This is a genomic window from Dyella acidisoli (assembly GCF_030160295.1).
GTDB classification, from domain to species: Bacteria; Pseudomonadota; Gammaproteobacteria; order Xanthomonadales; family Rhodanobacteraceae; genus Dyella_B; species Dyella_B acidisoli.
Map to the genome: position 1 here is coordinate 57,406 of NZ_BSOB01000016.1, position 57,265 is coordinate 114,670.

Annotated in this window: 54 protein-coding genes (2 of these 54 running past the window's edge); 34 read left to right on the forward strand and 20 right to left on the reverse strand. The window is 60.9% G+C overall.

All coding sequences use genetic code 11. The features are described 5' to 3' along the window. The 4 genes from pip to QQJ86_RS09235 all read left to right on the forward strand — a co-directional run. Positions 1-54: the 3' end of a prolyl aminopeptidase gene (pip, locus tag QQJ86_RS09220; RefSeq protein ID WP_284320638.1), read on the forward strand. The gene continues 897 nt to the left of window position 1, outside the view; only the last 54 of its 951 coding nucleotides appear in the window; its start codon lies beyond the left edge, outside the window; the stop codon is at positions 52-54. A 177-nt stretch (positions 55-231) separates the two neighbouring features. Beyond that, positions 232-2,082: a M1 family metallopeptidase gene (locus QQJ86_RS09225; RefSeq protein WP_284320639.1), complete on the forward strand. Its 1,851-nt coding sequence runs from the start codon at positions 232-234 to the stop codon at positions 2,080-2,082. A gap of 177 nt (positions 2,083-2,259) precedes the next feature. Beyond that, positions 2,260-3,240, forward strand: coding sequence for an alpha/beta fold hydrolase (locus QQJ86_RS09230; RefSeq protein ID WP_284320640.1), 981 nt, complete (start codon positions 2,260-2,262; stop codon positions 3,238-3,240). Between the two features lie 15 nt (positions 3,241-3,255). After that, the gene (locus QQJ86_RS09235; RefSeq protein ID WP_284320641.1) at positions 3,256-3,651 is read left to right on the forward strand and encodes a GFA family protein; all 396 of its coding nucleotides are present in this window, start codon (positions 3,256-3,258) and stop codon (positions 3,649-3,651) included. Between the two features lie 91 nt (positions 3,652-3,742). Here the strand turns inward: QQJ86_RS09235 and QQJ86_RS09240 are convergent, their stop codons facing one another. From QQJ86_RS09240 to ttcA, 7 genes are all read right to left on the reverse strand, one after another. Then, complete coding sequence (locus QQJ86_RS09240) at positions 3,743-4,444, reverse strand: hypothetical protein (protein WP_284320642.1); 702 nt, start codon at positions 4,442-4,444, stop codon at positions 3,743-3,745. Positions 4,445-4,610: 166 nt separating this feature from the next. Beyond that, positions 4,611-5,189 (reverse strand): methyltransferase family protein, encoded by a 579-nt coding sequence (locus QQJ86_RS09245; protein ID WP_284320643.1) that lies wholly within the window; start codon positions 5,187-5,189, stop codon positions 4,611-4,613. A 6-nt stretch (positions 5,190-5,195) separates the two neighbouring features. After that, a complete protein-coding gene (locus QQJ86_RS09250) occupies positions 5,196-5,498 on the reverse strand; it encodes a YciI family protein (RefSeq protein WP_284320644.1) in 303 nt (100 codons plus the stop codon). A 46-nt stretch (positions 5,499-5,544) separates the two neighbouring features. Continuing rightward, positions 5,545-6,312 (reverse strand): M48 family metallopeptidase, encoded by a 768-nt coding sequence (locus tag QQJ86_RS09255; protein WP_284320645.1) that lies wholly within the window; start codon positions 6,310-6,312, stop codon positions 5,545-5,547. A 332-nt stretch (positions 6,313-6,644) separates the two neighbouring features. Then, entirely contained in the window at positions 6,645-7,556 is a 912-nt protein-coding gene (locus QQJ86_RS09260) for a recombination-associated protein RdgC (protein WP_284320646.1), read from the reverse strand. A 111-nt stretch (positions 7,557-7,667) separates the two neighbouring features. After that, positions 7,668-8,867 carry an amino acid aminotransferase gene (locus QQJ86_RS09265; protein ID WP_284320647.1) on the reverse strand — a complete coding sequence of 400 codons (1,200 nt, stop codon included), beginning with the start codon at positions 8,865-8,867 and terminating at the stop codon, positions 7,668-7,670. Between the two features lie 59 nt (positions 8,868-8,926). Next, positions 8,927-9,808, reverse strand: a complete 882-nt coding sequence (gene ttcA, locus QQJ86_RS09270) for a tRNA 2-thiocytidine(32) synthetase TtcA (RefSeq protein WP_284320648.1) — start codon at positions 9,806-9,808, stop codon at positions 8,927-8,929. Positions 9,809-9,917: 109 nt separating this feature from the next. Here ttcA and QQJ86_RS09275 point away from each other — a divergent pair, with 109 nt between their 5' ends. The 13 genes from QQJ86_RS09275 to ilvA all read left to right on the forward strand — a co-directional run bounded on the left by QQJ86_RS09275 (position 9,918) and on the right by ilvA (position 24,428). Further along, positions 9,918-10,124 carry a YdcH family protein gene (locus tag QQJ86_RS09275; protein WP_284320692.1) on the forward strand — a complete coding sequence of 69 codons (207 nt, stop codon included), beginning with the start codon at positions 9,918-9,920 and terminating at the stop codon, positions 10,122-10,124. 242 nt (positions 10,125-10,366) lie between these two features. Then, on the forward strand, positions 10,367-10,975 hold the full coding sequence (locus tag QQJ86_RS09280) for a GNAT family N-acetyltransferase (protein WP_284320649.1): 609 nt from the start codon (positions 10,367-10,369) through the stop codon (positions 10,973-10,975). Positions 10,976-11,500: 525 nt separating this feature from the next. After that, on the forward strand, positions 11,501-13,159 hold the full coding sequence (locus QQJ86_RS09285) for a 2-isopropylmalate synthase (RefSeq protein ID WP_284320650.1): 1,659 nt from the start codon (positions 11,501-11,503) through the stop codon (positions 13,157-13,159). Then, on the forward strand, positions 13,156-14,124 hold the full coding sequence (locus tag QQJ86_RS09290; protein WP_284320651.1) for a branched-chain amino acid transaminase: 969 nt from the start codon (positions 13,156-13,158) through the stop codon (positions 14,122-14,124). The genes QQJ86_RS09285 and QQJ86_RS09290 overlap by 4 nt, the downstream gene beginning before the upstream one ends. Continuing rightward, a complete protein-coding gene (gene leuC / locus QQJ86_RS09295; RefSeq protein WP_284320652.1) occupies positions 14,121-15,533 on the forward strand; it encodes a 3-isopropylmalate dehydratase large subunit in 1,413 nt (470 codons plus the stop codon). Before QQJ86_RS09290 ends, leuC begins: the two co-directional genes overlap by 4 nt. A 154-nt stretch (positions 15,534-15,687) precedes the next feature. Continuing rightward, positions 15,688-16,272: a 3-isopropylmalate dehydratase small subunit gene (gene leuD / locus QQJ86_RS09300; protein ID WP_284320653.1), complete on the forward strand. Its 585-nt coding sequence runs from the start codon at positions 15,688-15,690 to the stop codon at positions 16,270-16,272. Further along, a complete protein-coding gene (gene leuB / locus QQJ86_RS09305) occupies positions 16,269-17,360 on the forward strand; it encodes a 3-isopropylmalate dehydrogenase (RefSeq protein WP_284320654.1) in 1,092 nt (363 codons plus the stop codon). Before leuD ends, leuB begins: the two co-directional genes overlap by 4 nt. 11 nt (positions 17,361-17,371) lie before the next feature. After that, the gene (gene ilvD, locus QQJ86_RS09310) at positions 17,372-19,072 is read left to right on the forward strand and encodes a dihydroxy-acid dehydratase (RefSeq protein ID WP_284320655.1); all 1,701 of its coding nucleotides are present in this window, start codon (positions 17,372-17,374) and stop codon (positions 19,070-19,072) included. Then, on the forward strand, positions 19,069-20,085 hold the full coding sequence (gene ilvC / locus QQJ86_RS09315) for a ketol-acid reductoisomerase (protein WP_284320656.1): 1,017 nt from the start codon (positions 19,069-19,071) through the stop codon (positions 20,083-20,085). The genes ilvD and ilvC overlap by 4 nt, the downstream gene beginning before the upstream one ends. 237 nt (positions 20,086-20,322) lie before the next feature. Next, positions 20,323-20,637, forward strand: coding sequence for a VOC family protein (locus QQJ86_RS09320; RefSeq protein ID WP_284320657.1), 315 nt, complete (start codon positions 20,323-20,325; stop codon positions 20,635-20,637). A gap of 80 nt (positions 20,638-20,717) precedes the next feature. Beyond that, positions 20,718-22,586, forward strand: a complete 1,869-nt coding sequence (ilvB, locus tag QQJ86_RS09325; RefSeq protein WP_284320693.1) for a biosynthetic-type acetolactate synthase large subunit — start codon at positions 20,718-20,720, stop codon at positions 22,584-22,586. Between the two features lie 46 nt (positions 22,587-22,632). After that, a complete protein-coding gene (gene ilvN / locus QQJ86_RS09330) occupies positions 22,633-22,872 on the forward strand; it encodes an acetolactate synthase small subunit (protein ID WP_284320658.1) in 240 nt (79 codons plus the stop codon). Continuing rightward, a complete protein-coding gene (gene ilvA / locus QQJ86_RS09335) occupies positions 22,869-24,428 on the forward strand; it encodes a threonine ammonia-lyase, biosynthetic (protein ID WP_284320659.1) in 1,560 nt (519 codons plus the stop codon). Before ilvN ends, ilvA begins: the two co-directional genes overlap by 4 nt. On the opposite strand, the gene QQJ86_RS09340 is transcribed toward ilvA, so the two are convergent. After that, positions 24,417-24,803: a VOC family protein gene (locus QQJ86_RS09340; RefSeq protein ID WP_284320660.1), complete on the reverse strand. Its 387-nt coding sequence runs from the start codon at positions 24,801-24,803 to the stop codon at positions 24,417-24,419. The two genes, ilvA and QQJ86_RS09340, sit on opposite strands and share 12 nt — an antisense overlap. Positions 24,804-24,924: 121 nt before the next feature. On the opposite strand from QQJ86_RS09340, the gene ubiA reads away from it, so the two are divergent. Beyond that, positions 24,925-25,947 carry a 4-hydroxybenzoate octaprenyltransferase gene (gene ubiA / locus QQJ86_RS09345; protein ID WP_284320661.1) on the forward strand — a complete coding sequence of 341 codons (1,023 nt, stop codon included), beginning with the start codon at positions 24,925-24,927 and terminating at the stop codon, positions 25,945-25,947. A 78-nt stretch (positions 25,948-26,025) separates the two neighbouring features. On the opposite strand, the gene QQJ86_RS09350 is transcribed toward ubiA, so the two are convergent. Continuing rightward, positions 26,026-26,739 carry a ComF family protein gene (locus QQJ86_RS09350; RefSeq protein WP_284320662.1) on the reverse strand — a complete coding sequence of 238 codons (714 nt, stop codon included), beginning with the start codon at positions 26,737-26,739 and terminating at the stop codon, positions 26,026-26,028. A gap of 18 nt (positions 26,740-26,757) precedes the next feature. Beyond that, a complete protein-coding gene (locus QQJ86_RS09355) occupies positions 26,758-26,964 on the reverse strand; it encodes a hypothetical protein (RefSeq protein WP_284320663.1) in 207 nt (68 codons plus the stop codon). 249 nt (positions 26,965-27,213) lie between these two features. Here QQJ86_RS09355 and QQJ86_RS09360 point away from each other — a divergent pair, with 249 nt between their 5' ends. The 7 genes from QQJ86_RS09360 to bioC all read left to right on the forward strand — a co-directional run bounded on the left by QQJ86_RS09360 (position 27,214) and on the right by bioC (position 33,339). Beyond that, positions 27,214-27,867, forward strand: coding sequence for a hypothetical protein (locus QQJ86_RS09360; RefSeq protein WP_284320664.1), 654 nt, complete (start codon positions 27,214-27,216; stop codon positions 27,865-27,867). A 3-nt stretch (positions 27,868-27,870) separates the two neighbouring features. Then, on the forward strand, positions 27,871-28,533 hold the full coding sequence (locus QQJ86_RS09365; protein WP_284320665.1) for a helix-turn-helix transcriptional regulator: 663 nt from the start codon (positions 27,871-27,873) through the stop codon (positions 28,531-28,533). A 142-nt stretch (positions 28,534-28,675) separates the two neighbouring features. Beyond that, positions 28,676-29,719, forward strand: a complete 1,044-nt coding sequence (gene bioB / locus QQJ86_RS09370) for a biotin synthase BioB (RefSeq protein ID WP_284320666.1) — start codon at positions 28,676-28,678, stop codon at positions 29,717-29,719. Then, on the forward strand, positions 29,706-30,890 hold the full coding sequence (gene bioF, locus QQJ86_RS09375) for an 8-amino-7-oxononanoate synthase (protein ID WP_284320694.1): 1,185 nt from the start codon (positions 29,706-29,708) through the stop codon (positions 30,888-30,890). Before bioB ends, bioF begins: the two co-directional genes overlap by 14 nt. Positions 30,891-30,917: 27 nt before the next feature. Further along, the gene (locus tag QQJ86_RS09380; RefSeq protein WP_284320667.1) at positions 30,918-31,694 is read left to right on the forward strand and encodes a sulfurtransferase; all 777 of its coding nucleotides are present in this window, start codon (positions 30,918-30,920) and stop codon (positions 31,692-31,694) included. Further along, positions 31,691-32,461, forward strand: coding sequence for a pimeloyl-ACP methyl ester esterase BioH (gene bioH, locus QQJ86_RS09385; RefSeq protein WP_284320668.1), 771 nt, complete (start codon positions 31,691-31,693; stop codon positions 32,459-32,461). Before QQJ86_RS09380 ends, bioH begins: the two co-directional genes overlap by 4 nt. Beyond that, positions 32,458-33,339 carry a malonyl-ACP O-methyltransferase BioC gene (gene bioC, locus QQJ86_RS09390; protein ID WP_284320669.1) on the forward strand — a complete coding sequence of 294 codons (882 nt, stop codon included), beginning with the start codon at positions 32,458-32,460 and terminating at the stop codon, positions 33,337-33,339. Before bioH ends, bioC begins: the two co-directional genes overlap by 4 nt. On the opposite strand, the gene lptA is transcribed toward bioC, so the two are convergent. The 5 genes from lptA to QQJ86_RS09415 form a co-directional block, all read right to left on the reverse strand. After that, a complete protein-coding gene (gene lptA, locus QQJ86_RS09395; protein ID WP_284320670.1) occupies positions 33,340-33,924 on the reverse strand; it encodes a lipopolysaccharide transport periplasmic protein LptA in 585 nt (194 codons plus the stop codon). Positions 33,925-34,155: 231 nt separating this feature from the next. Beyond that, positions 34,156-34,737, reverse strand: coding sequence for a DNA-3-methyladenine glycosylase I (locus tag QQJ86_RS09400; RefSeq protein ID WP_284320671.1), 582 nt, complete (start codon positions 34,735-34,737; stop codon positions 34,156-34,158). 60 nt (positions 34,738-34,797) lie between these two features. Further along, positions 34,798-35,544 (reverse strand): 4-vinyl reductase, encoded by a 747-nt coding sequence (locus QQJ86_RS09405; protein ID WP_284320672.1) that lies wholly within the window; start codon positions 35,542-35,544, stop codon positions 34,798-34,800. Positions 35,545-35,840: 296 nt separating this feature from the next. Beyond that, positions 35,841-36,791 carry a pyridoxal-phosphate dependent enzyme gene (locus QQJ86_RS09410; protein ID WP_284320673.1) on the reverse strand — a complete coding sequence of 317 codons (951 nt, stop codon included), beginning with the start codon at positions 36,789-36,791 and terminating at the stop codon, positions 35,841-35,843. Beyond that, entirely contained in the window at positions 36,788-37,789 is a 1,002-nt protein-coding gene (locus QQJ86_RS09415; protein WP_284320674.1) for an aldose 1-epimerase, read from the reverse strand. Before QQJ86_RS09415 ends, QQJ86_RS09410 begins: the two co-directional genes overlap by 4 nt. A 70-nt stretch (positions 37,790-37,859) precedes the next feature. On the opposite strand from QQJ86_RS09415, the gene pepN reads away from it, so the two are divergent. Further along, a complete protein-coding gene (pepN, locus tag QQJ86_RS09420) occupies positions 37,860-40,505 on the forward strand; it encodes an aminopeptidase N (protein WP_284320675.1) in 2,646 nt (881 codons plus the stop codon). A 57-nt stretch (positions 40,506-40,562) separates the two neighbouring features. On the opposite strand, the gene QQJ86_RS09425 is transcribed toward pepN, so the two are convergent. Beyond that, positions 40,563-40,748: a hypothetical protein gene (locus QQJ86_RS09425; RefSeq protein WP_284320676.1), complete on the reverse strand. Its 186-nt coding sequence runs from the start codon at positions 40,746-40,748 to the stop codon at positions 40,563-40,565. Between the two features lie 539 nt (positions 40,749-41,287). On the opposite strand from QQJ86_RS09425, the gene mnmG reads away from it, so the two are divergent. The 5 genes from mnmG to QQJ86_RS09450 all read left to right on the forward strand — a co-directional run bounded on the left by mnmG (position 41,288) and on the right by QQJ86_RS09450 (position 49,282). Next, positions 41,288-43,165 (forward strand): tRNA uridine-5-carboxymethylaminomethyl(34) synthesis enzyme MnmG, encoded by a 1,878-nt coding sequence (gene mnmG / locus QQJ86_RS09430; RefSeq protein ID WP_284320677.1) that lies wholly within the window; start codon positions 41,288-41,290, stop codon positions 43,163-43,165. Between the two features lie 77 nt (positions 43,166-43,242). Beyond that, on the forward strand, positions 43,243-43,989 hold the full coding sequence (locus QQJ86_RS09435) for an RDD family protein (RefSeq protein WP_284320678.1): 747 nt from the start codon (positions 43,243-43,245) through the stop codon (positions 43,987-43,989). A 46-nt stretch (positions 43,990-44,035) separates the two neighbouring features. Next, on the forward strand, positions 44,036-44,815 hold the full coding sequence (locus QQJ86_RS09440; protein ID WP_284320679.1) for an RDD family protein: 780 nt from the start codon (positions 44,036-44,038) through the stop codon (positions 44,813-44,815). 131 nt (positions 44,816-44,946) lie between these two features. Then, entirely contained in the window at positions 44,947-47,271 is a 2,325-nt protein-coding gene (locus QQJ86_RS09445) for a Tex family protein (protein WP_284320680.1), read from the forward strand. A 160-nt stretch (positions 47,272-47,431) separates the two neighbouring features. Further along, positions 47,432-49,282, forward strand: coding sequence for an autotransporter domain-containing protein (locus QQJ86_RS09450; RefSeq protein WP_284320681.1), 1,851 nt, complete (start codon positions 47,432-47,434; stop codon positions 49,280-49,282). A 74-nt stretch (positions 49,283-49,356) separates the two neighbouring features. Here the strand turns inward: QQJ86_RS09450 and QQJ86_RS09455 are convergent, their stop codons facing one another. Continuing rightward, a complete protein-coding gene (locus QQJ86_RS09455; RefSeq protein WP_284320682.1) occupies positions 49,357-50,223 on the reverse strand; it encodes a YbaY family lipoprotein in 867 nt (288 codons plus the stop codon). Positions 50,224-50,714: 491 nt separating this feature from the next. Here QQJ86_RS09455 and QQJ86_RS09460 point away from each other — a divergent pair, with 491 nt between their 5' ends. Further along, positions 50,715-51,293: a helix-turn-helix domain-containing protein gene (locus tag QQJ86_RS09460; protein ID WP_284320683.1), complete on the forward strand. Its 579-nt coding sequence runs from the start codon at positions 50,715-50,717 to the stop codon at positions 51,291-51,293. Positions 51,294-51,364: 71 nt separating this feature from the next. Here QQJ86_RS09460 and glyS read toward each other — a convergent pair whose 3' ends face one another. Together glyS and glyQ are read right to left on the reverse strand one after the other, a co-directional pair. Continuing rightward, positions 51,365-53,512 carry a glycine--tRNA ligase subunit beta gene (glyS, locus tag QQJ86_RS09465; protein WP_284320684.1) on the reverse strand — a complete coding sequence of 716 codons (2,148 nt, stop codon included), beginning with the start codon at positions 53,510-53,512 and terminating at the stop codon, positions 51,365-51,367. Then, positions 53,509-54,420, reverse strand: a complete 912-nt coding sequence (gene glyQ, locus QQJ86_RS09470; RefSeq protein ID WP_284320685.1) for a glycine--tRNA ligase subunit alpha — start codon at positions 54,418-54,420, stop codon at positions 53,509-53,511. Before glyQ ends, glyS begins: the two co-directional genes overlap by 4 nt. A 97-nt stretch (positions 54,421-54,517) precedes the next feature. Between glyQ and tfpB the strand changes: the two genes are divergently transcribed. Both tfpB and QQJ86_RS09480 read left to right on the forward strand, forming a co-directional pair. Then, positions 54,518-56,341 carry a type IV pilus assembly ATPase TfpB gene (tfpB, locus tag QQJ86_RS09475; RefSeq protein WP_284320686.1) on the forward strand — a complete coding sequence of 608 codons (1,824 nt, stop codon included), beginning with the start codon at positions 54,518-54,520 and terminating at the stop codon, positions 56,339-56,341. A gap of 28 nt (positions 56,342-56,369) precedes the next feature. Then, positions 56,370-57,098, forward strand: a complete 729-nt coding sequence (locus tag QQJ86_RS09480; protein ID WP_284320687.1) for a glutamine amidotransferase — start codon at positions 56,370-56,372, stop codon at positions 57,096-57,098. On the opposite strand, the gene QQJ86_RS09485 is transcribed toward QQJ86_RS09480, so the two are convergent. Next, on the reverse strand, positions 57,095-57,265 hold the 3' portion of the coding sequence (locus QQJ86_RS09485; RefSeq protein ID WP_284320688.1) for a DUF1820 family protein. It continues 153 nt past the right edge of the window; the window shows 171 of its 324 coding nt (coding positions 154-324); its start codon lies beyond the right edge, outside the window; its stop codon occupies positions 57,095-57,097. The two genes, QQJ86_RS09480 and QQJ86_RS09485, sit on opposite strands and share 4 nt — an antisense overlap.

Here is a 57,265-nt window from a genome sequence, read left to right on the forward strand (position 1 = left end):
ATCGTGGACGTGCTCGTGCAGGCAACGGATCGGCTTGCCGATCGCTACGTTTGACCCGAGCATCGCATCATGGCCAAGGACATCACCGTGTATGCGTGGCAACCATCTTCTGACTTATGGTCGCCAAGCCAACGCTGAGCGGGTGAACACAAGCACCCACCTCCGCCACGGGCCAAGGCGGGGGTGGCGATGGCATACTCGCCGCTCCCGATTCCCCATGGAAGCCGCACGATGTCTCCGCTTCGTACCCTGGCCCTCGGCGCCCTGCTCCTGCCGGTGGCGGCCTATGCCAACGATCCGTATTCCTATGCCCAGCCCGACGAGGTGCGCGTCAACCATCTCGATCTCAAGCTGAAGATCGACTTCCCGCAGAACAAGCTGGATGGCCAGGCCACGCTGACGTTGGACTGGAAGGATCCCAAGGCCGATACCCTGGCGCTGGATACGCGCGATCTGAACATCGCCAGCGTCGAATCGATCGATACCAATGGCAAGCCATCGGCGCTGCAATACGCGCTGGCACCGCGCGACAAGCAGTTGGGCAGCAAGCTCACGATCCAGGCGCCGCAGCATCCACGCAAAGTGCGCATCGTCTACAGCACGTCACCCGGCGCCACGGGCCTGCAATGGCTGCCACCTGCGCAGACGGCCGACAAGAAGCAGCCTTTCATGTTCTCGCAATCCGAATCCATCCATGCGCGCTCCTGGGTGCCGCTGCAGGATTCACCAGCGATCCGCTTTACTTATGACGCCGAGGTGATCGCTCCCAAGGACACTCGCGTGTCGATGAGCGCACCGAACGATCCAGTGCATGCGTTGAATGGTGATTTCAGTTTCAAGCAGACGCATCCGATTCCGTCTTACCTGTTGGCGATTACGGCGGGTGATCTGTCCGTGAAGCAAACCGGTCCGCGCTCGGCCGTCTACGCGGAGCCTTCCGTCGTAGGCAAGGCAGCACACGAGTTCGAAGACACAGAGAAGATGATCAAGACCGCGGAGCAGCTCTACGGTCCGTACCGCTGGGGCCGCTACGACTTGCTGGTGCTGCCGCCGAGCTTTCCTTACGGCGGCATGGAAAACCCGAACATGACCTTCGCGACGCCGACGGTACTGGTGGGCGACAAGAGCCTGGTTTCGCTGGTGGCGCATGAGCTGGCGCACTCCTGGTCGGGCAACTTGGTGACGGCTGCATCGTGGCGCGACATCTGGCTCAACGAAGGTGTAACCACATACGTGCAAGGCCGCATCACCGAGGCGCTGTATGGCAAGCGTCAGGCGGATGAGGAAACGCTGCTGGACGTCCACACACTGCAACGCGAAGTCGGCAAGCTACCGGCGAATGCACAACGATTGGCACCGCCGCCAGGGGACATCGATGCGGACGACACGCTTTCCGACGTCGCCTACAACAAGGGTTCGTGGTTTCTGCGCACACTTGAGCAGCGCTTCGGTCGTGACACCTTCGACAATTATCTGAAGGGCTATTTCAATCACTTCGCTTTCCAGAGCATCACCACCGAACAGATGCTCGATTACTTGAAGCCGAACCTGATCGACAAATATCCCGGCAAGATGAGCTGGGACGAAGTGAAGGAATGGGTGTACGACGCTGGCATTCCCAAAAACGCGCCGATTCCCGATTCGCCGCGCTTCGACGCCATCGACAAAGAACGCACTGCTTTCCTCGGCGGCACATTGACCGCCGAAAAGCTCGACGCAAAGGATTGGAACACACAGGAATGGATGTACTTCCTCGACGGTATGCCGGACGCGCCTGCGCTGGACAAGATGCAGCAACTCGACACGGCCTGGCATCTCACCGGCACACCCAATGCCGAAATCGGCATGCGCTGGTATGTGCATGCCATCGGCGCCGGCGACAAGGCTGCGTGGCCCGCCGCAGCGGAACATATGACGCGTATCGGCCGTCTGTACCTGACCATGCCGGTCTATCGTGCATTGAGCAAAACGCCGGATGGTTTGGCGTTTGCCCAGCAGGTTTATAACAAGGCGAAGAGCGGTTATCACCCGTTGACGCAGCAGGCGGTGGAAGCGCAGTTTGCGAAGGCTGGAAAACACTAGCGCTCGGCTCAAACTTGCCGTAGTCAACTTCCTCCCTGCGTGTAGTAGGGAGTGTCGGGTGGGGCGAAGCAACCTCGCGATGAATTCAACATTACGACAAGCTCAAACAACCCCACCCCAGCCCTCCCCTGCCAAGCAGGGGAGGGAGCAACGTCTCGCATTGCTTGGAAAAAACCAATGAATACCAGCTCCACCCGCCCCCTCTGGCAACGCTTGCTGATCCGCCGCTTGAAGTTCCTCGGCATCCTCGCCGCGCTGATCATCGTGGTGCTGGGCGGCAGCTATGCCTTCGCGCCGCAATGGCTGCTTCAGGCCAAGACCTGGCATGAAGTGATGAATGCGCAACTGGAAAAGCGCGCAGTGCAAGCCGGCGATACGCGTTGGGTGTACTACGAAGGCGGCCAGGGCCCGACCATCGTACTGGTGCATGGTTTCGCCGCACGCAAGGAGGTGTGGCTGAAGGTGGCGCCGCTGCTCACCGCGCATTTCCACGTGGTGATCCCCGACCTGCCCGGCTGGGGTGAGTCTTCGCGCAATCCTGGCGCTAGCTACAACATCGACAACCAGGCTGATCGCCTGAACGATTTCATCCAGACATTGCACCTGCAACATGCATTGATCGTTGGTCATTCGATGGGTGGTGCCATTGCCGGCACGTACGCAGCCGAACACCCGCAAGACGTAGCGCAGCTGGCATTGATCGATTCTTTCGGCCTGCAGTTCAAGGAGAACGCATTCGCCAAGGAAGCCATGAGCGGCAAGGATCCATTCGTCTACGACGACCGTGCCGGTTTCGCGCGTGCCAATGCCTGGGCCTTCGAGAAGGTGCCTAATATTCCCGGGCGCTTCATTGACGTATTCGTGCAAGACAACGTCAAGAACCGCGCCTTCATCGACAATACCTTCAATGAGCTGCGCGAAAATTCACAGGTGCTCTCGCTACAGACGCGGCTCGACAAGCTCACCATGCCGGTGCTCGGCATGTGGTGCCATGACGACAAGATCATCGATATTTCCGCATTGGAAAGCCTGCGCAGCGGCCTCGCGCATGCACCATCGATCAGCACCAGCATTATGAATGGTTGCAACCACATGCCGCAGATGGAAAAACCCGAAGCATTCGCGCAGGTGCTGACCAGCTTCATGCTGGCGCATTGATCAATGGCAGCGCCAATGCAAGCATTCGAAGGTTCCTGTCACTGCGGAGCGGTTCGTTTTCACATAACGGCAGTCGTTACGGAGCTGACAACCTGCGATTGTTCGTTATGCAAAATGCGCAACGCATTGATGCTCAAGGTGCCGGAGCATGCCCTGACAATACGGCAAGGCGAGCACGCGCTCACGCTGTATCAATGGAATACGCATCGTGCCAAGCACTATTTTTGCAAGCACTGTGGCATCTACGTGTTTCATCGTAAACGCGCTGCACCCGATCATTTCGGTGTCAACGTGTTCTGCTTAGAAGGGTTCGATCCGGCTTCGGTATCTGTGCGTGCCACCGAAGGCGCCAGCATGACCATCGAGGATCCTGCCGCACGTCCCGAATGGCCGGGTCCTCGTCAAATGTAAGTCAGGGTGAAAATCGCACCTCGCCCTGACTTACATTGTTATCGCATGACGTTACTGTCTCATATGTGCAAGGCGCTGGGCCGCAACCCGCTTAACCAGCCAGCTTGGACGACGCCATTTCTTCGGTAAAGCGCTGAGAGCGGATGCCTTTGCTGTCGTAGTATTCCTCGACCGACTTCACGAAGCGCTTTTGCTCTGGCACATACCAGAATGCCTTGTAGAGCCGACCGCTGATGGTGCGCGGTGTCACACGCACATTTTGTGAGGCCATCGTGACATCGCCGGGCGTCACCACAGCGCCAGAACCGTGGACAATGGCGGGAGCCAGCACAGCCGTCCACTGACCTTCAGCCTCGATCTTTATGGCTTTGAACTTGCCTGCCGGCACTTGCACGTCTTCCCATCCCCTTACGACATAGTCGTTGTGGAAGGTTTCACGAGTATGCGCCCGGTTGGGATTCATCTCGGCATAGTCCACCGTCCATTTCTTGCCTTCCCGCAAAGGAAACGCAAGCGGGCGATTGACGATTTCCTGCGTGCCGTTGATGTCGCGCGAACGGCTCCAATCTTTACCAACAATCTTTTCAACGGGCGCCTGTGCAGAGCCATCCTCCTTGACGCTAATCAACATGTCGTCGCTATCGACGCGTTCGACAGTAACAATCTGGTCTTTACGACTGAATCCTTGCTGCCCGGTTTCCACCGTGTCGGTAAACACCCAGCTGTCACCCGCCCTCAACGGCGGCACATCGACCGATTGGGCGTAAACCGAGCCTCCGCACAAACCAAGCATTGCAACCAACAACCGTCTATACATTTGCCTTCCCCTGGTTTTTGTAACTAAGGAAAGTCTATTGAACTGTCCAAGGCTGGGGAAGCATAAGACTGCTCGCAAGCGCAATCGCAAATCTTTACGGGAGCCTCTGCGAGAAAGGGCGCAATCTGCAGCCGTCACGAATTCAAAGCACCCATGGCACAAGCGCTTTGACGTGTTCCATATAGTGACGATATTGATTGCCGAACAATTCGCACAGCCATTGCTCTTCGAGCCGAAGCTTGCGCCAGAACGCGATCGCCAAGATCGCAGTGCCAAGCAGTACACGCCATTCGCCGATGGCAAGCCCGTTGCCGAAATAGGCGAGCAGCAGACCGGTGTAAATCGGATGCCGCACGAAACGATAGGGACCGCGCATGATCAGCTCGTGATCCTGCTTGAGCTGCACGATGCCGCTCCAGTTTCGCCCTAGCACCACGCGCGCCCAGCAGGTGAGAGCCAAGCCTATTAAGGTGAGACCGAACCCCAGCCATGCGATCCATGCCTGATCCGGCACGAAGCGTTCGTTGAGGAACGTGCGATCGAGCCCAGCAAATCCGCGCAACAAGAGCACAGCCAGCATGAGGAGCAATATGTGCCGACTCCAGCGCGAACTGTATGACTCGACGCGGGCCGCGGCTTTGACACGCAACGCACTGATGCCCCAATAGGCAAGCCACAGCATCCACACGGCGACGAACAGCTGATCGAGCGATGGCGACATCGTCGCTTAACCCTGTTGCGGCAACACGGCCCGCATTGGGTGAAATTCGAAGCGAAAGCCTCGTTGAGCCTTCATGACCGGATCGTCATCGATCAGCGGCGCAGGTTCCGCACCGTCCGGCAACTGCATGACGAGAATGCCATAGGCTTCCGTAGGGTCCATCACCGGCCCGAACACGACGACATGCCCTTTGCCCATCTGCTCGCGCCAATAATCCGCATGCGCTTTCATCAGCACCATTTCCTCCGGCGTGATGTCGGCGGGAAACGTAGCGCGGGGGCTGTGCAACTTGCAGAAGAAATAGTGCATGCCATTTATCCTGAAAATGCGTTGCGCCGCGTCGACGGGCTGATCGTCAATCGGCGACGTCGGCGATCAACCTGTCCAGCTCAGCTTTCAACAATGCGCCGTTCTGACGCAGCCAGTCGCGTTGTTCGCGCCAGTCCGGAAAAATCGATTCCACGTGCGCCCAAAAACGCGGCGAGTGGTTGCGCACTTTCAAATGGCACAACTCATGCGCCAGGACGTAACGCAGCGCTGCCGGTGGCGCGAGTGCGAGTGCAAGATCCAGATTGATGCGATCGCGCGTATCGAGGCTGCCCCACAGGCTCTTCATCGGGCGGATGCGCAGTGCCGTCGGTGCGAGGCCAAGCTGCGGTACGTAACCAGCAAGCCAGCGAGATACGTCGCGGCGAATCTGCGTTTCGAAATACGAAGCAAGCAAACCACGCGCGACCGGCAATGCCCGACTATTCGGGCGCGGAATCTCCAGCGTGATGCCACTTTCCTGGGCCACCACGCGGGGATACGCGCCTTCCGCCCAATCCAGCACCGTGGTTTCACCGCGCAGGGGAAATTCGATCGACGTGCCGACACGCAATGGCGGCAACGGCTCGATGACCAGATTCAGCTCGCCGAGTTTCCGCTCCAGCCAATCGGCGTTGTGACGCAAAAACGCGTTCACCTGCGAAGGGTGCGTCCCTTGCGGGTAAGTGACGCGCGCACCCTTCGTCGACACCGTCAGACGCAATCGTCGCGCCCGCGGATGCGAAGCTTTGAGCACACGAATGGTGTTGCCGCTGGGTGTTGCCAACTCCAGCCAGTCGCCGTCGAGATACGCCATGGTCCTGCCTTTCAACACTGCCCCCAGGGCCGCGGGGATGGCCTGGGCACAGGCAGAATGTGGGGTGCCGGGGCTTCGCGCAAGGGCTTTTTTACCCGATCTGCGGGAAGCGCGATCTGGTGCGCGTCTCAGGGGGCATGGGACGGTTTCTACCCCCCCTCCCCTCCGGGGAGAGGGCTGGGGTGAGGGGTCAAGGCTTGCCGGGAGCCCTATTGGTACGGAGGGTGTGCTAGCTGAATCTCGCGTCTGAACCTGGCATCTGGCGAGGTTTACCCCCTCACCCTACCCTCTCCCCGGAGGGGAGAGGGAAAAGCAGTGTGCGGCAAAGGTATTCATTCCGGCCGAGGCAACCCGAACCACTCTTGCAGCTTGCCCAGCAAGCGCTCCAACTCCAGCGTCAACAACGCGAAGCGCGCATCCATTTCGGCAGCCGCATCCTGCTGGCTGTCGCCCATCTCATCCAGCACAGCGTCAAGAAATTTCAGCTTGCGCAGCACCAGATCCTCGCCGAGCACAAAGCTGATGCGATCGTCGAACACCAGGCCCAGCTGGAACACCTGCTTGCCGTTGCGCAGATGCTCTTTCACTTCTTCGGCATCGAGATCCTGCCGGCGGCAGCGGGCGATGGCGCCGGTGGCGGTGGCCGGATCGCGCAATTCGCATTCGTCGCCCAGTGCGAGACCACCTGGCAAGTTGCCGTTGGCAAGCCAATCCGTCATCAGCACGCGCGGACCTTCTTCCGGCGCGAGTGGCACGGCGGGAAAACTGCCAAGTGCTTCGCGCACCTGCGTGAGCGCGTTTTCCGCGTTCTTGCGGCTGGCCGTGTCGAGCACCAGCCAACCATTTTTGCGATCGACGTAAGCGGACATGCGTGAGCTGCGCACGAATGCGCGCGGCAGCAATTCGGTGAGCAGATCTTCCTTGATGCGCTTGCGCTCGCGACCGCCGACCTTGCGTCCTTCTTCCTCGGCGATCTTCTGCACCTTGCGCTGCAGTTCGTCGTTGACCACCGCGGCGGGCAGCAATTTTTCTTCACTGCCCACAGTGATGAGCGTGCACGCGTTGACGGCGTGTGTCATCGGCGCGTCGTCGCCGCGGCCGACCGGCGGCACGAAGCCGCGTGTACCCATTTCCAATGGGCCGCACGGGCGCAGGCGATGATCGTTCAGCGCTTCATCGAGGCGCTTGAGATCTTCGGCAACGGAGGGAGAAAAGCGGAACAGCGTGAGGTTGCGAAAAAACATGCGGAATCCGATCGCGAATATCCGTCGTCCTGGCGCAAGCCAGGACCCAGCGTCTTTCAAGCGAAACGCCACTGGGCCCCGGCTTACGCCGGGGCGACGATGTTGGAAGTGTTAGCGAATGACGGCGGTTACAGCAGCCACTACGGTGTCGAGATTGCTGCGGTTCAACGCCGCCACGCAGATACGACCCGTACCGATGGCGTAGATCGCATGCTCTTCGCGCAAACGATCCACCTGCGCCTTGCTCAATCCTGAGTACGAGAACATGCCCGCCTGCTTCTGGATGAAAGCGAACTGCGCGGCGCCATTTGCAGCGAGCTTCTCCACCATGCCAGCACGCATCGCATGAATGCGCTCGCGCATCTCGGTAAGTTCCTGCTCCCACAGCGCGCGCAGTTCCACGCTGTTGAGCACACCGGCTACCAACGCGCCGCCGTGCGTGGACGGGCTTGAGTAGATGGAGCGGATGATGCGCTTGACCAGCGACTGCACGCGCAATGCCTCATCGCGCGATGCGCCGACGACGGACAACGCACCCACGCGCTCGCCATACAGCGAGAACGACTTGGAATACGAGTTCGCCACCACGAAGGAATCGATGCCTGATTCCGCGAACAGACGCACCGCTGCAGCGTCTTCGTCGATACCCTTGTCGAAGCCCTGGTAAGCCATGTCGATGAAGGGCAACAGATTGCGCTCCTTCACCACAGCCACGACCTGCTTCCACTGCTCGACGGATAGATCTACGCCGGTGGGGTTGTGGCAGCAGGCGTGCAGCAGCACAACGGTGCCGGGTTCCAGCTTGCCGAGATCAGCCAGCATGCCGGCGAAATCCAGGCCGTTCGTAGCCGCGTCGTAGTAGGCGTAATCCACCACTTCGAAGCCGGCGGCGTTGAACACCACGCGATGGTTTTCCCAGCTCGGGCTGCTGATCGCGACCTTGGCCTTGGGCAACGCCTTCTTCAGCAGTTCTGCACCCACGCGCAACGCACCGCTGCCGCCGATGGTCTGCGAAGTGGCTACGCGGCCGGCCGCCAGCAGCGACGAGTCGGGACCGAACACCAGTTTCTGCGTGGCCTGCGTATACGCGGACAGACCGTCGATGGGCAGATAGCCGCGCGGCAGCGACTCCTTCGCCAGTGCTTCTTCCACCTGACGCACGGCGCGCAGCACCGGGATGCGGCCGCTTTCGTCGTAATAGATGCCGACGCCGAGATTGACCTTGCCGGGGCGCTTGTCGGCCACGAAAGCTTCGGTGAGGCCCAGGATCGGGTCGCCTGGGGTCATTTCAACGGATGCGAAATGGGACACGGTTCTACTCGAAAGATGGAGGAAGAAAATGGACGTCTAGACGTCCGCCTGAAATCTGCTTAATTGTTCTCGTTGTCGCTTCCCGCTAGCCAGCCGTGGACATCGGCGCGCTTGGCGCCATCCCGCGAACCCAGCGCGGCAAAGTCGAACAGCTTGCGGTCGGCCAATTGCGAGGGCGCCACGTTGCCCAGCGCGCGAAACATGGTTTCGCTGCGTCCGGGATGCTGACGCTCCCATTCCTGCAACATGCGACCCACCGACTTGCGCTGCAAATTCTCCTGCGAACCGCAGAGATTACAGGGAATGATCGGAAACTGCTTGTGTTCGGCGTACTCGGCGATGTCACTTTCCTTGCAATACGCGAGGGGGCGGATCACCACATGGCGGCCGTCGTCCGAACGCAGCTTGGGCGGCATCGCCTTCAGGTTGCCTTGATGAAACAAGTTGAGGAAAAAAGTTGCAAGGATGTCGTCGCGATGATGGCCGAGCGCGATCTTGGTAACGCCATTGTCTGCCGCCCAGTTGTACAGCGCGCCGCGCCGCAGGCGCGAGCACAAGCTGCACATGGTCTTGCCTTCGGGAATGACGCGGGTAACCGTGCTGTAGGTGTCCTGTTCGATGATATGGAACGGCACGCCCCGCTCGGTGAGGTACTGCGGCAGCACGTGCTCGGGAAAGCCCGGCTGCTTCTGATCCAGATTCACCGCGATCAACTCGAAGCGCACCGGCGCCTTGGCCTGCAATGACAGCAGGATGTCGAGCATCGTGTACGAATCCTTTCCCCCGGACAGGCACACCATCACCTTGTCGCCGTCCTCGATCATGTTGAAATCAGCGATCGCCTGGCCGACCTGGTGGCGTAGACGCTTAGCCAGCTTGGCGGCTTCATAGGCGCGCTTGCGCGCGAGATCGGGCGGAGTGGCCTCGGGATGGGCGGACATGGGCTGGCGAAGAGTGCGGCGTCGAGTAGCGTATTCTACCCGCCCTGCCGGCTATGGTCTGGCGCGTTACAATGGCGGCTTCTGCAACCGCCGCCCGTGCAAAATCGCCATGCAGGCTCAGGACCCCGCCCAGATCGCCCATCTGCTGGCCGAATTGCGCCAGGAACATCGCGACCTGGACGTGGCCATCCAGCAGATGGCCACCTCCATCGGTTGCGACGAACTGCAGATCACCCGGATGAAGAAGCGCAAGCTGCTGCTGAAGGACGCCATCGCGCGGCTGGAAAGCAAGTTGATTCCGGACTTGGATGCCTGAGGCGCGAGCCCCTCTCCCTCCCGGAGAGGGGTTGGGGTGAGGGTGCGACCAGCGCGCGATAGACGTGTCTTGCGCGAGACATCAGCACCACGCTTCGCCCGAACCCTCACCCGCCTCTCGACACCCTCTCCCAAGGGGAGAGGGATTCACTCGGCACATTTCTCGCAAAGTTTCGGTTCGCGGCTTTTCCGCTAGCCGTCTTTCGCTATACCTTCCAAGCTCTTCCCACCTCATCAACAATCATGCTCACCCTCACACCTGTCCGCCTCGAAGACGACCACGTCCTGCTCAAACCCCTCGAACTGCATCACGCGCCGGAGCTCGAAGCCGCCGCCGCCGATGGACAGCTCTGGAACCTGTGGTTCACCAGCGCGCCAGCGCCGGGCGAGGCCAAGGCCTATATCGAGAAGGCGCTACAGGGCCTTGCCGCGAACACCATGCTGCCGTTCGCGATACAAGAGAAAACCAGTGGCGAGATCGTCGGCACCACGCGCTTCTACGATTTCGCCCCAGAACTGCCACGCATGGCGATCGGCTACACCTGGTATGCGAAGCGCTGGCAGAAGAGCCACCTCAACACTGCCTGTAAGCGACTTCTACTGAAGTACGCGTTCGAAGAGCTCCAATGCGTGGCGGTGGAATTCCATACCGACCATCGCAATCTGGACTCCCAGCGTGCGATTGAGCGCCTGGGCGCACACAAGGACGGTGTGCTGCGCGCCCACAAGCGCCGCCCCGATGGCACGCTGCGTGACACGGTTTGTTACTCCATCCTTGCCGGTGAATGGCCAGACGTGCAGCGCTGGCTGGATATGCGACTGGCGCGACTTAGCGCAAAAGCGAGCGACTGATCCGATGTAGGTTGGGCGCAAGCCCAGCCTCGTGATGTATGCATGGCGATGTCAGGGCTTGTACCCCAGCCTCAACGCCCTTGATCAACGCATTTCGTCGAAACACGCGCATGGTTTCGAATGAAACAACATCGTTGCGTATGCAACCAAGTTTTCGTGAGTGCTTGATGTATATGGACGTTTAGCCATCCAAATACGTCAAAAGTCGCAGTTCGGAAAATTTCTCATAAAAAAATAGTTGACACGTCCGAGCGGCATGCCGTACGGTCGATGACATGCCGCAACGCAACAGCCACCGCGAATACATCGCAGCGATCCGTCCACCGACGGTCGCTGACATGTTGCCGCTAGCCGGCCTCCTTCTTATTTCCCTTGTACTCGTACTCCTTATTACCAACGGAGGTGCGGGCTGAGGACGCGTGTCAAGGTAAAGCAAAACTAACCTAGATACCCCAAAGAACCCCGCACCCGAACAGGATGCGGGGTTTTTTATCGCCTCTCGGCCAGCCCGAAACGGAGCCAGGCATGACCCCCCAAACAGCACAACCGAACGACACCGACGAGGGCGGCGACAACGCCGAAGATCGCGTACGCATCTTCGACACGACGCTGCGCGACGGTGAACAGGCCCCCGGGTTTTCCATGGACCGGCGTGCGAAATTGTGCATGGCACAAGCCCTGGAAACGCTGGGCGTGGACATCCTGGAAGCCGGCTTTCCGCAGGCTTCGCCGGATGATTTCGCTGCGGTCGAGGAGATCGCCCGAAGTTTGCGCCACACCACCGTGTGCGCATTGGCGCGATGTCAAACCGGCGATATCGACACTGCTGCACGCGCATTGGAACGCGCACATCGATCACGCATCCACTTGTTCCTTTCCACCAGCCCGCTGCATCGCGAACACAAGCTCGGCATGAGCAAGCAGCAGGTTCTGGACACCGCAGTCGCTTCCATCCAGCACGCGCGCAAGTACTGCGCGGATGTCGAATTCTCCGCCGAAGATGCCATGCGCACCGAGCCGGAATTCCTGGTTGAAGTCTTCAGCGCCGCCATCGCTTCCGGCGCCACCACCGTCAACGTTCCCGACACCGTGGGCTACACCACGCCCGCCGAGATCCACGAGTTGTTCACGTACTTGCGCCAGCACGTGCGCGACGCGCACAAGGCGGTGTTCTCTTCCCATTGCCACGATGACTTAGGGATGGCCGTCGCCAACAGCCTGGCCGCCGTCAGCGGTGGCGCACGCCAGGTTGAATGCACCATCAACGGCATCGGCGAGCGCGCCGGCAATGCCGCGCTGGAAGAAATCGTGATGGCGCTGAAGGTCCGCGCACCGCGTTTCGGCCTGCGCACCAACATCGACACACGCAAACTGCATCCCACCTCGCGCCTGTTGAGCCAGCTCACCGGCCAGGCCGTCCAGCGCAACAAGGCGGTGGTGGGCGACAACGCCTTCGCGCATGAGTCGGGCATCCATCAGCACGGCATGCTCAAGCATCGCAGCACCTACGAAATCATGCGCCCGGAAGATGTCGGCATTGCCGAAACCACGTTGGTGCTGGGCAAGCATTCAGGCCGCCATGCGTTGCGTCAGCGCCTGGAAGCACTCGGCCACAAGCTGGAAGACGCGGATCTGGACGGCGTTTTCAAGCGTTTCAAGGCGCTGGCCGACCGCAAGCGCGAAATCCGCGATGAAGATCTGGAAGCGCTGGCCCTGGGCCAGGATCCGGATGCCACCGGTCCTTGGCACATCACCCAGCTCAACACCAGTTCGCATCTGGGTGGCAGCGCATCAGCCACGGTGAAGCTGAGCCACGAAGACGGGCGTGAAGTGGGCGAAGCCGCCATCGGCGACGGCCCGGTCGACGCCGTGCTGCGCGCGATCGAACGCGCCACCGGCACCGACATGGTGCTGACGCGCTTCCAGGTGCGCGCGATCAGCGAAGGCGGCGATGCGCAAGGTCATGCGCAACTTGTCGCACGCCATGCCAAGCGTGACTGGCACGGCAGCAGCGTCAGCACCGACATCATCGAAGCGACCGCGCATGCCGCGCTCGCGATCGTTAATCGCATCGAACGACAAGGTACCTCACGTAGCGATGCTTCTATTGAAGAGTGCGGCCACGGAGGGCCGCTTTTTGACCTTCGCGCGAATGGACGCGCGCAAAAGGAGACCACTGCATGAGCACGCCCTTCCTTTGGCATAACGGCCACATCAAGCCATGGGCCGAAGCCACCTGCCACGTCAGCACGCACGCACTGCATTACGGCTCGTCCGTATTCGAAGGCGAGCGCGTATACGCAACGCCGGAAGGGCCGGCCTATTTCCGCCTTGCCGATCACACCCGCCGCTTGTTCGAGTCGGCAAACGTGTACGACATCGACATCGGCTACAGCGAAGATCAGATCAACGAAGCTTGCCTGGAAGTAATTCGCGCCAACCGGATGGCATCGGCTTACGTACGACCGATTGTCTTTCGCGGCGCCGGCGGGCTCGGCGTTCTCCCCAGGGACGGCGCGCCCGTCGACGTCGCGATCATGGCTTTGGAATGGGGTGCGTATCTCGGTGAAGCGGCCGAGCGTGGCGCGGATGTATGCGTGTCCTCGTGGAATCGCCCTGCGCCCAACACGTTTCCAAGCTGGGCCAAGGCCGGTGGCAATTACCTGAGCAGCCAGTTGATCGGTCTGGAAGCTCGTCGCGGCGGTTTCGATGAAGGCATCGCGCTGGGCTACAACGGCTTGTTGAGCGAAGGTGCCGGCGAAAACCTGTTCCTGGTCAAGCGCGGCAAGTTGCTCACACCGCCTTCGAGTGCCGGCATTCTGGCTGGCATCACGCGCGACACGGTGATCACTCTCGCCAACGATCTTGGCTATGTCGTCGAAGAGCGCGACCTGCCGCGCGAAGCGCTGTACAGCGCCGACGAAGTGTTCATGACCGGCACCGCGGCGGAAATCACGCCGGTGCGTTCGGTGGATCGCAAGAAAGTCGGCAGCGGTACGCCCGGCCCGATCACGCGTGCACTGCGCGATGCGTTCTTTGGTCTGTTCGATGGCCGCACGCAAGACCGCTATGGCTGGTTGACATTAGCTAATGCGGCCATCCATGGCCGCACTCCTCAACAAGAGCACGCTGCAAAGGAAGTCGCATGAGCGCGCGCACGCTATTCGAAAAAATCTGGGACGCTCATGTTGTTGCGCCCGAATCGGCCGATACGCCGGCCGTGCTGTACGTTGACCTGCACCTTGTGCACGAAGTGACCTCGCCGCAAGCCTTCAGCGAACTGCGTTCGCGCGGCTTGAAACTGCGTCGCCCGGATCGCACGCTGGCCACGCTGGATCACTCCACGCCCACGTTGCCGGCCGCAGCCAATGGCGAACGCCCGTATGCGAATGCCGAAGCCAAGGCACAGGTGGCGCAACTGGAAGCGAACTGCCGCGAATTCGGCGTGCAGTTGTACGGCTGGGACAGCAGCGACCGCGGCATCGTGCACGTGATCGGGCCGGAACTGGGCGCTACGCAGCCAGGCATGACCATCGTCTGCGGCGACAGCCACACTTCCACGCACGGTGCGTTCGGCGCGCTGGCGTTCGGCATCGGCACCACCGAAGTTGGCCACGTGATGGCCACGCAGTGCCTTCTGCAACGCAAGCCGAGAACCTTCGCCATTCATGTCGACGGCAAGCTGCCACGCGGCGTCGGCGCGAAGGATTTGATCCTGCACATCATCAGCGAGATTGGCGTCGATGGCGGCACCGGCTATGTGCTCGAGTATCGCGGCGAAGCAATCGAAGCGCTGTCGATGGAAGAACGCATGACGGTGTGCAACATGTCTATCGAAGCCGGCGCACGCGCTGGTTTGATCGCACCGGACGAAACCACCTTCGCATGGCTGAAAGGTCGCCCGCGCGCGCCGCAAGGTGCTGCATGGGATGCATCCGTAAAACGTTGGCGCGATCTGCGCAGCGACGAAGGCGCGAAGTACGACCGCGAAGTGCGCTTCGATGCCAGCCAGATCCGCCCCACCGTTACCTACGGCACGCACCCGGGCATGGCGATCGCGATGGACAAGCCCGTACCCGCGGCGCGCAACACGGTGGAACAGCGCGCGCTGGATTACATGCAGGCGAAAGCAAATCAGCCGATGCAAGGCATGGCCGTGGACGTGGTGTTCATCGGCAGCTGCACCAACTCCCGCCTGTCGGATCTGCGTGAAGCGGCCAATGTGATGCGCGGCCGCCATGTCGCCAAGGGCGTGCGCGCGCTGGTCGTGCCAGGCTCTGAAGCGGTGCGTCGTGATGCGGAGAAGGAAGGCTTGCACGAGGTGTTTCTTGCCGCGGGTGCGGAATGGCGCATTCCAGGTTGCTCGATGTGCATCGCCATGAATGGCGATCTCGCCCAGCCGGGCCAGCTCGTTGTGAGCACGTCCAATCGCAATTTCGAGGGTCGCCAGGGCAAAGGTGCACGCACCGTGCTCGCAAGCCCTGCTACCGCCGCCGCGTCCGCCATTGCCGGTGCAATTGCCGATCCTCGTGAGTATTTGACGGAGGTGGCTGCATGAGCGCCACACGCTCGCGCGATCAGCTCCCTCTCCACTCCGGGGAGAGGGCTGGGGTGAGGGGCCAACCTCGCCACGCGCTTCGTACGAAGCGCTCCCCCTCACCTCAATCCTCTCCCCAAAAGGGAGAGGAGGCCCGCTTTGCTGGAGTTTTGCTATGAAACCCGTCACTCGTATTCATTCGCGCACAGCAGTGCTGCCCGATGAGAACATCGACACCGACCGCATCATCCCTGCGCGCTTTCTCACCACCACCGAACGCGCGGGTCTCGGCAAGTTTTGCTTCAACGACTGGCGCTATCGGCAGGACGGCAGCGACAACCCGGATTTTCCGCTCAACAAGTCGGAAGCGCGCGGCTGCTCGATTCTCGTCGCCGGTCGCAACTTTGGCTGCGGCTCCTCGCGCGAGCACGCGCCGTGGGCATTGCTGGATTACGGCATCCAGGCGGTGCTGTGCAGCGAGATCGCCGACATCTTCCGCGGCAACGCGCTGAAGAACGGCCTGCTCGCCATCGTGCTGGACGAAGCGGAGCACCGCTGGTTGCTGAAGAACCCCGGCATCGAACTGTCCATCGACGTGCGCGAACAGGCGATCGAATTGCCGGATGGCGGACGCATTCGTTTCCAGCTTGAGCCGTTCGCACGGCACTGCCTGCTCAACGGCGTCGACCAGCTTGGTTTCCTGCTGCAGCACAACGACGCAATCACTCACTACGAACATCAACAGGAGAAGGCGGCATGAAGGCGCGCATCGTTACCCTGCCCGGCGACGGCGTAGGTCCGGAAGTTCTCGACGCGGCTGTTGCCGTTTTACAAGCCGTTGCCGAACGCAGCGGACACACCTTCGAGTTCGAATCGCACCTGATCGGTGGCTGCGCCATCGACGCCACCGGCGAGCCGTTGCCGGCAGCCACGCTGGAGGCCTGCAAGAAGGCGGATGCCGTGTTCTTGGGCGCAGTCGGTGGGCCGAAATGGTCTGATCCGCAGGCGAAAGTGCGTCCTGAACAAGGACTGCTCGCGATCCGTGCTGCGCTGGGCGTGTACGCCAACCTGCGTCCGCTGCAGGTGCATCCGTCGCTGGCCTCACTGTCGCCGCTGAAGAACGAAAAGCTGAAGAACGTCGACGTGCTGTTCGTGCGCGAACTGACTGGTGGCGCGTACTTCGGTGCGAAGACGCGCACCACCGATACCGCCACCGACGAATGCAAGTACACCGTGGCCGAAGTCGAGCGCGTTACGCGCCGCGCCTTCGAGCTGGCGCGCGAACGCCGTCAGCACGTCACATCTGTGGATAAAGCCAACGTGCTGGAAACCTCGCGCCTGTGGCGCAGCACCGTCACGCGCGTCGCCGCCGAATATCCGGACGTGAAGCTGGAGCATCAATTGGTCGATTCGATGGCGATGCTGTTGCTGACGCAGCCGTCGCGCTACGACGTGGTCGTTACTGAAAACCTGTTCGGCGACATCCTCACCGACGAAGCTGCTGCGCTAGCCGGTTCGCTGGGTCTGCTGCCGTCTGCTTCGTTGGGCGAAGGCAAAGTCGGCCTGTACGAGCCGATCCATGGTTCGGCGCCGGATATCGCCGGACAAGGCGTCGCCAACCCGCTGGGCGCAATCATGTCCGCCGCGTTGCTGCTGCGTCATTCGCTGGATCTGGATGTAGAGGCCACCACCATCGAAGCCGCCGTCAGCCATGTGCTGACCAACGGCCCGCACACGCGCGACATCGGCGGCAAAGCCGGCACCGCGGAAGTGCGTGATGCCGTGATCGCCGCGCTCGATGACGTGGCCACGCCCGCGTTTCTTTCCGGCCTGCGTGCGTGCGGTTGAGCGGAGCGACGATGCGTAGCGATCTGATCAAAACCGGCCCCGACCGCGCCCCCGCGCGCGCAATGCTGCGCGCCACCGGCCTGCAGGATGGCGACATCATCAAGCCGTTGGTGGCGGTGGTGCACACGTGGTCCAACGTGAGCCCATGCAACCTCAATCTGCGCGATCTGGCCGAACATGTTTCGGCCGGCATTCGCGCGGCCGGCGGTACGCCGATCGAATTCAACACCATCGCCGTCACCGACGGCATCGCGATGGGCACGCCCGGCATGCGCGCGTCATTGATCAGCCGCGAGGTGATCACCGATTCGATCGAGCTGGCCGTGGACGGCCATTGCCTCGATGCGATGGTGGTGCTGTGCGGTTGCGACAAGACCATTCCTGCTGCCGCGATGGCGATGGCGCGCTTGAACATTCCTGCGGTCGCGTTGTACGGCGGCAGCATCGCGCACGGCAATCACAACAATCATCCCATCACCATCCAACAGGTGTTCGAAGCAGTCGGCGCGCATGGCGCCGGCAAGATCGACGATGCCGAACTGACCTCGGTGGAAAAGGACGCCTGCCCCGGCGCCGGTGCATGCGGCGGCCAGTTCACCGCCAACACCATGGCGATGGTGCTGCAGACGCTGGGCCTGTCACCGATGGGCTTCAACGACATTCCCGCTACGCATCCGGCAAAAGCGCACGCGGCGTTCCGTTGCGGCGAGCTGGTGATGGATTGCCTGCGCGAGCAACGCAAGCCGCTGGATATCCTGAGCCAGACAGCCTTCCGCAATGCGGCGCGCATGGTTGCGGCCACCGCCGGTTCCACCAATGCCGTGCTGCATCTGCTGGCGATCTCGCGCGAAGCCGGCGTGCCGTGGACGATCGAGGATTTCGAACCCGCTTCCGTGCACACACCGGTGATCGCCGATTTGATGCCGGGTGGCCGTTACACCGCGGTGGAATTGTTCGGCGCAGGCGGTAGCGCGCGCGTCGCGCAGGAACTGATCGCTGCGAACATGCTGGAAGACAGCCCCACCGTTACCGGTCGCACCTTGTTCGAAGAATGCACTGCCGCACCGCGTGCCGAACAGCAAGACGTAGTGCATCCGGTAAGCCAGCCACTGAAGCCGCGTGGCGGCTATTCGATTCTGTACGGCAATCTCGCGCCGGAAGGCTGCATTCTGAAACTCGCCGGCAAAGGCGCCACGCATTTCGAAGGACGCGCACGCGTGTTCGAAAGCGAGGAACAAGCTTTTGCCGCGGTGCAGGCAGGAACGCTGACGAAAGGCGACGTGATCGTCATCCGTAACGAAGGCCCTGCCGGCGGCCCGGGCATGCGCGAAATGCTGGGCGTGACTGCTGCACTGATCGGCCGTGGCCTGGGCGATGACGTCGCGCTGATCACCGACGGCCGCTTCTCCGGTGCCACGCATGGTTTCATGGTCGGCCATATCGCGCCGGAAGCAGCACGCGGCGGCCCGATCGCGCTGCTGCACGAAGGCGATCGCATCGTGATCGATGCGCAGTCGCGCACGATCTCCACCGACGCCGATCTCGCTACACGCCGCGCAAGCTGGCAACCACCCGCGCCAAAAGTTACGCGCGGCGCGCTCGCTAAGTACGCACAGTTGGTGGGCTCCGCCTCCGAAGGCGCCACCACAAACCTTTCCACACACGCAAACAAACCCACCGTCACACGTACCGACGCAGGAGTCACAGCATGAGCACCACCGCCACCACCGAAACGCTCGCCAAGGCGCGCATCGCCGTTCTTGGCTATGGCAGCCAGGGCCGCGCCCACGCGCTCAACCTGAAAGACTCCGGCCTGGATGTCGTCGTCGGCCTGCGCCCGAACGGCCCCACCTGGCACAAGGCCGTGGCCGATGGCTTCCATGTGGTCGAGCCGGGCGAAGCCGTGCGCGGTGCAGACCTGGTTGCCGTGCTGACGCCGGACATGGTGCAGCCGACGCTGTACAAGGAATCGATCGAGCCAAACATCAAGCCCGGCGCTGCGCTGCTGTTCGCGCATGGGTTGAATGTGCACTTCAAGCTGATCGAACCGCGCACCGACATCGACGTGGTGCTGGTCGCGCCGAAAGGCCCGGGCGCGCTGGTGCGCACCGAATACGAGCGCGGCCGTGGTGTGCCCTGCATTTACGCCGTGCATCAGGACGTGAGCGGCCACGCTGAAGAAAAGGCCACTGCCTATGCCGCGGGCCTGGGCGGCGCGCGCGCGATGCTGATCAAGACCGACTTCAAGGAAGAGACCGAAACCGATCTGTTCGGCGAGCAGGCCGTGCTGTGCGGCGGCGCCAGCGAGCTGGTGATGAAGGGTTTCGAAACACTCGTAGAAGCCGGCTATCAGCCCGAGATCGCCTACTACGAAGTGCTGCACGAACTGAAGCTGATCGTGGACCTGTTCTACGAAGGCGGCATCACCAAGATGCTGGAGTTCGTTTCCGAAACCGCGCAGTACGGCGATTACGTCAGCGGTCCGCGCGTGATCGACGCCGGTACCAAGGAGCGTATGAAGGCGGTGCTGAAGGACATTCAGGACGGCACCTTCACGCGCAATTGGGTCGCCGAGTACCAGGCCGGCTTGCCGAACTACAAGAAGTGGAAGCAGGCGGATCTGGATCACCCGATCGAGCAAGTCGGTGCCAAGTTGCGCGCGCGCATGGCATGGCTGCAGACCGGTGCCAAAGCGGGTCAGCCACCGCTGAAGAAGGTCGGTTAAACACCATGCGGCGCTCAGAGCCTGGTCAATGTCTCAGCGTGGTTCGCATAGCTCCTGAGTGGTTGTCAGGTGGTAGCGCGTGGCGCAGCGCCAGACTGCGGTGTCTGGTCAAGCCAGACGCTGCCGCATGGCGGCCACTCAGGGGCTATGCGGGCCGCGAGGAGGCATTGAACAGGCTCTCGCATCCCCCAGTCTCCGGCGAGTGAGCGCCGCATGGTTCCTTACAGGAATGTCTCCATGAAACGTTTCCACATTGCTCTTGCGGTTCGCGATCTCGGCGCTTCCATCGCCGACTACAGCGTGCGCCTCGGCCAACGACCGAACGTGGTGGTCGATGGCAAATACGCAATGTGGCGTACCGATCTGCTGAATTTCTCGATCAATCAAAGCGCCGAGCGCGCCGGCCAGTTGCGGCACATCGGCTTCGAGGACGACAGCGCAGAAGGCTTCACCAGCACACCGGATGTGAACGGCATCGAGTGGGAACACTTTTCCGCCAAGGCGCAGGACGAACGCATCGTGGAGATGTATGGCGTACCCGCCGGCGCTTGACGGGCACGCTTCCGAAAACGGCTTCGCTCTATCACCAACAGCAACACCCGCTTCAAACATCACAAGGGACCGACGTGAACATGCCACTGCTGAAACCCACACCCGCCGCCGATGCCGAACAGGTCATCGCGCGCCATCCGCTGGCAGGTACTGCCATAAGCGGTGCGGATGTCGTCGTACAGGTGCTGGCGGATGAAGGCGTCGAGGTACTTTTTGGTTATTCCGGCGGTGCAATCCTGCCCGTTTACGATGCGGTATTCCGTCATAACGCTGAACATCCGCGGCCCGACGGCAGCGAGCCGATGCCGCTGATCGTGCCGGCCAACGAACAAGGCGCAGGTTTCATGGCCTCCGGTTATGCGCGCGCGTCAGGCAAGGTCGGTGTGGCGATCGTCACGTCCGGTCCGGGCGCCACCAACATGGTGACGCCGGTGCGCGACTCCACCGCCGACTCCATTCCCATGGTGGTGATCTGCGGCCAGGTGGCCACGCAGGCAATCGGCAGCGACGCGTTCCAGGAAGCGCCGATCAGCAACATCATGAGCGCCTGCGCCAAGCATGTGTTCCTGGTAACCGAAGTGGAGAAATTGGAAGCCACTCTGCGTACTGCATTCACTATCGCACGCAGCGGACGGCCCGGTCCCGTGGTGGTGGACGTTCCCAAGGACATCCAGAACGCCAGCGTCGTGTTCGACAGCGAGAGCGAGTTGCCGCTACCCGGCTATCGCACTCGCCTGCGTGCGGTGGAGCAAGCGACCTTGAGCGATGCCGACTGCGCTGCATTCTTCCAGGCGCTGCTGCAGGCAAAGCGTCCACTGATCTATGCCGGCGGCGGCATCGTTGCCAGCGGCTCGGCAGGTGTGTTGCGCGAATTTGCCGATACGTTCGGCCTGCCGGTGACGACCACGCTGATGGGCATCGGCGGCTTCGATACCACGCATCCGCTGGCGTTGCACATGCTGGGCATGCACGGCACCGCCTATGCAAATTACGCGGTAGAGGATTGCGACTTTCTGTTTGCACTGGGCGCACGTTTCGACGATCGCGTCGCCAGTGTGCCGACGCAGTTCGCACCGAAGGCGAAGTTCATCGCGCACATCGATATCGATCCAGCCGAGATCAACAAGGTGAAGCATGCCGACTGGCATCACGTCGGCCCGCTGGATCGCGCGCTGCATCGCTTGACGCAATACGGCAAGGTGCATGGTCATCAGCCTTCGCTGGCCGATTGGCATGCACACGTTGCCGCATTGAAGCGCAAGCACGCGATGAACTTCGATCGCGACAGCGTACTGATCCAGCCGTACGCGGTGTTGGAAGAGATCAATCGTCACACGCAAGGTCGCGCCATTATCAGCACAGGTGTGGGCCAGCATCAGATGTGGGCGGCGCAATACCTGGATTTCCGCGGGCCGCGGCATTGGCTCACCTCCGGCTCGATGGGCACGATGGGTTTCGGCCTGCCTGCGGCTATCGGTGCGCAATTCGCGCAGCGCGATGCATTGGTGATCGATATCGACGGCGACGCCAGCATTCGCATGAATTTGGGCGAGCTGGAAACCGTCACCACCTACGACCTGCCGGTGAAGGTCGTGGTGCTCAACAACGTCGGCGACGGCATGGTGCGCCAGTGGCAGAAGCTGTTCTTCAAAGGCCGTTTCGCCTCGTCCGACAAGAGTCTGCATCGCAAGGATTTCGTGCGTGCCGCCGAAGCCGATGGCTTCGGTTGGGCTCGCCGTCTGGAACGCCGCGAGGACTTGGCCGCCACCATTGCCGAATTCCTGGCGTTCGAAGGGCCGGCGTTCCTGGAAGTGATGATCGATCCCGATGCCGGCGTGTATCCGATGGTCGGCCCCGGTGCCAATTATTCGCAAATGATCACGGGCGATTTCATTCCCGCGCGCACTGTCACGCATACCGGCGAAGCCGCCGCCTCCGACAGTTTCTGAATCCATTACTCGCTCAGCACAGCGCTACACACGATAGGAACAGGCCATGCAACACACGCTTTCCATCCTTCTGCAGAACGAAGCCGGCGCGCTGGTGCGCGTCGCAGGCCTGTTTGCGGCACGTGGACACAATATCGATACGTTGACCGTAGCGCCTACTGCCGATCCGGCGGTATCGCACCTCATGCTAACCGTACGCGGTGACAATGCCGCGCTCACGCAGATTCTTCAGCAGACGCGCAAGCTGGTCGACGTATTGCAGGTTCAACACGCGACCCACGCATGAACGCGCAGCTGGCGGACAAAACAGCGGAACCGAACGCCGCGGCGGTATTGCGACGCGCCGAATCGGCGCGCGTCTACGACGTGGCACAGCGCAGTGCACTGGAACATGCGCCGTTGTTGTCAGCACGCCTTGGTGCAGGTGTGTTGCTCAAGCGCGAAGACCAGCAGCCGGTGTTTTCATTCAAGCTTCGCGGCGCCTACAACCGCATGGCGAAGCTTGATGCAGCAGAACGCGCGCGCGGCGTCATTGCAGCCTCCGCCGGCAACCATGCGCAAGGCGTTGCACTCGCCGCTTCACGCTTGAAAATGCGTGCAACCATCGTGATGCCGGTGACGGCGCCGCAGGTGAAGGTCGATGCAGTGCGACGTTTTGGCGGTGCTTACACGGAGGTCGTGCTGCATGGCGACTCCTACAGCGACGCACAGACCGAAGCGCAACGCCTACGCGACGAACGTGACGCCACCCTCGTGCATCCCTTCGATGACCTGGACGTGATCGCCGGCCAGGCGACCGTTGCGCTGGAACTGCTTGCGCAGCATCAAGGCCCCTTGCACGCCATCTTCGTGCCGATCGGCGGCGGTGGCCTGGCGGCAGGTATCGCATCCGTCATCAAGGCATGTCGCCCCGAAATTCGCGTGATTGGCGTGCAAGCGCACGACGCCGATGCCATGGCACGCGCACTCGACGCGGGCGAACGCGTGGTGCTCGACGAAGTGGGCTTGTTCGCCGACGGTACCGCCGTGAAGCAAGTCGGATCGCTGACGTTCGCCCTATGCCGCCGCTACCTGGACGACGTACTGCGTGTGGATACAGACGCCATCTGTGCAGCCATTCGCGATATTTACCAGGATACGCGCAGCATTCCCGAACCTTCCGGCGCGCTGGCGTTGGCGGGCCTCAAGCAATACGTAGCGAAGCACGGCGCGGGTGACGGTGCGGTGGTCGCGGTCGTGTCCGGCGCGAACATGAACTTCGACCGCCTGCGCTTCGTTGCCGAACGCGCCGAAGTCGGCGAGCAGCGCGAAGCGGTATTCGCAGTGACCATCCCCGAACAACGCGGCAGCTTTCGTCGTTTCTGCAGTGCGCTGGGCCAGCATGCCATCACGGAATTCAACTATCGCATCGGCGATGCGCAAGCGGCACATATCTTCGTCGGCGTGCAAACCGCCAAACGCGGCGAACGCGAGGCGTTAGTCGAAGCGTTTCGCGCCAATGACTTCGGTGTACTCGATCTCACCGACGACGAACTGGCGAAGTTGCACCTGCGCCACATGATCGGCGGACGTTCTCCGCTGGCGCAAGACGAACGCCTCTATCGCTTCGACTTCCCCGAACGCCCCGGCGCACTGGCGCGCTTCCTGGATCGCATGCATCCGGACTGGAACATCAGCCTGTTCCACTATCGCAATCACGGCGCAGATTACGGGCGCATTCTGGTGGGCATCCAGGTTCCACCAAACGAACTTGCACTGCTGCAGGATTTCCTCGCCGCGCTTGGCTATCCGCACGTGGACGAAAGCGACAACCCGGCGTATCGCTTGTTGTTACGCGAGTAGACGACCGCGTAGCGACTCCTCGATGGAGTTGCCAGCGTCCAGTTCAAACACGTGGTTGTCGTAATCCATGAAGTAGAGCGCGGTGTCTTCACGCGCCATGAAATGTTCGACATCGAAGGTGGCCAGTTTGTCCGCATAGGTCCGCAGTTCGGGGCGACTCACTTCGAAGGCGATGTGATCGCCGTTGCGCGAGGGAGGTCCCTCGCCCTGCCGCAGCACGAACCAGACGCCGCCGAATTTCGCAAAGGTCTGCGGATGTCCTTCGTCATCGGGCTGGTCAGCAATCACTTGCGCGCCGAGCACGCCGGCGAATAGTTCGGCGGTGCGCGAAGGATCGCGCACGATAAGGGAGATATGTCCGATGAATGCACTCATAAAAACTCCACCCCGACGATATGGCCCTACCCCGGGCCATCTCTGGGCGCCAATGTACTACTGCTTCGATTAACGGCATAACGCTCGCTTTCCCGTAAACCGGGCACGCTACACTTGGGCCATGGCACCGACTTCCCGCAAGCGCCCGCGGCGCACCTCTCCCGCCCCAGTTCCCCATCGCTCGCGTGCTGCCACACCCGGCCGGGTGCAGCCTGCGCGTCCAGCCGACAGCTCGACCCGTGCCGCACGCGTCCTCGACGTTCTGCTGCAGAAACTGCCCGAACAGTATCGTCAGAAAGCGCACGACATCCTGGTGCTCACCCGCATGGATCGGCCCATCGGCGCCCTGCTTTTGCTGTGGCCGACCTGGTGGGCGCTATGGCTGGCCGCGGGTGATTTTCCCCCATGGAAGCCGTTGATCATCTTTACCCTGGGCGTGTTTGCGATGCGCGCGGCAGGCTGTGCCATCAACGACTACGCCGATCGCAATCTCGATCCACAAGTGGCACGCACGGCTGGACGTCCCATTGCTGCCGGCCGCATTACGCCACGCGAAGCCTTGATCGTATTCGCCGCGCTACTGGTGTTCGCCTTCCTGCTGGTGCTGCTCACCAATGCGCTGACCATCAAACTCTCTTTTATCGGCGCAGCGCTGGCTGCGCTCTATCCGTTCACTAAGCGCTACACCGACTTCCCACAGGTGGTGCTGGGCGCAGCATTCGGCTGGGCGATTCCGATGGCCTTCGCCGCCGTACTAAACACCGTGCCGCCCGTGGGCTGGCTGCTGTTTATTGCGAATATTCTGTGGTCGGTGATCTACGACACCGAATATGCGATGGTCGATCGCGATGACGACATCAATGCGGGCGCACGCTCCACCGCCATCCTGTTCGGCGATGCGGATCTTCCCATCATCGGCGTATTGATGGGCACGCTTGTGATTGCGCTGGTGATGATAGGCAATCGTGCGCACTTGGGTTGGCCGTATTGGGTGGCGATTGCCACAGTGGCCGGATTGTTCGGTTGGCAGCAATGGCTGATCCGCAACCGCGAACGCGAGGCTTGCCTGGCTGCGTTCCGGCACAACAATTGGGTGGGATTGGCGCTATGGATCGGTATCGTGCTTGCTTTGGCGATACGCTGATGCATAGGGCGGGGTGCAAACCCCAACATAGGGATGAATGCGTGCATGGCGAGGTTGGGGTTTGCACCCCAACCTACATCAGCGTCCTGGTATGGGGGCTCTCGCCAATGCCCAAACATCCACACGCGTCACGCCGGCTCGCTTCAAGACTTGCGCGCACTCTGCCAACGTGGTGCCTGTCGTAAAAACATCATCGAGCACGGCGATATGCGCCGGTAGTTTTTCGCGCTCGCGCAATGCAAATGCATTACGCAGGTTGCGGCGACGCTCCACTGCATCGAGTCCCGTCTGTGCATCGGTATGCCGCACTCGCTGCAGCACATCGTGGCGGCATGGAATGTTCAACGCACGTACAAGCGGTCGCGCTAGTTCCAACGACTGGTTGTAGCCGCGCTCGCGCAGGCGACGATGATGTAGCGGCACGGGAAGAATGAGTTGTGGCAAATCCGGAGGCCGCGGCTCGCGCTGCCACATCGTGGCAAGCACGCGTCCGGCGGCCAAGTCGCGGCTGAATTTGAAACGTGTTTCCAAGCGATCAAGCGGCCACGCGTAACGGAACGGCGCCCAGGCAGCATCCCACGGCGGCGCTTTGCGCTGACAACGGCCGCACAGCGATGTCGAGATCGGCAGTGGCAAGGCGCAGCGTTGGCAGCAATGCGTGTTGCGGGGTAACTCGGCTGCGCAGTCGGCGCATAAATCCATGCCGTTCGCGCCTGCATCGCCGCACAGAAGGCAACGCAATGGCAGCAGCCAGCGGTGCAGGTTGGAGAGCCAGCGGATGGGCGCATCCATGCGCTATATGAGGATGCGTCAGGTGTTGGGCTTGAACAACGCTGCGTCGAGGATCGACCAGAGGTGGATGATCCAACCCATCCAGAAGATCCACAGCACACCGGCCAGCACGAACATCAGCACCGCTTTTAGAAAGCGCCCCTGTACAAGCTGGCCCAGCCCCGGAATAAAAAGGCTGCATACGGCGGCGATGACGTTTCCGGCGCTGCCCTGACCTGCACTCATGGATCGACTCCTTCGATGGATGGTCCGCGGATGGTAAAGGCACTGCTGGCGTTCTGGAAATTTTCGCGGATTCGCGCCCGCCCGCCGGCACCCAAATGCACCATCGCCAACTTTCAGCCGGATCAGCCCGGCCGGCACCAGCGCTTGAAATTCGTTGATATGCGGCCTTTACACATAGATATATTGCGCGAAAATACGGGGCATCCAGACTGTCTCCAGTCGCATTGGGCGACCTTATGGAGACCCCTCATGAACATCCGAAACGTCTTGTTCGTTATGGCTAGCACGACCCTGGCAACCGTTGGAATTGCGCAACCTGCCCCACCTGCGCATGAGATGGCGATGGCTACCCAGAGCGCTCCGGCCGCCGCGCCAAAGCTGCAAGCAGCCATGCGCGCGCTATGGCAAGGGCACGTAGTACACACGCGCGAATATGCCTTGGCCGTACACGCTCACAACAACGCAAAAGCCAAGGCAGCAGCCGATGCGGTGGTCGCCAACGCCAAGCAAATCGCTGATGCGGTGGGTAGCTTCTACGGCAAAGCGGCGGGCGATCAGACACTGCAATTGCTCGCCGGCCATTGGGGCGGCGTCAAAGCACTCACCGACGCAAGCGCTGCCGGCGACACCGCTACCGAACAGAAGGCCATGGCCGATCTGAATACCAATGTCACTGCCATCGCGAAGTTCTTTTCCAGCGCCAACCCCAACCTGCCGGAAAGTGCATTGCAGAACCTCTTTGCTACTCACGTAGCTCATCATGCTGCGCAAATACAGCAGATCATGAGCGGCGACACCAAGGGCGAACAAATCACCTGGACTGAGATGCAAACGCACATGAACACCATTGCGGATGCATTTGCCGGCGGTATCGCCAAGCAATTCCCCGACAAGGCGCATTAAACGATGACGGCGCTCAGGCAACTCGGAACCACGCAGCAGCGCCTGTTACGGCAACTGCTGATGGCGAACGATGGCGGTACGGTGGAGTCGTTGTGTGCACAGTTGCACATCAGCCATAACGCCGTGCGTCAGCACCTGAGCGCCTTGATCGCGCGCCATTACGTAGAGCGTACGCAATCGAAGCCCAGCGGCGGGCGCCCTACGGCGTGCTATAGGCTTACTGAAGAAGGGCATGCGCTATTTCCACGCAACTACGCGACCATCGCCACTGCGTTACTAACGCAGTTGTATGAGCGACTTGGCGAATCTGCGATGGAAAGCACGCTGCGTGAACTCGGCTACGGCCTGGGCAGCCACGAAGTAGCACCATCGCCTGACACGCCGTCCAAGGACGTAGTGCACGATCTCGCGCAGAAGCTCGACACGCTTGGTTACGAAGCGACGGCCACGCAACGTGACGAGGAATGGCAGATCGAGGCTTTCAACTGCGTGTTCCACGCGCTGGCCAAGCAACACCCGCAAGTATGCAAATTCGATCTTGCTTATATGGAAGCTGCCAGCGGCCGGCGCGTTCACCATATGGAATGCATCGTCCGCGGCGGGCATGTGTGTCGCTTTCGGCTAGGGGTGCCGCTCCCCAAGAGTAAGGACGACGACGAAGAGTGATGACGTAGGCCGCGAGCGTACCGTCCGACACCGTGGCCGGTGTCGATCCGCAACACCGTCCCGTCAACCATTCGCTCGCGAATCGAGTTGACAGCCTATCAGGTGGCTCCCACACTGTGCGCCGGTTTCCCGGAGCCCTCCCATGACTGCAGCCGCTCTTCGCCACGACTGGAGCCGCGACGAAGTCGTCGCCCTGTTCGCCCTGCCCTTCAACGAGTTGCTGCATCGCGCGCATAGCGTGCATCGCGAGCACCACGACCCGAATGCGGTGCAGGTGTCGACCCTGCTGTCGATCAAGACCGGCGGCTGCCCGGAGGATTGCGGCTACTGTCCGCAGGCCGCGCGTTACCACACCGGCGTGAAGGCGGAAAAACTGATGTCCGTGGAAAGCGTGGTCGCTCGCGCGCAGGCCGCCAAGAATGCCGGCGCCAGTCGCTTCTGCATGGGCGCCGCTTGGCGCAGCCCGAAGGACCGCGACGTCGCCCAGGTAGCGGAAATCGTCTCGGCGGTGAAATCACTCGGTCTGGAGACTTGCGCAACACTCGGCATGCTCACCGGCGAACAGGCGCAGACGCTGAAGCAAGCCGGCCTCGACTACTACAACCACAACCTGGATACCGCGCCGGAGTTCTACGGCGAGGTCATCCACACGCGCCAATATCAAGATCGCCTGGATACGCTGGAACACGTGCGCCAGGTGGGCCTGAAAACCTGCTGCGGCGGCATCGTCGGTATGGGTGAGAAGCGCGAGCAGCGGGCGGGCCTGCTACAGACGCTGGCCAACCTGCCCGAACATCCGCAATCGGTGCCGATCAATCAGTTGGTGCAGGTGGAAGGCACGCCGCTGCACGGTACCGAGGCGCTCGACCCGTTCGAATTTGTTCGCACGATTGCGGTTGCGCGCATTCTGATGCCTGCATCGATGGTGCGCCTGTCCGCCGGCCGTCAGCAGATGGACGACGCGGTACAGGCGCTGTGCTTCTTTGCCGGCGCCAATTCGATCTTCTACGGCGAAAAGCTGCTGACCACTGGGAACCCGGACGTGGAGCACGATCGCGCGCTGTTCCGCCGTCTCGATCTGCATGCACTGGAAGTGACGGAAGACACCGACACTGTGCACGCGGACATTCTCGAAACGGAAGCGAGCGGCTGCGGACAGGGCTGTGGCTGCAGTGCTGCGGCCTGATCTGCTCGAGCGTTTGGCCGTCCAAACGACCGAACGCGCGCAGGCGCAACTGCAACGCCGCCTGCGCACCATTAGCCGAGTCGAAGGGCCTTTCGTAGAAAGTAGTGGGCAACGCTTGCTGGCTTTCTGCACCAACGATTACCTGGGCCTGGCCCAGGATTCCCGCCTGATTGCTGCCTGGAAGCAGGCCGCTAACGAGAGCGGCGTAGGTAGCGGCTCCGCACATCTCATCTGCGGCCATCGGCGTGAGCATGCTGAACTCGAAGAAGCCTTGGCCGCGTGGACCGGTCGCGAACGCGCCCTGCTGTTTTCTACAGGCTACATGGCCAACCTCGGCGTGATGCAAGCGCTGCTAAAGCATGGCGAGCTGTGCGTGCAGGACAAGCTCAATCACGCCTGCCTGCTCGACGGCGCGCAACTGGCTGGTGCAACGTTGAGGCGTTATCCGCATGCCGATGTCGACGCTGCCGCACGCCAACTGCACAGTGATACCGAGGCTTGCGCCTTACTTGCCACGGACGGCGTATTCAGCATGGATGGTGATATCGCACCGCTGCGTGAACTCGCCGCGCTATGCACGCGCGAAGGCGCAACGCTTATGGTCGATGATGCACACGGTTTAGGCGTGATCGGCGACGATGGTGCCGGCAGCGTTGCGGAAGCGGGCCTGCGCGAGCGCGATGTACCGGTGTTGATGGCGACGCTGGGCAAGGCGCTTGGATGCAGCGGCGCGTTTGTCGCCGGCTCGGCCGCTTTGATCGATGGCCTGATTCAATTCGCGCGCACGTACATCTACACCACCGCCATGCCACCCGCATTGGCAGCAGCGACACGTTGCGCCGTCACCCTTGCACGCACAGAAAGCTGGCGCCGTGAAAAGCTCAATTCGCTGATCCACCGTTTTCGCCGTGGTGCAGAGCAACTAGGTCTTCCATTGATGCCTTCGCGCACGGCGATCCAGCCGCTGCTCCTCGGCGATGCTCAGCGCGCCCTGGAAGCGTCGTGGGCTTTGGAAGCAAAGGGACTGCTGGTGGTGGCCATTCGCCTACCCACCGTGCCGCAAGGGCAGGCGCGCCTGCGCATCACGCTGACGGCCGCGCATGAGGAAACACATGTGGACCAGCTGCTGGAGGCTCTGGCATCCCTGCGGCTGGCGGACGCCTCGGTATAATTACGCTTCGTACGCCCATTCTTTGCTATGTCGATCCTGAATATCTCCGCCTACCGCTTCGTCAGCCTGGACGATCTGCCGGCGCTGCGCGAGCGCATGCTGGCGCAATGTCATGCGCTTGCGCTGAAAGGCACGATTCTGCTGGCGCCGGAAGGCATCAATCTTTTTCTGGCCGCGCCGCGCGAAGCCATCGACGCCTTCATGGAATGGTTGCGTAGCGACACACGCTTTGCTGGCATGCAGGCGAAGGAGTCGCTTTCCGACGACGTGCCGTTCAAACGCATGCGCGTGCGTCTGAAGAAAGAGATCATCACGCTGCGTCATCCGACGATTCGCCCCGAAGGCGGTCGCGCGCCGGCGGTGGATGCCGCCACCCTCAAGCGCTGGCTGGACCAGGGACACGATGACGAAGGGCGGGACGTCGTGTTGCTGGATACGCGCAATACCTACGAAACCGATGTGGGCATGTTTCCGCAAGCTGTGGACTATCGCATTGCGAGTTTTACCGAACTGCCATCCGTCGTAGCGACCGACCGCTCCCGCTATGCAGAAAAGACTATCGTGTCGTACTGCACGGGCGGTATTCGCTGCGAAAAGTTTGCGCTATACATGCAGGACATCGGCATGGAACGCGTATTTCAGCTGGAAGGCGGCATTCTTAAGTACTTCGAAGAAGTGGGCGGCGCGCACTGGCAGGGCGACTGCTTTGTGTTTGACGAGCGCGGTGCCGTGGATCCCGCGCTGAGCCCAGCCCCCTCACCTCAATCCTCTCCCCAAAGTGGAGAGGAAGACATCTGCGCATGAGCCTGTATATCGACACCCAAGGCAGCGGCCCGATTCCGCTGGTGATGCTGCACGGCTGGGCCATGCACGGCGGCATCTTCGGTCCGCTCGTCGACGTGCTACGCGAACACTGCACGATGTATCTAGTCGATCTGCCTGGTCACGGCTTTTCGCGCGATTGCGGCCTGCCGCTGGAGCCGCAGGTTTGCGCACGCGCCATTGCCGACGCCACGCCGTCGGCGATCTGGCTGGGTTGGTCGCTCGGAGGACTGGTTGCTCTGCAGGGTGCATTGGATTTTCCGGAACAGGTGCGCGGCCTTGCCATGCTATGCGCCACACCGCGTTTTGTGAGTGCTGATAACTGGCCGCAAGGACGTGACCCTTCACTGGTGCGCCAGCTCGCCACCGATCTGGAAACCGACTACCACGCCACCATCGAGCGTTTCCTCGCCCTGGAAGTGATGGGCAGTCCCGATCCACGCGGCGAACTGCGCAAGCTGCGCGGCGAGGTGTTCGCGCGTGGCGAACCCGATCTGCGGGTGCTGCAGGAAGGTATCCGCCTACTGGACGAGACCGACTTGCGCGCTTGCCTGCCGCGCCTGACTCGCAGCAGTTGGTGGAGCGCCGGGCGCCTCGATCGGCTGGTGCATCCTTCTGCAATGGAATGGTCCGCTCAAACCAGCCAAGGCGAATTCCATGTGATTGCGCGCGCCGGGCACGCACCTTTTCTGAGTCATGCGGAGGCCGTCGCGCAAACGCTGCGGCCCTGGCTGGAGGCGAACGCATGAGCGATTTCCAGATCGATACACAACGCGTACGCACCAACTTCAGCCATGCTGCAGCTAGCTACGAACAGCACGACGCTTTGCAACGCGAAGTGCAGCAGTTACTGCTGGAACGTTTGGACTTCTATCTACAACAACCCGAGCGCGTCATCGACGTAGGAGCAGGCACTGGCCGCGGCAGTGCGTTGTTGAAGAAGCGCTATGGCAAGGCACAGGTGATTGCCGTGGATGCGGCGCTGCCGATGCTGCGTACCGCCAAATCGCACGCCAGCTGGCTTAAACCGTTCATACGCGTGTGTGGCGATGCGACCGCTTTGCCTTTGCCTGATCACAGCGTCGACGTGCTGCATTCCAATCTGTGCTTCCAGTGGATCGACGATCTACCTGCTTTGTTTGGCGAATGCGTGCGCGTGCTGAAGCCCGGCGGCATGCTGCTGTTTTCCACCTTTGGCCCCGATACCCTGCGCGAACTGCGTGCGGCATGGGCGGCAGTGGACCAGCATTCGCACGTCGGCCGCTTCCTGGATATGCACGACCTGGGCGACGCGATGATCACAGCCGGCCTGCGCGATCCCGTGCTGGACGTGGATCGTTTCACGCTGACTTACAGCGAGCCAAAAGCGTTGTTACGGGAGCTCAAGGGCCTGGGTGCCACACATGCCGACCGCGGCCGTGAGCGCGGCCTTACCGGCAAAGGGCATTTCCGAGGCATGCTGGCGGCATACGAATCCATGCGCGTGGATGGCCGCATTCCCGCTACGTGGGAAGTGGTAACGGCACATGCCTGGGGTCCACCGCCCGGGCAATCCCGCCGTGCGAAAGGCGGCGGCGAGATTGCCAGTTTTTCGATCGACAGCCTGCGCGGTTCGCGTCGCCGCTGATTACTTCTGCGGCGCGGCTGCACTGGCGGCTGGCGCCGGCGCGGTGGAAGCCGGCGAAGCATTTTCACCCTGCCGCTGCTTGGGCAGATAGGTCATGCTCACGTTGCCGGTGCCCGTGAAATAGGCGGTGTTGGTGTTGTAGGTGAGCTTGTCGGCATGCGCCTCGCCCATGCCCTGCTGGGTGACTACGGCGTTCGGCTGCAGCACGGCGATGCCGTTGATGTTGTCGTAATCCAGCGTCGGTGCTTCGCCGGTCATCAAATGATTGTTGTCGTCCAGCTGTTCGATGTGCGCCGGGCGACCTTTCATGACGATGCGGCTGACCTGGCTGTCGGCATCCAGGTAGAGCTGGGCGACATCGCCCTTGGCCTTCATGGTGCCCTGTGTGACCACCACGTTGCCGGTCAGCGTAGTGATGGTGTTGGGCGCATTGAAACCGTTGACCGACGCTTGCGAGGTGGTCATCGGCTGGTTGCGATCGCCAGTCTTGGCGTGGGCGGCCATGGGCAGGAAGAGTGCCAGCGTGGCGCATAGCCAGAGCATGGAGACGCCATGTCGCATACAGGGTTCTTGGAACGGCTTCATGTGTGGCGTCTCCTTCGTCCGGTCATCATCGTCATTCTATTGAGTTTTTTGTTGCTGACTAACATCCAGAAACTGAAACAAAACCTCAAACAGCCCCTCCCCCTGCTTGCAGGGGAAGGTTGGGAGGGGGTGAACACTTGCGGGAAAATTTCCGGCAAGTACTCACCCCCCGCCCTCCCCTGCACGCAGGGGAGGGGGCGGCTCTTCGCAAGGATGTAGATCTACGCGCTCTCAGCGCTTTGTCGCGCACACCTTGTGCCTAAAGCATTCCACCAGGTGATCGTTGACCATCCCTGTCGCCTGCATGAAGGCATAGCAGATGGTGGTGCCAACGAAACGAAAACCGCGCTTTTTCAGCGCCTTGCTCATGCGATCGGACACCGGCGTGCTGGCCGGCACTTCACCGCGCGCGTGCCAGGTATTGCGGATAGGCTTGCCATCGACGAATGACCACAGATAAGCATCGAAGCTGCCGTGTTCGTCGATCGCTTCCAGGGCCACCTTGGCGTTGTCGCGCACGGAAGTGATCTTGAGGCGATTGCGAATGAGTCCTGGATCGAGCAGTAGCTTTTCCAACTCACGATCCTTCATCGCGGCGACGCGGGCGATGTCGAAATCATGGAATGCGTGACGGTAATGATCGCGTTTATGCAAGACGGTGCGCCATGAAAGGCCGGCTTGCGCACCTTCCAGGCACAGGAATTCGAACAGGGCGCGATCGTCGTGCAACGGTACGCCCCACTCAGTGTCGTGATAGGCCTGCATCAACTCACCATCAGCTGCCCAGTGGCAGCGTGTGCGTGCGGTCGCCATTGCTCTTCCCTTCGACTCGAAGGATCGCAGGATACCGCCACACCGCTCAGGACAGCCAACTCAGTGCGAGATCTCCAGGCTGCAGTGTGCTGCACCAGCGCTCCGGCAACTGAGGTGCCTCACGCGGACTTTCTTGCCCACCACCGCCGCACCGAGCAGGCCTTCCACATAGCCACCATAAAATCTGCACCCGGAACGGCCGCCCGGCTCGCACAAAGGGCTGCGGAGTACGTGCACATGCACGCCACGCTGTTCGATATCAGCCAGTTGGCGCAAGGTGGGTACCGCTATGCGCCTGATCGCGTCACCCAGGTTTAGCAGCGGCCCGTCGGTATGGTCTCGCTTGTAGATCCATGCACCCATGCGTCGGCCAGTTAGAAACAACGACGGCTCACGCGCAGAATCAGCCACGCTGTTTTCCAACATGGTCAGCCCGGCATAGACATGCGGAAAATCCTGTATCAGTTGCGGGAACAGGCCTTCGATTTGCACGATGTCAGCGGCGACCGCAAAAGGAACCTCGACCGCTCGTAACGGCGTATTCGATGGCGCCACGGCAATCGCCGTCGCCTCTTCGCAAAGAGCCGCTTCGAAGCTGCGCACGCGGCGATGCGTACCCAGCATTTCCTCCAATGCAAAACGCTGCTCGGATGGACCACGCACAACCATGGATAGCCACGCACCACGCCCATCGTGCGTAAGACGCTGACGCAGCAGTGCATAGTGATTCGCGGTGATGACTTGCCCAAGCTCCAAAACCAAGCCCTCTCTCTGATCGGAGAGAACTTGTATTTCCAGCTCGATCATAGGCCCCCCTGTGGCTCGATGCTGGGTGACGCATAGTTACCGAGCGGCAGAATGAGCGATTTCCGGCATGCAAGCCGTGATTGGCTTCAAAATTCGTTGCGCATGAGTGGACGTACGTCGCATACGGCGCATGTCGTGCCGCCATAGTCGTGCGTACATTCCCGTGAGACACAGGGTGACGCGATCATGACAGCTACGCCTTTCGCACCTAACGGAAAGGCGCAGCCATGGATTGGCTCAAAAGATCGCCCAGCTCTGGAAACAGACCCATTGCACCCCGCGCCTATCCGGCTCTTTCACCAGGGCAGCGCGTCGATATCCACATTACCGCCAGTCAGCACCAGACCGACCCGATGGCCGGCGAAACGTTCGCGCTGCTTCAGTACCGCGGCGAACACGGTGGCGCTCGATACCTCTACTACCAGCTTCAGCGTCTGCCATAGCAGCTTCATGGCAGCAATGGTTTCTTCGTCGCTTACGGTGATGATGTCCACGCGATGTTCGTGCAGAGCCTGCAGATTCGGCTCGCCAATCAACGCTCGCAGCCCATCGCAGATCGTGTCGGGCGTGAAGTGCTCGATGCGTGCGCCACGCGCCAGCGATTGCGCTGCATCCGACGCGCCCGACGGCTCGGCACCGTACATGGCGATGGTCGGCGAGATGCTGTGCGCGGCAATCGCGCAACCGGCCTGCAAACCGCCGCCGCCGATGGGCGTGATGATTGCATCCAATCCCTCGGTCTGCCGCAGCAGTTCCAGCACCAGCGTTCCCTGCCCTGCCATCACGCGTGTGTCTGCGTAGGGATGCACCATCACCGCTCCAGTGGCTTGCTGGATTTCCGCAGCCTTGGCTTCGCGCGCAGCAATACTTGGTGCGCAACGATGCAGTGTGGCACCCGCCTGCTCGATCGCCTCCACCTTGGCACGAACGGCACCCTCGGGAACGATCACGTGAGCGGTGATGCCGCGCGTAGCCGCTGCCATGGCCAATGCGTTGCCATGATTGCCGGAGGAATGTGTTACGACGCCGCCTTTTACCTCCTCGTCGCTCAACGACCACACGGCGTTGCATGCGCCGCGGAATTTGAACGCGCCACCGCGCTGCAGGTTTTCGCACTTGAAGTGCAGCTGCGCGCCGACCATCGCATCCAACGATGCATGCCGCAGCACGGGTGTCAGCACCGCATGCGGCGCTATGCGCGCACCGGCGTCGTATATGTCATCCGGGCTCGGCAGTCGCACGCTCATGTCCGATCGATTTCCACGCCGCAACGGAATACGCGCTCGGCGCCCGCCTCCAGCCGAATGGCATCCGCGCAATCCGGACGATTGAACGCATTGGACATGCTTTCCATCGGTTCCAGCGCCACCGCCCGGCGCACATCGCGACTCACCGTGTCGGCGGTGAACACCAGCACCACGCCGTGCTCCTGCCACATGCTGACGCGCAAGCCGCTGGCCGGATCGCGCAGACGCGTGCGCACGCGACCATCGTCATCATGCACGAGATCTGCGTAGGCATGATCGATCTTGGTCTCGCCGATCGGCTTGACCTTGCGGAAATCCAATGCTTCGGGCGCCTGATCCAGTGATTGGAAAGCATCCACGCCCGGCAGGGGAATCAGCTCGTCTGAGGTGCGAACAAGCTGCTTGGCGGGTACCTGCAACTCCCATGTGTCCAGATCGCCGTCGAAGCGAAAGTAAGGGTGCCAGCCGAAGAAGCATGGTGCAGCTGTGTCGCCGATGTTGCGCATGCTCACCGCCAGCGACAAACCTTGCGCATCGAGCGTATAGGTCACCGCCAGATCGATCGCGAAGGGGTAACCGGGAAACACGCCAGGACGAATCACTGACGTGATGAATGTGATCTGCACACTATCGGCATCGACATGCTGACTGGCGACATCAAAATCCACGGTGCGCACAAAGCCGTGCCGGATGCCGCGCTGCGCGTCCACGCCGGGCTGCATGTCGTACGACTTGCCGTCGAACGTATAGTGCGCATCGGCGATGCGATTGGCGAATGGCGCCATGATGGAAGAACGCGAACTGGGGCAGCGCACCAGTTCCTCGGCATCGCGATAGCCGTCGATCAGCTCATAGGTAACGCCATCGATCGTTTGCTCGAAAGACACCAGGTTGGCACCACGGCGCGCCACGCGGGCACACCGGCCATGCTTGGCGTCGCGCAGAACGAACATGTCATGCGTACCCCACTGGGCCTTTTCGATACTGAATGCGCTCATCCGCTTGTCCTGTCGATCAAAGGGCCTCATGTTAGCCTGACCCGTCCCCCTACTTCATCGGTTTGCCCTCATGACGCTTGTCAACGAAACCGCCCCGATCCGCCTGCGCGATTACCGCCGCCCCGATTGGTCGGTGGAGGCTATCGAACTGGAGATCGATCTGGGCATCGACAGCACCGAGGTCACATCGCGCATCACCCTGCACGGCGATCCGGCGAAGGCGGAGCCGCTGCGGTTGGATGGCGAGGAGTTGGAGCTGCTCACCATTTCTCTCGACGGTCGCGCACTCAATGCCGAGGACTACCGCTATGAAAAGGGCGTACTGGAAGTGAGCGACGCCCATGGCGGCAGCGTGCTGGAAACACGCGTACGTGTGCAGCCGGCAGCCAACACCACCTTGGAAGGCTTGTATCTGTCCGGATCACGCGAGCATGGGTTCCTGTTGACACAGTGCGAAGCCGAAGGCTTTCGCCACATCACTTTCTTTCCCGATCGGCCGGATGTGCTGGCGCGTTTCACGGTGACCTTGCGCGCCGATCGTGAGCGCTTTCCGGTGCTGTTGGCGGGAGGAAACCCGGCTGGTAGCGGCACGCTCGCCGACGGTCGCCATTGGGCGAAGTTCGTCGATCCACACCCTAAGCCGTGCTACCTGTTCGCACTCGTTGCCGGACGATTGGAAAACATCCAGCGCGATTACCTCACCGCGGACGGGCGCGAGGTAAAGCTGGTGATCTGGTCGGAAGCCAACGTGATTGACCGGTGTCATTACGCACTGGATGCATTGGAACGCTGCATGCGCTGGGATGAGCACAAATATGGCCGTAATTACGATCTGGATGTGTTCCACGTCGTGGCCACGCACGATTTCAACATGGGCGCGATGGAGAACAAAGGTCTCAACATCTTCAATGCCAAGTACTTGCTGGCCGACCCGGACAGCAGCACCGATGAGGAATACCGCGCCGTCGAAGCGGTAGTGGCACACGAATACTTCCACAACTGGACCGGCAACCGCGTCACCTGTCGCGACTGGTTCCAGCTTTCGCTCAAAGAAGGGCTTACGGTATTTCGCGAGCAGCAGTTCTCCGCGGATATGAATTCGCTGCCCCTGAAACGCATCGAAGACGTAGCACTGCTGCGTCGCACGCAATTCCCGGAAGATGCAGGCCCCTTGGCGCATCCCGTGCGACCGGCGGAATACCGCGAGATCAACAATTTCTATACCGCCACCGTCTACGAAAAAGGTTCGGAGCTGGTGCGCATGATCGCCGGCCGTCTGGGACAGGAAGGGTTCCGCCGCGGCATGGATTTGTATTTCGAACGACACGATGGGCAGGCAGCCACCATCGAGCATTTCCTTTCCGCGCTAGGCGATGCCAATCGCATCGATCTCACGCCATACCTGGCATGGTACGCACAAGCCGGCACACCGCGTTTGCACGCCAAAGGCGAATACGACTCGGCGCGACGCGAATACACGCTCACTTTGTCGCAGCAAACACGCCCGACACCAGGACAACCGGAAAAGACGCCGCTACCTATTCCCGTGAAGCTTTCGCTGTTCGATCGCAGCGGCACGATGCTGCCTTTGCATTTGCAAGGCGATGCGCAAGTGGACGGCACTGAACGAGTAATCGTGCTGGACAAGCCGTCGCAACGCTTCGTGTTCAAACATGTTTCCGCACCACCTGTACCTTCACTCCTGCGCGGCTTTTCGGCGCCCGTCGTACTCGAGTGCGATTACTCGCCGGAAGAACTCGCTTTGCTGCTCACGCACGACGCGGACGGTTTCAACCGTTGGGAAGCAGGCCAGCAACTGGCCATGCTGGCCTTCGATACCTCGCACGACGGGAACGATTCCGCCGCATGCAAAGCATGGTGCGATGCGCTGGCAGCGCTATTCACTCTACAGACCATCGACGATGCATTGCTGGCGGATCTGCTGACGCCACCTGGAGAGATCGAATTTGCGGATCGCCAGAGCGAAGTCGATCCCGCGAAAATTCATGCACAACGCCAGTCATTGCAACATCGCCTAGCCGAGCGAATCGGCGTCAGCGACTTGCTTGCGCGCTATCGCTTGCTGTCGACCGACTCTCATGCGCAACTGGAAGCCGCAAGTCAGGCGAAGCGTCGACTCAAGCGCCGCGTGCTCGAACTGCTGGTCTTGTTGGATGCTGATCAGGCGCACGAGCTGGCGGCAAAACAATATGACAGCGCTTCGGGCATGACCGACCGTCTCGCTGCGCTAAGCGTGTTAGTACGCACGAATGCTACGCAAGCGAGCGCTGCGCTCGCGCATTTCCGCGAGCGTTACGCCGACAATCCGCTTGCATTGGACAAATGGTTCACTGTGCAGGCCCAAGTGCCGGGTGACGCTGCGCTCGCCATCGTGCAGCGTCTTGAAAACGATCCCGCTTTCACGCTGAAGAATCCCAATCGCGCGCGCTCCCTGTTCGGCGCCTTCGCCAGCACCAATCCCAGCGGATTTCATCGGACGGACGGCGCCGGTTATGCATTGATTGCCGAACGCCTGGCGCAACTGGATGCGCTCAATCCGCAGATTGCGGCGCGTCTGGCCACTGCGTTCAATGGATGGCAGCGCCTGGAACCGGTTCGCCGAAGTGCTGCGCGGCTTGCGCTTGAAGGCTTGGCGCAGCGAGAAGGCTTGTCGCCCAATCTGAGCGAGATTGTCAGCAACGTATTGCAGCGCTGAAAACGCGAACGGCGACCCGAAGGTCGCCGTTGCGAGGCGGTGTTCTGAAAGTCCCGTTTACACGGGAAGATGATCCAGCTCGCTGAGCAGATGGCTCATGCGCGATTCAAGGCGCGGGCGAAGCTGCTCCTGCTGGACCAGGTCGCGCTCGACCAGATGATCCATCGCCAGTTCGAGGCGACCGATTTCGACCATCAGATCATGCCGCAAATACACTGGTGCGAACTCGTTGCTGTTACCCATGACACATCTCCGTTGCTGAGCTGCATGGACTCTCCAGCAACAGATGTGCCAGCGCGTGATGTGCATCACATAGAGGATTTGCCCTACATCACTCTGTGACCTTTTCTGTCAGCAGTTGCCGCGTCTCGACAGAAGTTTGCGTTTCAGTCACTTCATGTTCACGCGTGCGGGGCGATTATCGACCTCACGCAACGGGGGGTGCGGTCTTCGCCGTACCGCCTGTTTAGGCCACCAGTTTCTGGCGCCCGGCACTACGGTCATCCTGGATTCCCCCTGTTCCTGAGACCGCCGGGCGCCAGATCTCTCTCCAAAGAGATCAGAAAAAAACGACGGCGCCCAATGGGCGCCGTCTCTGCTTCCTGTCCCGGTACGCGAAAGGACCCCTGCCGTCCTATCTCAGCGCGCGTTTGCGCAGCTTCTGCCCGTGAAAGTGCAGTGAAGCTAAAGCAGAAAGCATGCCAGCTTCACGTAAGTCATTTCTGGCGAGGCCGGGCGTATTATCATAAACGTTTGCCTGCCCTTGTATTTGCCTCATTCCGATGCTTCATCCGACCTCCTATGACGTGATCGTGATCGGCGGCGGCCATGCCGGCACCGAAGCCGCGCTCGCCTCGGCGCGCTGCGGCGCCCGCACCCTCCTGCTGAGCCACAACATCGAGACGATCGGCCAGATGAGCTGCAATCCAGCCATCGGCGGCATCGGCAAGGGCCATCTGGTGAAGGAAATCGACGCGCTCGGCGGCGCCATGGCCCATGCGGCGGATCGCGCGGGCATCCAATGGCGCACGCTGAACGCCTCCAAGGGACCGGCCGTGCGTGCTACTCGCTGCCAAGCCGATCGCGTGCTGTACAAGGCGGCGATTCGCCGGATGGTGGAGACCCAGCCGAATCTCGACCTCTTCCAGCAGGCGGTGGACGACCTGTTGATCGAGCAGGGCCGCGTGGTGGGTGTAGTGACGCAAATGGGCGTTTCCTTCCGCGCCAAGTCCGTAGTACTCACCGCGGGCACTTTTCTGGCCGGCAAGATCCATATCGGCCCGGCCCAGTACGCCGGCGGCCGCGCCGGCGACCCACCAGCCACTACGCTGGCTCAGCGCCTGCGCGAACTGCCGGTGGCTGCCGATCGCCTGAAGACCGGCACGCCGCCGCGCATCGATCTACGCAGCATCGACTTCAGCGGCCTGGAAGAACAACCCGGCGACGATCCAGCACCCGTGTTCTCCTACCTGGGCTCGCGTGAGGAACATCCGCGCCAAGTGAGCTGCTGGATTACCCATACCAGTGCGCGCACGCATGAGGTGATCCGCGGTGCGCTGGATCGCTCACCGCTTTACACAGGTCAGATCGAAGGCGTGGGTCCGCGCTATTGCCCGTCCATCGAAGACAAGGTGGTGCGTTTCGCCGACAAGAGTTCGCACCAGATATTCATCGAGCCGGAAGGGCTGGATAGCTTCGAAATCTATCCCAATGGCATTTCCACTTCGCTGCCGTTCGATGTGCAGTTGGAGCTCGTACACTCCATCAAGGGCTTCGAGAACGCACACATTACGCGCCCCGGTTATGCGATCGAGTACGACTATTTCGATCCCCGCGGCCTGCATCCCTGGCTGGAAACCAAGACCATTCCAGGCTTGTATTTCGCCGGCCAGATCAACGGCACCACAGGCTATGAAGAAGCAGCGGCGCAGGGCCTGATCGCCGGCCTCAACGCCGCGCTCGCCGTGCAAGGTAAGGCGCCGTGGTATCCGCGCCGTGATGAAGCGTATATCGGCGTGCTGATCGACGACCTCACCAGCAACGGCACCATCGAACCGTATCGCATGTTCACATCGCGCGCGGAGTACCGCTTGCATCTGCGTGAAGACAACGCCGATCTTCGCCTTACCGAAGCCGGTCATGCGCTCGGCGTGGTGCCGCAAGCGCGGTTCGATGCGCTGCGTGCGAAGCGCGAGGCGGTGGAAAAGGAAACGCAACGCCTCACTACACTGTGGGCAGCGCCAAACAATATGTTGGGTGCAGCGATCGCGCGCCAACTCGGCATCACCGTCAGCCGCGAAACCCATGCCCTGGATCTGCTGCGTCGTCCTGAACTCGATTACGCCAAACTATCCAGCGTGCCTGAGCTTGGTCCAGCCGTGGCTCGCGAAGATGTCGCAGCGCAGGTTGAAGTGCAGGCCAAGTACGCTGGCTATCTCGAACGCCAACGCGATGAAATCGAGCGCCAGCGCCGCCACGAGAACACGGCCATCCCATCGGGCTTCGACTACGACAAGGTGCGCGGGCTTTCCGCAGAAGTGCTGCTGAAGCTCAAGCGCAGTCTGCCGGCCACCATTGGCCAAGCGGCGCGCATCAGCGGCGTCACGCCCGCAGCCATTTCGCTGTTGCTGGTGCATCTGAAGCGGCGCGACGCAGCCTGACCGCACACCCTGTTATCCGCTCACCGTCCCGCTCAGGTGCATGGCATCATGCCCCGGATGCTATCGAGGAACATGCGATGGAAGTCTGGATCGGCCGAAACGGCGAACGCCACGGTCCCTATCAGCAAGAACAGGTGCGGGAATGGTTACGCAGCGGCGAATTGCGTCCAGATGACCTTGGCTGGCAAGAAGGCATGGCGGACTGGCAGCCACTCGCGACACTGTTTGCCGATGACCTGGCCAAGGTACCTCCTCCATTCACGCCGCCTAACGTCGCGACCGCAGATGTCGAATACGCCGGCTTTTGGATTCGCGTTACGGCGTATTTCATTGACTGCGTCGTCATGTACATTCCATGCACTTTGCTAGGCATGTTGTTTGGCACCCAGGCAAAACAGGAAGCACTCCTGCAGCAAACGCAAAACATGTCGCCGGATGACCCGGCAACATTGCATGCACTAACCCATTTTTATGCCGGCATGGGCGGATACCTGCTTGCAGCCACCCTCGCCTGGTGGATATACAGCGCGCTTTGCGAAAGCTCAGCTTGGCAGGCTACCGTAGGCAAGCTTGCCGTTGGCATACGCGTTACGGACCTGCAAGGTAAACGGATCAATCTTGCCCGCGCCGTGGGCCGTTATGGCGCTCAACTCATCAGCGCCTTTCTCTTCTGCATTGGCTATTTGATGGTGGCGTTTACCCGCCGCAAGCAAGGTTTGCATGACCTTATCGCGAGCACCCTGGTACTCAAAGGCCGCGCCAGTGAAGTGCGGAGATCGGTTCCACCACCGAAACCCGGTGACAATTCCACGTTCAATGCCTGACTCACTATTCCTTAGGTGCTGAAGGTATTTTCAGGCGCATGGCATCATGCGCCGGATGTTTTTTGAGGAATACGCGATGGAAGTCTGGATCGGCCGAAATGGCGAACGCCACGGCCCTTATCAGGAAGAACAGGTGCGGGAATGGCTGCGTAGCGGCCAGTTGAGTCCCGACGATCTCGGCTGGCGTGAAGGGCTGGCAGATTGGCAGCCGTTGTCGGTATTGTTCCCGCAGGATAAACCTGCGCCCGCGCCTAGTCCGAACAGCCCGCCACCACTGCAGCAGCGAGCAAATGCCGTCGATTTCGACTACGCAAGTTTTTGGCAGCGCTTCGGTGCATGGGTGATCGACCTGATCATCCTCATCATTCCTTCCTTGATCGCGATGTATGCGTTTGACGGCCTGGAGGCATACAAACACCTGCTCGAACAAATACAAAACGGCGCCGACATGACCGCGGCGATGCGCACTTATGCGCAGGCGACGGAAGCTGCCTCGGTGGCTTCGCTCGTGATCACCTATCTGTACTACGTATTCTTCGAAGCCTCCAAATGGCAGGCCACGCCCGGCAAGCTGGCGCTACGCCTGCGCGTGACAGATCTGCACGGGCAGCGCATCACGCTTGGACGTTCTGCTGCACGCAACGTTGTGAGATTGTCGGCCGCGATCTTTGGCCTGATTCCGCTGATCTGCTATCTCGCCATCACCTGGACGCAGCGCAAACAGGGTCTGCACGATTTATGGGCCGGCACGTACGTGCTTAACGGCACAGCGCAGGAGCAGCCGCCACAACGGCCAAGCCGTGAACACGGCCACTTCAACGCCTGATTCGTCCAATCAGCGACGGCGCAGCTGCTGGGCTTGCGCCGCCTTTTTTGTCATGCTCGCAGACCTTCCGACGCATGACGTTTCCACCATACGTTCGTCGTACCACGAAGCCCAAGGAATTGAGTAGTCCCATGCTTAGCATCGAACAACGCATCGCCCAGGACATCACCGCCAAGCCGGAGCAAGTAAGAGCCGCTGTGGAATTGCTGGATGGCGGCGCCACCGTGCCATTCATCGCGCGCTACCGCAAAGAAGTCACGGGCGGCCTCGACGATACGCAATTGCGCACGCTTGAAGAACGCCTGCGCTATCTGCGCGAACTGGAAGAACGCCGCACAGCGATCCTCGCCAGCGTCGAGGAACAAGGCAAACTTAGCGATGCATTGAAGCGGGACATTCTCGAAGCCGACACCAAGGCACGCCTGGAAGATCTTTACCTGCCCTACAAGCCCAAGCGCCGCACCAAGGCCCAGATAGCGCGCGAAGCGGGGCTGGAGCCGCTGGCGACCGGCCTGCGCGAAGATCCCACACAGCCCCCGGAAGCGTTCGCCGCACAGTTCGTGGACGCTGAAAAAGGTGTACCCGACGTACGTGCCGCGCTCGATGGCGCACGTGCGATCCTGATGGAAAGCATCGCTGAAGATGCACAACTGCTGGGCGAATTGCGCGATTGGTTGTGGGAAAAAGGCCAGATTCGCGCGAAAGTCGTGGAAGGCAAGGAAAACGAAGGCGCGAAATTCCGCGACTACTTCGATCATATGGAACCGATCGGCAAGATCCCCTCGCATCGCCTGCTCGCACTTATGCGTGCGCGCAACGAAGGCGTGATCGAGCTGGAACTGTTGCCGACCGTCGAAGCCGAACAAGGCCATCAGGAAGGCGAAGGCCGTGTCGCTTCGCACTCCGGCATCATCGATCGCGGCCGCGCTGCCGATGCCTGGTTGCGGGAAACGGTGCGCATGACTTGGCGCGTGAAATTGCATCTTCATCTCACGCTGGATTTGTTTGGCCGCGTGCGCGAAGGTGCGGAAGACGAAGCCATTCGCGTGTTCGGCGACAACCTCAAGGATTTGCTCCTGGCCGCACCGGCCGGGGCCAAGACTGTCATGGGCCTGGACCCAGGCATTCGCACCGGCGTGAAGGTGGCCGTGGTTGACGCCACCGGCAAACTGCTTGCCACCGATACGGTTTATCCGCACGAACCACGTAACCAGTGGGATCAATCACTCGCACGCCTCGCCGTGTTGAGTAAGCAGCATGGCGTAAATCTGATCGCTATCGGCAACGGCACGGCATCACGCGAAACCGACAAGCTGGCCGGCGAGCTCATCAAGAAACATGCTGATTTGAAGCTCGCCAAGATTGTGGTGAGCGAAGCCGGTGCATCGGTGTATTCGGCATCGGAAACGGCTGCCAAGGAATTTCCAGATCTCGATGTAAGTCTGCGCGGCGCCGTCTCCATCGCTCGCCGCTTGCAAGATCCGTTGGCGGAGTTGGTGAAGATCGAACCGAAAGCAATCGGCGTGGGCCAATACCAGCACGACGTGAACCAGGTGAAGCTGGCGCGTGCGCTGGATGCGCGAGTGGAAGACTGTGTGAATGCTGTTGGCGTGGATGTGAACACTGCTTCGGCCGCATTACTTTCGCGCGTGGCAGGCCTCACACCCAGCGTCGCCGAGAATGTAGTGAAGCATCGCGACGCCAACGGCCCGTTCGCCAATCGCAAGGCTTTGCTGAAAGTACCGCGCCTGGGCGACAAGGCATTCGAACAGTGTGCTGGCTTCTTGCGCATTCCCAGCGGCGACAATCCGCTCGACGCAAGCGCAGTACACCCGGAAGCCTATCCAGTCGTGGAGCGCATCATTGCGCAGTGCGGCCGCGAAGTAAAAAACATCATCGGCGACATTACCTTCTTGCGCGGCCTGAAGCCTGAGCAATACACGGACGAGCGCTTCGGCGTGCCCACCGTGCGCGACCTTCTCAAGGAGCTCGAAAAGCCCGGTCGCGATCCGCGTCCTGAATTCGTAGCACCCAGCTTCGCCGAGGGCGTGGAAGATCTAAAAGATCTGAAGCCCGGCATGATTCTCGAAGGCCGTGTCACCAACGTTGCCGCCTTTGGTGCGTTCGTCGACATCGGCGTGCATCAGGATGGCTTGGTGCACGTCTCTGCACTGTCGCACAACTTCGTAAAAGATCCGCGCGATGCGGTGAAGGCCGGCGACATCGTGAAAGTGAAAGTGATGGAAGTGGACATCGCGCGCCAGCGCATCGCCCTTTCCATGCGCCTGGACGATGAGCCGGGCCAGGCTCGTGGTGGTAAGCCAGCCAGCGGCGACAACACACGTGGTGGACGCGATTCCCGCGGACTGCGACCGGGCTCCGCCCCGGCGAAGGCGGCTCCTGCTCCGGCCAACAGCGCCTTCGCGGACGCGCTTTCGCGTGCTTTGAAGCGCTAAATCGCGTATGGGCCAAGCGGGTGATCTGCCGCTTGGCCCATAGACTGATCGACTGTTTTCACGCGGCTTTTACGAGCGTGCATTTTGACTGCAGTGCAGCATGCGCTTCCGTATGGCATGCATTAACGTAACGTCTTCATAACAATAGGGGAGCACCCACATGTTCCATCCACGCAAGATGGCGGGGGCCGTTGCGCTCGCCCTGGGCCTTGCAGGAACCGCATATGCCACGGGCAATCCGAACCCGACGTTCAGCAACGTCATCACGTTCGGTGACAGCCTGAGCGATGCGGGCAACCTTTCTCTCTATGAAGTCCCGAGCTTCCAGCCACCTCAGAAGTTCACTACCAATCCCGGTAACGTTGCTGTGCAGAATGTGGCCAGTGCATTGGGTTATTCACTGACGGCATCGCTTGCGGGCGGCAACGACTACGCATGGGGTGGCGCTGGCATTAATAACAATTCGCCTGGCACACCAACCGGCGTTCCCACCATCACGACGCAGATCAATACGTATCTTGCCGGCCATCCGACACTCGACAGCCACGCGCTGTACACGATGTGGGGCGGTGCGAACGACATCTTCTATGCAACGACCACACCTGCTACGGCACAAGCGCAGATCGTTGCGGCCGCGCAGCAGGAAGTGAAGTTGATCGGCGAACTGCAAAGCGCTGGCGCCAAGAACATCCTGGTATTCAATCTACCGAACATCGGCCTGACGCCCGAGGCGCAAGAAGCGGGTGCGTCCGCCGCATCGTCGCTCACCACGCTGAGCGCGGTCTATAACGGGCAGCTCAACGCAGGCATTGCGAACCTTGGCAAAGGCATCATCCCGGTCAACGCTTTCGGCCTGCTCAGTCAGGTGATCGCCAATCCGGGTCTCTATGGTTTCACTAACGTCACTACGCCAGCATGCGGCGTGGGCTCGAGCTCCGTGCTGTGCGGTCCGCAGGGTTCCGGCCTGCCATACACCTATGCTCCGGGCACGAACCAAACCTATCTGTTTGCAGACGGCGTGCATCCCACCACGGGCGCAGACGTCATGCTTTCGCAGGTAGTGCTGTCCGAGTTGGCCGCACCACAGCAGATTTCGCTGCTGCAAGAAGCTCCGCTCGCTGCGGTAACAACGCAGACGGCCGTCGTGCGCAATCAGATGATGGCGGACAATTTCGGCAGCACCACGCGTGCATTCGCCAACATCAATTATTCGAATCAGCAGTTCGAGCAGCGCGCCGGTGCGCCGAAGACCACCAGTAACAACGTTGACCTCACTGTGGGTGCCGACATCCACGCAACGGATTATCTCTCCGCGGGCGTGGCGCTCGGCATCGGTGAGCACTATGCGGACGTCAGCGGTGGCGGTGGTTACCGGTTGCAAGCGATCAGCGGCCTTGGCTATCTCACTTGGCATACCGGCGGCGCTTATGCCGGCGCTTATGGCGACTTCGGCCAGGCCAGCTTCACCAATATCAATCGCGTCTTCATGATCGGCGATTACCGCACTCATGAAAGCGGCAAGACGGATGGCTCATACGTCGGCATCGGCTTGCATGGCGGTTACTGGTTCGATGTCGGTGGACTGAAGACTGGCCCGCTTGCCAACTTCGAATACCAGAACATCAAGATCAACGGCTATAGCGAAAACGGCAATGATGCGACGGCCATGTGGTTCGGCCGCCAGGAGCGCAATGCAGTGATCAGCACGCTGGGCTGGCGCCTGCAAGGTCATTGGCAGTACGACAGCATGGATCTGGCTCCGTACGTTGAACTGGGTTGGAATCACGACAGCCGCGCCAGTACCGATATGGTTACCGCTGGTCTCAACAGCATGAACGGCAGCTTCGAAATGGCCGGCTTTACGCCCAAGAAGAACTGGGGTTCGGCCAATGCGGGCATCACGGCGCAGATCACGCCGAATCTATCGGGCTGGATCGCATACAACGGCCACTTCGCCGACAACAGTCAGCATTCGAATGGCGTCAACCTCGGAGTAAAGTTCGGCTTCTAAGCCGAACTTTACCGGCAACAAAAAAGCCGTCCCATTGGGACGGCTTTTTTCATCCAAGCTCAGAACGGAAAGGCTTACTTGCCCTTGCCGCCCGTCGCCATGTTGAGGATGTCTTTGGCCTGCTGCTGCAGATTCTGCGCGTCGCTGTCGCCAAGCGCCGAAGTATTGCCGCCGGCTTCGTGCGTCTTCAGCACCAGCGAGCCATCGTCGCCCCAACCCGCGGTATCGACCGAGTTGGGTTTGGCACTCTGGCTGGACTTCTTCTGCTGCTGCACCGCCCAGGGCTTGCCGTCTTTGTAGGCATAGTCGGTGCTGGTGAAGCCCTTATCGCCGTAATCCACCAGCTCCCGAATGAACTTCACTTCGCCGCCTTCGCGGAATACCTGCCAGGCGCGCGAGGCATTCGGCTCAAGCTTGGTGCCGGCGGTGCGCTTCATGCCACCGATCTGCTTCTGTACGCCCTGGAACACGACAAGCAGTTTTTCGCCAGGCGTCTGTTCCGGCGCAAGTTCGATGCCGACGTTGGTGGTCGGGTGACCCTGAGTCAGAACGGGCGCCTGCAGCGGCATCGTGTAGTGGCGGTCACCGTCAGTCAGCGTGGCCTGCACGATATACAGGTCATTGGTAGCGACGTTGGCGGGATTGAAATCCAGCTCGAACGTCTCCGGGAACGTCGTGGCCGGAGTAATCGTCTTGGTGGCGAGCGGAGCGGAACCTTGTGCCGTCACGTCCACGATGCTGATATCGAGCTTGCCCTGCTGCGAAGGCATGATGCCGCCGCGAAGCGTGACGGTACCGGTAACGCTGTGCGCAGCACCAGCTGCCGGTGCACTCGCTTCCGTACCATCCGTGCCGGTCGACGACGACGGGTTTGAAGAGTTATTGCAGCCGGCTAGTGCAACCGCTGCCACTGTCATCAGCGACCAAACAACGCTGCGCATGGAATGGGAACCTCAGGTTGGATCGATTCGAAACGCGGTGCCTGCCAAACGCATCGCGCTGCAAACATTCGCGGGGGAGCCTCTGAGAATAGCCCAAAGTCCACTCACGGAAAAGTCAACGGAGCGAAAGTGCCATTCGCTTACGTATGTAATGGCTTGAGCAGAGGAATATTTGCCGGCCAAGGGTGGTGAAAAGGCAAACGACTCCCGCCAGACAACTCCACCAAGAACGACAGTCCCCGCCAAGCGCGCCAGGACCATGTCGCAGTTTCTTGCCTTGTATACGTTTCCGTGTGTCAACCCCGAACAAACTGACGCGTTTGTGGCCAGGAGAAAGACCTCGAAACACGTCGTTACGTACAAGTTAATACGAATAAAACTCAAGAACTTGTACCAACCAACAGATTCACGACGGGCACGTGGTCTATAAAAAACAGGCGGGCCGACAAGAACTTACCGGCCAAACGTTAGCTAACTGCGGAATTTTTGCGATGAACGTGCAAACTCTTACGCCCATCGAACCCACCACGACGACCTTCGCCGATCGGATCAAGGTGCTGATCCAGCGCGTCGGCAGCGTCACGGAGATCGCTCGCATGTGCGGCTTTTCGGAGGGGGTGGTCCGCAGCTGGCGAGACGGCAATACCGATCCCTCGCGCGCACGTTGCGTAACCCTTGCGCGCACCCTCGGCATTTCACTGGTCTGGTTGGTGGCTGGCGAAGGGTCGATGATGGATCCCAGCGCCGTAGTGCCCGATGACATGAAGGGTACTAACAGTTCCGAAACCATCGCTTCCCGCCATCGCTCCAAGCTGCGCACTGCCGCCGATACGCTGGAAGCCGATAGCGTGGACGTGCAGCGACTGAATACTGCACTGCGCATCCTGCAATCGGAACTGGATTTGGCGGACAGCCATCTGACGCTAGCGGAAAACTCTGACATGCTCGCGCAGCTTTACAACATTCTTGGCCCAGGCGGTAACGATGTCGACGCCGCCGCCATGGTGGCATTCAATCATCGTCTTGCGGAGCGGCTGAAGGGCCGTTCGTCTGCCCGAATGACTTCTTGACCTTTCCGGCAAGTCACAACAAAAAAACGGCAGCCTAGTGGCTGCCGTTTTTTTTGTTTTTTAACTCGCCGTTATAAGCGCGCGATATCGGCGATAGCCGTGAACTGCGCCTTCAGTCGTCCCAGCAGCGCGAGCCGGTTGGCACGCACGACCGGGTTCTCCGCATTCACCAGTACGTGATCGAAGAACGCATCAACCGGCGCCTGCAACTCGGCAAGACGCGCAAGCACAGCGGTGTAGTCGCGACGCTGCAGGGCCGCAGCCGTATCGACCTGCGCAGCCTCCAACGCCTGCGCTAGGGCACGCTCGGCATCTTCCTCGAAATGCGCGGGATCGACCTGTTCCCGGATGCTTTGCACACCGTGCTCTTCCTGCTGTTTGCGCAGAATGTTGGCGACACGTTTGTTGGCACCGGCAAGACTCACGGCCTCGGGCTGCCGTCCAAATTCGACGACTGCACGCAAGCGACGATCAAAGTCGACCAGGCTGATCGGCGTCACCGCCAACACGGCTTCGTATTGCTCGGTGGTGAAGCCCTTCTCCGCGTAGTAACCACGCAGACGTTCGAGCACAAACTCATTGAGTTCGGATACCAGTGCAGCACGACGCTGCCCCGCATCGAGCGCAGGCGGCTTGCCATCCTTGCCCGGCTTAAGGCCTGCAGCAAGCGCCGCATCGGGCAGCAACTCCATCGCTTCAGCAAACAAGGCTTTGTGATCAAGTTCGAGGCCGCCCTCGATCAAGGTGCGCGCAAGACCCAGCGCAGCGCGACGCAGGGCGAACGGATCCTTGTTGCCGCTGGGCTTGAGACCCACGGCAAAGATGCCCGCGAGCGTATCCGTGCGTTCGGCAATGGCAAGCACCTGCCCCACCTTGCCCGCAGCGATCGTATCGCCCGCAAAGCGCGGCTGATACACGCTATCGAGCGCATCGGCGACGTCGGCAGGCTCCATGTCATGCTGCGCGTAGTAACGACCCATCACGCCTTGCAGCTCTGGGAATTCGCCGACCATGCGCGTGAGCAGATCGCACTTGGCGAGGCTCGCCGCACGCGTAGCGAGGCCGGCATCGACACCAACACGATTGGCTACGATGCGCGCGATTTCGGCCACACGCACGCTCTTGTCCCACAAGCTGCCAAGGGCCTGCTGGTACGTCACGTTCTTCAGCGCGTCCTGATAGCTCTTGAGCGACGTTTTTTGGTCTTCATCCCAGAAGAACTTTGCATCGGCAAAGCGCGGGCGAATCACGCGCTCATAGCCTTTGCGAATTTCTTGCGGATGCTTGCTATGAACGTTGGCGATGCCGATGAAATGTTCGGTGAGCTTGTCGTGCGCGTCGAACACCGGCACGAATTTCTGATTGGCCTCCATCGTGGTGACCAGCGCCTCGGGCGGCACGCTCAGGAATGCACGATCGAAGGTGCAAGCGATGGCGACCGGCCATTCGGTAAGGTTGGCGATTTCGTCCAACAATGCATCGTCGAGACGCGGTGTACCGCCGGTTTCCTTCGCCGCACGTGCCACTTCATCCCGAATGCGCTGGCGGCGCTCCACCGGATCGGCCAGCACCTTGGCCATGCGCATGGCATCCACGTAGCTGTCAGCATCAGCAAGATGCACAGGTTGCGGATGCATGAAGCGGTGGCCGCGCGACTTGCGACCGCTATGCAGGCCCAGTACCTCGCCATCGACGATATTCGCGCCATGCAGTATCACCAGCCAGTGCACCGGGCGCACGAAGGTGTAATCGTGATCGGCCCAGCGCATGGGTTTGGGGATCGGCAAACTCTTGAGTGCTTCGTCGACGATCTCCGGCAACAATGCGGCTACCGGTTGCCCCGGCTTCACGGTGCGATAGACGAACCACGCGCCCTTGTCGGTATCCAGCTTCTCCAACTGCTCGACACCAACGCCGCACGACTGTGCGAAGCCAATCAGCGCCTTGCTCGGCTGGCCTTGTGCATCCAGTGCAGCGTTCACCGCGGGACCGCGGCGCTCGATCGATTGCTCCGGTTGCGACGCAGCAACTTCAGGAATATAGACGGCCAAACGCCGTGGCGTCATATACAACGCTGCCTGATCCAGCAGCGCAGCAATGCCACGCTTACCCAAGCCTTCGCAGATGCCACGGAGGAACGCCGCGCCGAGTTCATCCAGTGATTTCGGCGGCAGCTCTTCCGTGCCCAGCTCAATGAGCAATGACTTGGCGGCGCTCATGCAGCCTGCTCCTTTTTCTGATGCTTCAATCCAGGAAAACCGAGCCTTTCGCGTTGTGCGACATAGGTCTCTGCCACGCTGCGCGATAAGGTGCGCACGCGCAGAATGTAACGCTGACGCTCGGTGACGCTGATGGCGCGGCGCGCGTCGAGCAGGTTGAAGGTGTGGCTCGCCTTCATCACCTGTTCGTATGCGGGCAATGGCAGACCGGCAGCGATCAGCTTGTTGGCTTCGCTCTCACACACGTCGAACCAGCGCAGGAGTTCAGCAACGTTGGCGTGTTCGAAGTTGTAGGTGCTCTGTTCCACTTCGTTCTGATGGAACACGTCACCGTAAGTCACCTTGCCGTGCGGGCCTTCGGTCCAGATCAGGTCGTAGACGTTATCCACGTTCTGCAGATACATGGCCAGACGTTCCAGGCCATAGGTGATCTCGCCCGTCACCGGCCTGCACTCCAGGCCGCCGGCCTGCTGGAAATACGTGAACTGGGTCACTTCCATGCCGTTGAGCCAAACTTCCCACCCAAGCCCCCAGGCACCGAGCGTAGGTGATTCCCAGTTGTCTTCCACGAAGCGCAAGTCATGCACTTGCGGGTCGAGCCCCAGTTCTTTCAACGAGCCGATGTAAAGCTCCAGAATGTTCTCCGGATTCGGCTTCATCACGACCTGATACTGGTAGTAGTGCTGCAGGCGGTTGGGATTTTCGCCATAACGACCGTCCGTGGGACGGCGCGAAGGCTGCACGTACGCCGCTGCCCAGGGTTCCGGGCCGAGCGCACGCAAGAACGTTGCGGGGTGGAAGGTGCCGGCGCCGACCTCGGTATCGAGGGGTTGGAGCAGCACACAACCCTGACTTCCCCAATAGCGGTTGAGGGTCTGGATCACATCCTGGAAGGTAGGCGCGGACATCTCTTTCCTAACCGGAGCGTAAAGCGGGTTAGTATAGCCGCAGCGCATCTTTTCGCCGTTTTTCCGGCAATCGACGCTTAATCCGGGGAATCCGCCGATGGCAGCAAGTCAACAAATCGCCTCCTTGCTTGGCCGCCGTGGCCGGCTCGCTCTGGACGACGTGCTCGCTGCGCTAGTGGTGGACGGCTATCTGCTTGCCGATGATGCCAAACAGCTGCGCGTGGGAAATCGCGCGGGGCGCAGCACGGTGGAGCTGAACCCGCTGGTGATCGTCGCCAACGCCAAGCTCACCAACCGTCGCGATCCAGGCCGGCCACTCAGCCTGGAAGGGCTGACCGAATGGTTGGCCGGACAAGCCGGATTGGCGTATCTGAAAATCGATCCGATGAAGATCAACGTGGCGGCGGTTACGCAAGTAGTGAGCCACGCCTACGCGCAACGTCATCGCATTCTTCCGGTGGCCGTCACGCCGGGTGAAGTGACCTTCGCCACCGCCGAACCGTTCGACCAATCCTGGGCCAAAGATCTGGCCCAGATGCTACGTCGTGACGTGCATCGCGTGGTGTGCAGCCCGATCGACATCAATCGCTATCTGCAGGAGTTCTACGGCGTCCAGCGTTCGATCCAGCTTGCGAAGGATGCTAAGAGCCAGAGCGGGTACGACTCCTCGGCGCTGCTGAACTTCGAGCAGTTGCTGGAGTTGGGCAAGGCTGGAGAAGTCGGCGCCGATGATCGCCACGTGGTGCATATCGTGGACTGGCTGCTGCAATACGCCTTCGAGCAGCGCGCGTCGGATATCCATCTGGAACCGCGCCGCGAGGCGGGCATGATGCGCTTCCGCATCGATGGCGTGATGCACAAGGTATTCGAAATGCCGCCGCCGGTGATGACCGCAGTGACCTCGCGCATCAAGATTCTCTCGCGCATGGACGTGGCTGAAAAACGCCGCCCGCAGGATGGTCGCATCAAGACACGCGCTACGTCCGGGCGCGAGGTGGAATTGCGTATTTCCAGCATGCCCACGGCGTTCGGCGAAAAGATGGTGATGCGTATCTTCGATCCGGATATCGTCGCCAAGGATTTTTCGCAGCTTGGATTTTCCACGCCGGAAGATGCCCTGTGGCGAAGCATGGTGGAGCGTCCGCACGGCATCGTGTTGGTAACCGGGCCGACCGGTTCCGGCAAAACCACCACGTTGTATTCCACACTTAAACACTTGGCTACGCCGGACATCAATGTTTGCACGGTGGAAGACCCGATCGAAATGGTCTCGCCTGAGTTCAATCAGATGCAGGTGCAGCCTGCCATCGATCTGGATTTCGCCTCCGGCGTGCGTACGCTGCTGCGCCAGGATCCGGACATCATCATGGTGGGCGAAATTCGCGATCTGGAAACGGCGCAGATGGCGGTTCAAGCGTCTCTGACCGGCCACTTGGTGCTTTCCACGTTGCATACCAACGATGCGCCCAGCGCCGTGACGCGTCTGCTCGATCTGGGTGTGCCGCATTATCTGATCCAATCCACGCTTACCGGCGTGGTGGCGCAGCGATTGGTGCGCACGCTGTGCCCGCATTGCAAGCTGGAGACGCAGCAGGATCCACATGAGTGGGCTGTACTGACACACGGCTGGTCGTTCCCACCGCCCGAGCAGGTGTTCAAACCGGTGGGTTGCTTGGAATGCCGTCATACCGGCTTCCTCGGCCGTACCGGCATCTACGAAATGATGCCGTTGAGCCCACGCCTGCGTGGCATGATTGGGGCACAGTTGGATCTGATTCACTTCAGCCGAGCCGCATTGGCCGAAGGTATGCGCCCGCTTCGTATTTCGGCTGCAGATCAGGTCGCGCGCGGCGTCACCACCGTGCAGGAAGTGTTGACCGTGCTACCCCCAGTCGAGCATGTGGAAGATTCACCGACTTGAACACTTCGATCTATCCGTATTACGCAGCATGAAGCCCATTCTGATCATCCGTACCGGCCAGGCTCCCGATAACATCCGGGCACGTCATGGCGACTTTCCGCATTGGTTTCGCCTCGGTGCACAGCTGGCGCCGCAGCATGTGCGAGTAATTAATGTGGCGGCAGGCGAAGAGCTGCCTTCACCGCAGGACGTATCGGGTGCATTGATCACCGGTTCTGCAGCAATGGTTACCGATCGTGCACCGTGGAGCGAACGCACAGCAGGCTGGATACGCAACGCCATGGACGTCGATTTGCCGCTCTTGGGCGTCTGCTACGGTCATCAACTGATGGCGCATGCCCTGGGTGGGCGCGTTGATTACCTGACCGGTGGACGCGAGATCGGTACGTTGCCGATCGATCTATTGCCCGGTGCGGAACAGGATTCGCTGACAGCGTTCCTGCCAACACAATTCCGGGCGCACACCACTCACGAGCAGAGCGTTGTCGAAATTCCGGCGGGTGCCAAGGTGCTTGCTCGTTCGGCGCGCGATCCGCACCATCTCATTCGCTATGGACGCAATGCCGTCAGCGTACAATTTCATCCAGAATTCAACGCAGACGTGATGCGTGCCTACATCGTGCGCAAACATCAGGATATGCGTCGCGAAGGGTTCGACCCTCATCACACCTATCGCCAAGTGGCAGCAACGCCGCTGGCAAGGCGACTGCTAAAAATGTTCTCGCGGCATCACGGACTCAACCGCGCATCGCGCTAACGATTGCGCGGGGGCATCGGAAAAGGCGTGACCTTTTGGCCGTCCGCTGCATCACGGATCGCCAGGGTGCCTTTGCGATCCACTTCTTCAATGCGAATCACTGCCTGCATGGGCAAATGCAGGACGCGAGTGTCCTTGAATTCCTCGCGCAGACGTTCCTCGGTGGG

Excerpts from the sequence above, each read along its gene's own strand:
- QQJ86_RS09410 (WP_284320673.1), bottom strand. The coding sequence starts at position 36,791 with ATGAGCGTGCGACTGCCGAGCCCGGATGACATATACGACGCCGGTGCG.
- QQJ86_RS09340 (WP_284320660.1), bottom strand. The coding sequence starts at position 24,803 with ATGAGTGCATTCATCGGACATATCTCCCTTATCGTGCGCGATCCTTCG.
- bioC (WP_284320669.1), top strand. The coding sequence starts at position 32,458 with ATGAGCGATTTCCAGATCGATACACAACGCGTACGCACCAACTTCAGC.
- QQJ86_RS09415 (WP_284320674.1), bottom strand. The coding sequence starts at position 37,789 with ATGAGCGCATTCAGTATCGAAAAGGCCCAGTGGGGTACGCATGACATG.
- pepN (WP_284320675.1), top strand. The coding sequence starts at position 37,860 with ATGACGCTTGTCAACGAAACCGCCCCGATCCGCCTGCGCGATTACCGC.
- mnmG (WP_284320677.1), top strand. The coding sequence starts at position 41,288 with ATGCTTCATCCGACCTCCTATGACGTGATCGTGATCGGCGGCGGCCAT.
- QQJ86_RS09365 (WP_284320665.1), top strand. The coding sequence starts at position 27,871 with ATGACGGCGCTCAGGCAACTCGGAACCACGCAGCAGCGCCTGTTACGG.
- QQJ86_RS09360 (WP_284320664.1), top strand. The coding sequence starts at position 27,214 with ATGAACATCCGAAACGTCTTGTTCGTTATGGCTAGCACGACCCTGGCA.
- QQJ86_RS09225 (WP_284320639.1), top strand. The coding sequence starts at position 232 with ATGTCTCCGCTTCGTACCCTGGCCCTCGGCGCCCTGCTCCTGCCGGTG.
- QQJ86_RS09440 (WP_284320679.1), top strand. The coding sequence starts at position 44,036 with ATGCGCCGGATGTTTTTTGAGGAATACGCGATGGAAGTCTGGATCGGC.
- QQJ86_RS09240 (WP_284320642.1), bottom strand. The coding sequence starts at position 4,444 with ATGCTTGGTTTGTGCGGAGGCTCGGTTTACGCCCAATCGGTCGATGTG.
- QQJ86_RS09250 (WP_284320644.1), bottom strand. The coding sequence starts at position 5,498 with ATGCACTATTTCTTCTGCAAGTTGCACAGCCCCCGCGCTACGTTTCCC.
- leuB (WP_284320654.1), top strand. The coding sequence starts at position 16,269 with ATGAAGGCGCGCATCGTTACCCTGCCCGGCGACGGCGTAGGTCCGGAA.
- QQJ86_RS09255 (WP_284320645.1), bottom strand. The coding sequence starts at position 6,312 with ATGGCGTATCTCGACGGCGACTGGCTGGAGTTGGCAACACCCAGCGGC.
- ilvC (WP_284320656.1), top strand. The coding sequence starts at position 19,069 with ATGAGCACCACCGCCACCACCGAAACGCTCGCCAAGGCGCGCATCGCC.
- glyQ (WP_284320685.1), bottom strand. The coding sequence starts at position 54,420 with ATGTCCGCGCCTACCTTCCAGGATGTGATCCAGACCCTCAACCGCTAT.
- QQJ86_RS09425 (WP_284320676.1), bottom strand. The coding sequence starts at position 40,748 with ATGGGTAACAGCAACGAGTTCGCACCAGTGTATTTGCGGCATGATCTG.
- QQJ86_RS09400 (WP_284320671.1), bottom strand. The coding sequence starts at position 34,737 with ATGGCGACCGCACGCACACGCTGCCACTGGGCAGCTGATGGTGAGTTG.
- QQJ86_RS09435 (WP_284320678.1), top strand. The coding sequence starts at position 43,243 with ATGGAAGTCTGGATCGGCCGAAACGGCGAACGCCACGGTCCCTATCAG.
- QQJ86_RS09380 (WP_284320667.1), top strand. The coding sequence starts at position 30,918 with ATGTCGATCCTGAATATCTCCGCCTACCGCTTCGTCAGCCTGGACGAT.
- QQJ86_RS09460 (WP_284320683.1), top strand. The coding sequence starts at position 50,715 with ATGAACGTGCAAACTCTTACGCCCATCGAACCCACCACGACGACCTTC.
- tfpB (WP_284320686.1), top strand. The coding sequence starts at position 54,518 with ATGGCAGCAAGTCAACAAATCGCCTCCTTGCTTGGCCGCCGTGGCCGG.
- QQJ86_RS09455 (WP_284320682.1), bottom strand. The coding sequence starts at position 50,223 with ATGCGCAGCGTTGTTTGGTCGCTGATGACAGTGGCAGCGGTTGCACTA.
- QQJ86_RS09450 (WP_284320681.1), top strand. The coding sequence starts at position 47,432 with ATGTTCCATCCACGCAAGATGGCGGGGGCCGTTGCGCTCGCCCTGGGC.
- ilvD (WP_284320655.1), top strand. The coding sequence starts at position 17,372 with ATGCGTAGCGATCTGATCAAAACCGGCCCCGACCGCGCCCCCGCGCGC.
- QQJ86_RS09245 (WP_284320643.1), bottom strand. The coding sequence starts at position 5,189 with ATGTCGCCATCGCTCGATCAGCTGTTCGTCGCCGTGTGGATGCTGTGG.
- glyS (WP_284320684.1), bottom strand. The coding sequence starts at position 53,512 with ATGAGCGCCGCCAAGTCATTGCTCATTGAGCTGGGCACGGAAGAGCTG.
- QQJ86_RS09230 (WP_284320640.1), top strand. The coding sequence starts at position 2,260 with ATGAATACCAGCTCCACCCGCCCCCTCTGGCAACGCTTGCTGATCCGC.
- leuD (WP_284320653.1), top strand. The coding sequence starts at position 15,688 with ATGAAACCCGTCACTCGTATTCATTCGCGCACAGCAGTGCTGCCCGAT.
- ilvN (WP_284320658.1), top strand. The coding sequence starts at position 22,633 with ATGCAACACACGCTTTCCATCCTTCTGCAGAACGAAGCCGGCGCGCTG.
- QQJ86_RS09350 (WP_284320662.1), bottom strand. The coding sequence starts at position 26,739 with ATGGATGCGCCCATCCGCTGGCTCTCCAACCTGCACCGCTGGCTGCTG.
- ubiA (WP_284320661.1), top strand. The coding sequence starts at position 24,925 with ATGGCACCGACTTCCCGCAAGCGCCCGCGGCGCACCTCTCCCGCCCCA.
- QQJ86_RS09260 (WP_284320646.1), bottom strand. The coding sequence starts at position 7,556 with ATGTTTTTTCGCAACCTCACGCTGTTCCGCTTTTCTCCCTCCGTTGCC.
- QQJ86_RS09280 (WP_284320649.1), top strand. The coding sequence starts at position 10,367 with ATGCTCACCCTCACACCTGTCCGCCTCGAAGACGACCACGTCCTGCTC.
- QQJ86_RS09235 (WP_284320641.1), top strand. The coding sequence starts at position 3,256 with ATGCAAGCATTCGAAGGTTCCTGTCACTGCGGAGCGGTTCGTTTTCAC.
- leuC (WP_284320652.1), top strand. The coding sequence starts at position 14,121 with ATGAGCGCGCGCACGCTATTCGAAAAAATCTGGGACGCTCATGTTGTT.
- QQJ86_RS09405 (WP_284320672.1), bottom strand. The coding sequence starts at position 35,544 with ATGATCGAGCTGGAAATACAAGTTCTCTCCGATCAGAGAGAGGGCTTG.
- QQJ86_RS09445 (WP_284320680.1), top strand. The coding sequence starts at position 44,947 with ATGCTTAGCATCGAACAACGCATCGCCCAGGACATCACCGCCAAGCCG.
- QQJ86_RS09480 (WP_284320687.1), top strand. The coding sequence starts at position 56,370 with ATGAAGCCCATTCTGATCATCCGTACCGGCCAGGCTCCCGATAACATC.
- ilvB (WP_284320693.1), top strand. The coding sequence starts at position 20,718 with ATGCCACTGCTGAAACCCACACCCGCCGCCGATGCCGAACAGGTCATC.
- QQJ86_RS09355 (WP_284320663.1), bottom strand. The coding sequence starts at position 26,964 with ATGAGTGCAGGTCAGGGCAGCGCCGGAAACGTCATCGCCGCCGTATGC.
- QQJ86_RS09320 (WP_284320657.1), top strand. The coding sequence starts at position 20,323 with ATGAAACGTTTCCACATTGCTCTTGCGGTTCGCGATCTCGGCGCTTCC.
- lptA (WP_284320670.1), bottom strand. The coding sequence starts at position 33,924 with ATGAAGCCGTTCCAAGAACCCTGTATGCGACATGGCGTCTCCATGCTC.
- QQJ86_RS09290 (WP_284320651.1), top strand. The coding sequence starts at position 13,156 with ATGAGCACGCCCTTCCTTTGGCATAACGGCCACATCAAGCCATGGGCC.
- ilvA (WP_284320659.1), top strand. The coding sequence starts at position 22,869 with ATGAACGCGCAGCTGGCGGACAAAACAGCGGAACCGAACGCCGCGGCG.
- bioH (WP_284320668.1), top strand. The coding sequence starts at position 31,691 with ATGAGCCTGTATATCGACACCCAAGGCAGCGGCCCGATTCCGCTGGTG.
- bioB (WP_284320666.1), top strand. The coding sequence starts at position 28,676 with ATGACTGCAGCCGCTCTTCGCCACGACTGGAGCCGCGACGAAGTCGTC.
- QQJ86_RS09285 (WP_284320650.1), top strand. The coding sequence starts at position 11,501 with ATGACCCCCCAAACAGCACAACCGAACGACACCGACGAGGGCGGCGAC.
- QQJ86_RS09275 (WP_284320692.1), top strand. The coding sequence starts at position 9,918 with ATGCAGGCTCAGGACCCCGCCCAGATCGCCCATCTGCTGGCCGAATTG.
- ttcA (WP_284320648.1), bottom strand. The coding sequence starts at position 9,808 with ATGTCCGCCCATCCCGAGGCCACTCCGCCCGATCTCGCGCGCAAGCGC.